The sequence below is a fragment of the Nocardia wallacei genome, from assembly GCF_014466955.1.
GTDB classification, from domain to species: Bacteria; Actinomycetota; Actinomycetes; order Mycobacteriales; family Mycobacteriaceae; genus Nocardia; species Nocardia wallacei.
Window position 1 is genome coordinate 2,888,156 of record NZ_AP023396.1, and the last position, 54,942, is coordinate 2,943,097.

Annotated in this window: 55 protein-coding genes (2 of these 55 only partly in view); 23 read left to right on the forward strand and 32 right to left on the reverse strand. The window is 68.5% G+C overall.

Annotated features, from left to right (window positions below):
- Positions 1–284: the final stretch of a linalool dehydratase/isomerase domain-containing protein gene (locus tag NWFMUON74_RS13125; protein ID WP_187688076.1), read on the forward strand. The gene continues 1,882 nt to the left of window position 1, outside the view; 284 of the gene's 2,166 nt are visible here — the last part of the coding sequence; its start codon lies off the left edge, out of view; the stop codon is at positions 282–284.
- On the forward strand, positions 281–1,492 hold the full coding sequence (locus NWFMUON74_RS13130; RefSeq protein ID WP_187688077.1) for a cytochrome P450: 1,212 nt from the start codon (positions 281–283) through the stop codon (positions 1,490–1,492). Before NWFMUON74_RS13125 ends, NWFMUON74_RS13130 begins: the two co-directional genes overlap by 4 nt.
- A gap of 43 nt (positions 1,493–1,535) precedes the next feature.
- On the opposite strand, the gene NWFMUON74_RS13135 is transcribed toward NWFMUON74_RS13130, so the two are convergent.
- Both NWFMUON74_RS13135 and NWFMUON74_RS13140 read right to left on the reverse strand, forming a co-directional pair.
- On the reverse strand, positions 1,536–2,117 hold the full coding sequence (locus NWFMUON74_RS13135; protein ID WP_187688078.1) for a hypothetical protein: 582 nt from the start codon (positions 2,115–2,117) through the stop codon (positions 1,536–1,538).
- A gap of 212 nt (positions 2,118–2,329) precedes the next feature.
- The gene (locus NWFMUON74_RS13140) at positions 2,330–3,205 is read right to left on the reverse strand and encodes a TIGR03621 family F420-dependent LLM class oxidoreductase (RefSeq protein WP_187688079.1); all 876 of its coding nucleotides are present in this window, start codon (positions 3,203–3,205) and stop codon (positions 2,330–2,332) included.
- 218 nt (positions 3,206–3,423) lie between these two features.
- Here NWFMUON74_RS13140 and NWFMUON74_RS13145 point away from each other — a divergent pair, with 218 nt between their 5' ends.
- Positions 3,424–5,724, forward strand: coding sequence for an MFS transporter (locus tag NWFMUON74_RS13145; protein WP_187688080.1), 2,301 nt, complete (start codon positions 3,424–3,426; stop codon positions 5,722–5,724).
- Between the two features lie 200 nt (positions 5,725–5,924).
- Here the strand turns inward: NWFMUON74_RS13145 and NWFMUON74_RS13150 are convergent, their stop codons facing one another.
- From NWFMUON74_RS13150 to NWFMUON74_RS13160, 3 genes are all read right to left on the reverse strand, one after another.
- Entirely contained in the window at positions 5,925–6,956 is a 1,032-nt protein-coding gene (locus NWFMUON74_RS13150; protein ID WP_187688081.1) for a TIGR03617 family F420-dependent LLM class oxidoreductase, read from the reverse strand.
- A 54-nt stretch (positions 6,957–7,010) separates the two neighbouring features.
- Entirely contained in the window at positions 7,011–8,537 is a 1,527-nt protein-coding gene (locus NWFMUON74_RS13155; protein ID WP_187688082.1) for a substrate-binding domain-containing protein, read from the reverse strand.
- Between the two features lie 154 nt (positions 8,538–8,691).
- Complete coding sequence (locus NWFMUON74_RS13160) at positions 8,692–8,823, reverse strand: NUDIX domain-containing protein (RefSeq protein ID WP_187688083.1); 132 nt, start codon at positions 8,821–8,823, stop codon at positions 8,692–8,694.
- Between the two features lie 97 nt (positions 8,824–8,920).
- On the opposite strand from NWFMUON74_RS13160, the gene NWFMUON74_RS13165 reads away from it, so the two are divergent.
- Complete coding sequence (locus NWFMUON74_RS13165) at positions 8,921–9,325, forward strand: hypothetical protein (RefSeq protein WP_187688084.1); 405 nt, start codon at positions 8,921–8,923, stop codon at positions 9,323–9,325.
- Between the two features lie 315 nt (positions 9,326–9,640).
- On the opposite strand, the gene NWFMUON74_RS13170 is transcribed toward NWFMUON74_RS13165, so the two are convergent.
- From NWFMUON74_RS13170 to NWFMUON74_RS13180, 3 genes are all read right to left on the reverse strand, one after another.
- Positions 9,641–10,552, reverse strand: coding sequence for a DAPG hydrolase family protein (locus tag NWFMUON74_RS13170; RefSeq protein WP_187688085.1), 912 nt, complete (start codon positions 10,550–10,552; stop codon positions 9,641–9,643).
- A 71-nt stretch (positions 10,553–10,623) separates the two neighbouring features.
- Positions 10,624–11,487: a hypothetical protein gene (locus NWFMUON74_RS13175; RefSeq protein WP_187688086.1), complete on the reverse strand. Its 864-nt coding sequence runs from the start codon at positions 11,485–11,487 to the stop codon at positions 10,624–10,626.
- A 173-nt stretch (positions 11,488–11,660) separates the two neighbouring features.
- Positions 11,661–12,305, reverse strand: a complete 645-nt coding sequence (locus NWFMUON74_RS13180; protein WP_187688087.1) for a TetR/AcrR family transcriptional regulator — start codon at positions 12,303–12,305, stop codon at positions 11,661–11,663.
- A 171-nt stretch (positions 12,306–12,476) separates the two neighbouring features.
- Here NWFMUON74_RS13180 and NWFMUON74_RS13185 point away from each other — a divergent pair, with 171 nt between their 5' ends.
- Positions 12,477–13,823 (forward strand): MFS transporter, encoded by a 1,347-nt coding sequence (locus tag NWFMUON74_RS13185; protein ID WP_187688088.1) that lies wholly within the window; start codon positions 12,477–12,479, stop codon positions 13,821–13,823.
- Positions 13,824–13,887: 64 nt separating this feature from the next.
- Here the strand turns inward: NWFMUON74_RS13185 and NWFMUON74_RS13190 are convergent, their stop codons facing one another.
- The 4 genes from NWFMUON74_RS13190 to NWFMUON74_RS13205 all read right to left on the reverse strand — a co-directional run bounded on the left by NWFMUON74_RS13190 (position 13,888) and on the right by NWFMUON74_RS13205 (position 18,975).
- Positions 13,888–15,237, reverse strand: a complete 1,350-nt coding sequence (locus NWFMUON74_RS13190) for a hypothetical protein (RefSeq protein ID WP_187688089.1) — start codon at positions 15,235–15,237, stop codon at positions 13,888–13,890.
- Positions 15,238–15,249: 12 nt separating this feature from the next.
- Positions 15,250–16,554, reverse strand: coding sequence for a hypothetical protein (locus tag NWFMUON74_RS13195; protein WP_187688090.1), 1,305 nt, complete (start codon positions 16,552–16,554; stop codon positions 15,250–15,252).
- Positions 16,555–16,665: 111 nt separating this feature from the next.
- Positions 16,666–17,073: a hypothetical protein gene (locus NWFMUON74_RS13200; RefSeq protein WP_187688091.1), complete on the reverse strand. Its 408-nt coding sequence runs from the start codon at positions 17,071–17,073 to the stop codon at positions 16,666–16,668.
- Positions 17,074–17,376: 303 nt separating this feature from the next.
- Positions 17,377–18,975 (reverse strand): dolichyl-phosphate-mannose--protein mannosyltransferase, encoded by a 1,599-nt coding sequence (locus NWFMUON74_RS13205; protein ID WP_232111002.1) that lies wholly within the window; start codon positions 18,973–18,975, stop codon positions 17,377–17,379.
- Between the two features lie 119 nt (positions 18,976–19,094).
- Here NWFMUON74_RS13205 and NWFMUON74_RS13210 point away from each other — a divergent pair, with 119 nt between their 5' ends.
- Complete coding sequence (locus NWFMUON74_RS13210) at positions 19,095–21,152, forward strand: ArnT family glycosyltransferase (RefSeq protein ID WP_187688092.1); 2,058 nt, start codon at positions 19,095–19,097, stop codon at positions 21,150–21,152.
- Positions 21,153–21,187: 35 nt separating this feature from the next.
- Here NWFMUON74_RS13210 and NWFMUON74_RS13215 read toward each other — a convergent pair whose 3' ends face one another.
- The 5 genes from NWFMUON74_RS13215 to NWFMUON74_RS13235 all read right to left on the reverse strand — a co-directional run bounded on the left by NWFMUON74_RS13215 (position 21,188) and on the right by NWFMUON74_RS13235 (position 24,120).
- Positions 21,188–21,526 (reverse strand): YciI family protein, encoded by a 339-nt coding sequence (locus NWFMUON74_RS13215; protein WP_187688093.1) that lies wholly within the window; start codon positions 21,524–21,526, stop codon positions 21,188–21,190.
- A gap of 75 nt (positions 21,527–21,601) precedes the next feature.
- The gene (locus tag NWFMUON74_RS13220; protein WP_187688094.1) at positions 21,602–22,303 is read right to left on the reverse strand and encodes an alpha/beta fold hydrolase; all 702 of its coding nucleotides are present in this window, start codon (positions 22,301–22,303) and stop codon (positions 21,602–21,604) included.
- Between the two features lie 40 nt (positions 22,304–22,343).
- Positions 22,344–23,054, reverse strand: a complete 711-nt coding sequence (locus NWFMUON74_RS13225; protein WP_187688095.1) for an alpha/beta fold hydrolase — start codon at positions 23,052–23,054, stop codon at positions 22,344–22,346.
- A 153-nt stretch (positions 23,055–23,207) separates the two neighbouring features.
- Positions 23,208–23,687 (reverse strand): hypothetical protein, encoded by a 480-nt coding sequence (locus tag NWFMUON74_RS13230; RefSeq protein ID WP_232111003.1) that lies wholly within the window; start codon positions 23,685–23,687, stop codon positions 23,208–23,210.
- Between the two features lie 76 nt (positions 23,688–23,763).
- Complete coding sequence (locus tag NWFMUON74_RS13235; RefSeq protein WP_187688096.1) at positions 23,764–24,120, reverse strand: MmcQ/YjbR family DNA-binding protein; 357 nt, start codon at positions 24,118–24,120, stop codon at positions 23,764–23,766.
- 205 nt (positions 24,121–24,325) lie between these two features.
- On the opposite strand from NWFMUON74_RS13235, the gene NWFMUON74_RS13240 reads away from it, so the two are divergent.
- Together NWFMUON74_RS13240 and NWFMUON74_RS13245 are read left to right on the forward strand one after the other, a co-directional pair.
- Positions 24,326–26,368, forward strand: a complete 2,043-nt coding sequence (locus NWFMUON74_RS13240) for a glycosyltransferase family 39 protein (RefSeq protein WP_187689126.1) — start codon at positions 24,326–24,328, stop codon at positions 26,366–26,368.
- A gap of 117 nt (positions 26,369–26,485) precedes the next feature.
- A complete protein-coding gene (locus NWFMUON74_RS13245) occupies positions 26,486–26,713 on the forward strand; it encodes a hypothetical protein (RefSeq protein ID WP_187688097.1) in 228 nt (75 codons plus the stop codon).
- A gap of 31 nt (positions 26,714–26,744) precedes the next feature.
- Here the strand turns inward: NWFMUON74_RS13245 and NWFMUON74_RS13250 are convergent, their stop codons facing one another.
- The 3 genes from NWFMUON74_RS13250 to NWFMUON74_RS13260 form a co-directional block, all read right to left on the reverse strand.
- Entirely contained in the window at positions 26,745–27,656 is a 912-nt protein-coding gene (locus NWFMUON74_RS13250; protein WP_232111004.1) for an SMP-30/gluconolactonase/LRE family protein, read from the reverse strand.
- A gap of 80 nt (positions 27,657–27,736) precedes the next feature.
- The gene (locus NWFMUON74_RS13255) at positions 27,737–28,954 is read right to left on the reverse strand and encodes a cytochrome P450 family protein (RefSeq protein WP_187688098.1); all 1,218 of its coding nucleotides are present in this window, start codon (positions 28,952–28,954) and stop codon (positions 27,737–27,739) included.
- Positions 28,955–29,074: 120 nt separating this feature from the next.
- Positions 29,075–30,649: an MFS transporter gene (locus tag NWFMUON74_RS13260; RefSeq protein WP_187688099.1), complete on the reverse strand. Its 1,575-nt coding sequence runs from the start codon at positions 30,647–30,649 to the stop codon at positions 29,075–29,077.
- A 101-nt stretch (positions 30,650–30,750) separates the two neighbouring features.
- Between NWFMUON74_RS13260 and NWFMUON74_RS13265 the strand changes: the two genes are divergently transcribed.
- Both NWFMUON74_RS13265 and NWFMUON74_RS13270 read left to right on the forward strand, forming a co-directional pair.
- Positions 30,751–31,392, forward strand: coding sequence for a TetR/AcrR family transcriptional regulator (locus NWFMUON74_RS13265; protein ID WP_187688100.1), 642 nt, complete (start codon positions 30,751–30,753; stop codon positions 31,390–31,392).
- On the forward strand, positions 31,389–32,780 hold the full coding sequence (locus tag NWFMUON74_RS13270) for a class I adenylate-forming enzyme family protein (RefSeq protein WP_187688101.1): 1,392 nt from the start codon (positions 31,389–31,391) through the stop codon (positions 32,778–32,780). Before NWFMUON74_RS13265 ends, NWFMUON74_RS13270 begins: the two co-directional genes overlap by 4 nt.
- Positions 32,781–32,787: 7 nt before the next feature.
- Here NWFMUON74_RS13270 and NWFMUON74_RS13275 read toward each other — a convergent pair whose 3' ends face one another.
- From NWFMUON74_RS13275 to NWFMUON74_RS13310, 8 genes are all read right to left on the reverse strand, one after another.
- Positions 32,788–33,867 (reverse strand): NAD(P)H-dependent amine dehydrogenase family protein, encoded by a 1,080-nt coding sequence (locus tag NWFMUON74_RS13275; RefSeq protein WP_187688102.1) that lies wholly within the window; start codon positions 33,865–33,867, stop codon positions 32,788–32,790.
- A 44-nt stretch (positions 33,868–33,911) separates the two neighbouring features.
- The gene (locus tag NWFMUON74_RS13280) at positions 33,912–34,565 is read right to left on the reverse strand and encodes a TetR/AcrR family transcriptional regulator (protein WP_187688103.1); all 654 of its coding nucleotides are present in this window, start codon (positions 34,563–34,565) and stop codon (positions 33,912–33,914) included.
- A 160-nt stretch (positions 34,566–34,725) separates the two neighbouring features.
- Entirely contained in the window at positions 34,726–35,868 is a 1,143-nt protein-coding gene (locus tag NWFMUON74_RS13285) for a thiolase family protein (RefSeq protein WP_187688104.1), read from the reverse strand.
- 28 nt (positions 35,869–35,896) lie between these two features.
- Positions 35,897–36,313, reverse strand: coding sequence for a Zn-ribbon domain-containing OB-fold protein (locus NWFMUON74_RS13290; RefSeq protein WP_187688105.1), 417 nt, complete (start codon positions 36,311–36,313; stop codon positions 35,897–35,899).
- Positions 36,314–36,343: 30 nt separating this feature from the next.
- Positions 36,344–36,760, reverse strand: coding sequence for a nuclear transport factor 2 family protein (locus NWFMUON74_RS13295; RefSeq protein WP_187688106.1), 417 nt, complete (start codon positions 36,758–36,760; stop codon positions 36,344–36,346).
- Positions 36,744–37,967, reverse strand: a complete 1,224-nt coding sequence (locus NWFMUON74_RS13300; RefSeq protein WP_187688107.1) for a metal-dependent hydrolase family protein — start codon at positions 37,965–37,967, stop codon at positions 36,744–36,746. The genes NWFMUON74_RS13295 and NWFMUON74_RS13300 overlap by 17 nt, the downstream gene beginning before the upstream one ends.
- A 2-nt stretch (positions 37,968–37,969) precedes the next feature.
- Positions 37,970–38,263: a DUF1330 domain-containing protein gene (locus NWFMUON74_RS13305; protein ID WP_187688108.1), complete on the reverse strand. Its 294-nt coding sequence runs from the start codon at positions 38,261–38,263 to the stop codon at positions 37,970–37,972.
- A 1-nt stretch (position 38,264) separates the two neighbouring features.
- Positions 38,265–38,837 carry a carboxymuconolactone decarboxylase family protein gene (locus NWFMUON74_RS13310; RefSeq protein WP_187688109.1) on the reverse strand — a complete coding sequence of 191 codons (573 nt, stop codon included), beginning with the start codon at positions 38,835–38,837 and terminating at the stop codon, positions 38,265–38,267.
- A gap of 289 nt (positions 38,838–39,126) precedes the next feature.
- On the opposite strand from NWFMUON74_RS13310, the gene NWFMUON74_RS13315 reads away from it, so the two are divergent.
- The 13 genes from NWFMUON74_RS13315 to NWFMUON74_RS13375 all read left to right on the forward strand — a co-directional run bounded on the left by NWFMUON74_RS13315 (position 39,127) and on the right by NWFMUON74_RS13375 (position 51,834).
- The gene (locus tag NWFMUON74_RS13315) at positions 39,127–39,756 is read left to right on the forward strand and encodes a TetR/AcrR family transcriptional regulator (protein ID WP_187688110.1); all 630 of its coding nucleotides are present in this window, start codon (positions 39,127–39,129) and stop codon (positions 39,754–39,756) included.
- 500 nt (positions 39,757–40,256) lie between these two features.
- Positions 40,257–41,123 carry an MlaE family ABC transporter permease gene (locus NWFMUON74_RS13320; RefSeq protein ID WP_187688111.1) on the forward strand — a complete coding sequence of 289 codons (867 nt, stop codon included), beginning with the start codon at positions 40,257–40,259 and terminating at the stop codon, positions 41,121–41,123.
- Positions 41,123–41,977, forward strand: a complete 855-nt coding sequence (locus NWFMUON74_RS13325) for an ABC transporter permease (RefSeq protein WP_187688112.1) — start codon at positions 41,123–41,125, stop codon at positions 41,975–41,977. The genes NWFMUON74_RS13320 and NWFMUON74_RS13325 overlap by 1 nt, the downstream gene beginning before the upstream one ends.
- 6 nt (positions 41,978–41,983) lie before the next feature.
- Complete coding sequence (locus NWFMUON74_RS13330) at positions 41,984–43,288, forward strand: MlaD family protein (protein ID WP_187688113.1); 1,305 nt, start codon at positions 41,984–41,986, stop codon at positions 43,286–43,288.
- A complete protein-coding gene (locus tag NWFMUON74_RS13335) occupies positions 43,285–44,322 on the forward strand; it encodes an MCE family protein (protein WP_187688114.1) in 1,038 nt (345 codons plus the stop codon). Before NWFMUON74_RS13330 ends, NWFMUON74_RS13335 begins: the two co-directional genes overlap by 4 nt.
- A gap of 9 nt (positions 44,323–44,331) precedes the next feature.
- Positions 44,332–45,381, forward strand: coding sequence for an MCE family protein (locus NWFMUON74_RS13340; RefSeq protein WP_232111005.1), 1,050 nt, complete (start codon positions 44,332–44,334; stop codon positions 45,379–45,381).
- Entirely contained in the window at positions 45,378–46,493 is a 1,116-nt protein-coding gene (locus tag NWFMUON74_RS13345) for an MCE family protein (protein ID WP_187688115.1), read from the forward strand. Before NWFMUON74_RS13340 ends, NWFMUON74_RS13345 begins: the two co-directional genes overlap by 4 nt.
- Positions 46,494–46,515: 22 nt before the next feature.
- Entirely contained in the window at positions 46,516–47,628 is a 1,113-nt protein-coding gene (locus tag NWFMUON74_RS13350; RefSeq protein WP_187688116.1) for an MCE family protein, read from the forward strand.
- Positions 47,625–48,899 (forward strand): MlaD family protein, encoded by a 1,275-nt coding sequence (locus NWFMUON74_RS13355; protein ID WP_187688117.1) that lies wholly within the window; start codon positions 47,625–47,627, stop codon positions 48,897–48,899. The genes NWFMUON74_RS13350 and NWFMUON74_RS13355 overlap by 4 nt, the downstream gene beginning before the upstream one ends.
- Positions 48,900–48,944: 45 nt before the next feature.
- Positions 48,945–49,583 carry a hypothetical protein gene (locus NWFMUON74_RS13360; protein WP_187688118.1) on the forward strand — a complete coding sequence of 213 codons (639 nt, stop codon included), beginning with the start codon at positions 48,945–48,947 and terminating at the stop codon, positions 49,581–49,583.
- 354 nt (positions 49,584–49,937) lie between these two features.
- Entirely contained in the window at positions 49,938–50,327 is a 390-nt protein-coding gene (locus NWFMUON74_RS13365) for a flavin reductase (protein WP_187688119.1), read from the forward strand.
- Positions 50,328–50,765: 438 nt separating this feature from the next.
- Positions 50,766–51,053, forward strand: coding sequence for a hypothetical protein (locus tag NWFMUON74_RS13370; protein WP_187688120.1), 288 nt, complete (start codon positions 50,766–50,768; stop codon positions 51,051–51,053).
- Positions 51,054–51,213: 160 nt separating this feature from the next.
- Positions 51,214–51,834, forward strand: a complete 621-nt coding sequence (locus NWFMUON74_RS13375) for a TetR/AcrR family transcriptional regulator (protein WP_187688121.1) — start codon at positions 51,214–51,216, stop codon at positions 51,832–51,834.
- Here NWFMUON74_RS13375 and NWFMUON74_RS13380 read toward each other — a convergent pair.
- The 4 genes from NWFMUON74_RS13380 to mftR all read right to left on the reverse strand — a co-directional run.
- The gene (locus tag NWFMUON74_RS13380; protein WP_187688122.1) at positions 51,806–52,207 is read right to left on the reverse strand and encodes a DUF427 domain-containing protein; all 402 of its coding nucleotides are present in this window, start codon (positions 52,205–52,207) and stop codon (positions 51,806–51,808) included. The genes NWFMUON74_RS13375 and NWFMUON74_RS13380 overlap by 29 nt on opposite strands.
- 15 nt (positions 52,208–52,222) lie before the next feature.
- Positions 52,223–53,113, reverse strand: a complete 891-nt coding sequence (locus NWFMUON74_RS13385; protein ID WP_187688123.1) for an acyl-CoA thioesterase — start codon at positions 53,111–53,113, stop codon at positions 52,223–52,225.
- A 28-nt stretch (positions 53,114–53,141) separates the two neighbouring features.
- Complete coding sequence (locus NWFMUON74_RS13390; RefSeq protein ID WP_187688124.1) at positions 53,142–54,395, reverse strand: amidohydrolase family protein; 1,254 nt, start codon at positions 54,393–54,395, stop codon at positions 53,142–53,144.
- Positions 54,396–54,558: 163 nt separating this feature from the next.
- On the reverse strand, positions 54,559–54,942 hold the 3' portion of the coding sequence (gene mftR, locus NWFMUON74_RS13395) for a mycofactocin system transcriptional regulator (RefSeq protein WP_187688125.1). 231 nt of this gene lie beyond the right edge of the window; only the last 384 of its 615 coding nucleotides appear in the window; its start codon lies beyond the right edge, outside the window; it ends in the stop codon at positions 54,559–54,561.

Consider the following 54,942-nt stretch of genomic DNA (forward strand, 5'->3'; position numbering starts at 1 on the left):
GGCCACGGCCGGCCGCCTGGGACCACGGCCCGCGCATCGCCGAACTACCGCACCCGGATGTGCTGGTGGCCAGGGCGGTAGGCGACGGCATCGGGCTGGACGCCGTCTTCCGGGCGGGCGTGGCGCCGGGACGCTACGCCGTGGTGCTCGATCGGCTCCGGCCCGCACGGCCCTATTACGCACACGGTGCCACCGAATCCGTCATCCACGCCGACGCGCACGGCGCCGCCCGCATCACCATCGACCTGCACGATCGCACCGTGATCGAACTGAGGCCCGCATGACCAGCTCACCGATCGACGCCGACGGCCCCCGGGTCGCCCTGTACGCGCCGGAGTTCGCCACCGAACCGCACCGTGCCTACCGCCGGATGCGGGAGCGCTACGGCTCGATGGTGCCCGTCGAACTCGCTCCCGGCGTCCCCGCCACCCTGGTGATCGGCTACCGGACCGCCGTCCGCATCCTGCACGATCCCGACCACTTCCCCGCCGATCCGCGCGGCTGGCAACAGCACATCCCCGCGGAGTGCCCGGTGAAACCGATGCTGGAGTGGCGGCCCAACGCGATCCGCTCGGCCGGTGCGGAGCACGCGCGGTACCGGGAGGCGAACGTCGCGGCGATCACCGCGGTCGACCTGCACGGCCTGCACAGCATCGTGGAGCGGATCGCCGTGCCGCTGATCAACGGCTTCTGCGAAACCGGGTCGGCCGACCTGATCGCCCGGTACGCGACCCCGCTCGCGTTCGAGGCCATCAACGCCATGCTCGGCTGCCCGCCGGACATCGGGCGCCGGGTCGCCGCGGGGATCATGGCGATGTTCGAGGGAAACGATGCGGCACAAGGCAATTCGATGCTCCTCGAGGCGCTGACCGAACTGGTCGCGCAGAAGCACGCCGACCCCGGCGACGACATCACGACACGGCTGTTGCGGCATGGGGCCGGGCTGAGTGATCAGGAGGTCGTCGAACAGCTGGTCCCGCTGTACGGCGCCGGGGTCGAGCCGGTGCTGAACCTGATCGCCAACACCATGCTGTCGGTTCTCACCAGTGAGGGATTCGCCGGTGACGTCCTCGGCGGCAGCCTGCAGACCCGAGACGCACTGGACGAGGTGCTCTTCCACGATCCGCCGATGGCGAACTTCTGCATGAGTTATCCGCGGCACCCCATCCTGATCGACGGTGTCTGGTTACCGGCCCACCAGCCGGTGGTGATCAGCATCGCGGCATGCAACAACGATCCGATCGTCGGCGCGGGCGACCACACGGGCAATCGCTCGCACCTGGCGTGGGGCGCGGGCCCGCACGCCTGTCCCGCCCAGCAGGCGGCCTACCTGATCGCGCAGGACGGGGTCGACCAGCTCCTCGACGCTCTGCCGGATATGCGACTGGCCGTGCGCCCCGAGGCACTCACGTGGCGCCCCGGCCCCTTCCACCGCGCCCTGGCCGCCCTGCCGGTCACCTTCCCGCCGTCACCCCCGTTCGACATCGCGTGACCACGGCCCCGCGCAACCACCGCGGGGCCGTGAGCGGGCCGCGTCAGTGCACGCTGCGAGGCTGCGGCTGGTCGGCATTCGGCTCGGACCGGTCACTCTGGGACGACCCCGAGGTGACCCGCGATTGCCCGGTCTGCGCGGAGTTGGCTCCCGGCTGTGACTCGCCGTTCTGGACGGAGTTGGCTCCCGGCTGTGACTCGTTGTTCTGGACGGAGTTCGCTCCTGGCCGCGACTCGTCGTTCTGGACGGAGTTGGCTCCCGGCTGCGACTCGTCGTTCTGGACGGAGTTGGCTCCCGGCTGTGACTCGTTGTTCTGGACGGAGTTGGCCCCTGGCCGCGACTGGTCGTTCTGCACGGAGTTCGACGAGTTCTGCGAGTCCCCGTTCGGCACGGGCGGGGAGGGTTGCCCGCGGTTGACGAAGCCCTCGCCACCCGCCTCGTTGTCGTCGTCCTGGGCCTGAACCGCGCGGCCCGACGCGGCCTCCTCGTCCTCGCCCGTGTCGTCGTCCTGCACTTGGACGAACGGGATCGCGGCCGGTGCGGCCACGGCGGGCGCGGCGACCGCCAGCCCGGCGGGCACGGCGAGTGCGGCCAGTGACGCGGCCGCGGTGATGCGGATCCTCATGTGTAACCCCTTCTGTCGATGGGAAGTGGTAACCGTTCAGATCGAGCAGACCGGACTCTAAGGCCGGAGCGGGGTGGTGGTGGGAGGCTCGGTCGATTCGGCGATTGCCCGTTATGTCCGCTCCCGGCCTCGATGGATACGGCGGTCATTCGCCGATACGACCGCCGGGCCGCAGTGGCGAGGACTCTGGCCCGAGCCCCTCGGACGTCGCCCTAGCGCAGTTCCTCGATCACCTTCGCCAGGGCCGTCATTCGCGGCTCGGGGACGGAGTAGTGGGTGATCCCGTAGGCGTCGCGATAGTGCCGGAGCGTATCGGCGATCTCGCGGGCGGATCCGTGCAGGAAGCCGGGGAGGTAGCGCAGTTGCGCATCCGACAGGGTCTGGTTGAACATGCGGGCCATCGACAGATCGGGCTCGCCGAAACCGCGCACGTCCACCCCCTGCACGGTGAGCCCCAGCTCCAGCCCGCCGAAGCGGTCCCCGGCGGCGGCGCGGACGAAATCGACGCGGCGGGCGAGCGCGGCGGTCCCGGCATCCTCGGAATCGATGTCGTCACCCACGGGCACCCCGGCCAGCGCCACGATATCGGCGAGTTCGGCCGCCACCCGCACCAGACGGTCCCCGCGCCCGGCGACCAGCACCGGGATGCCCGGACGAACCGGCGGCTGATGGTCGTTCGCGAACAGGCCGCGGATCTCATTGATGGTCGCGCGCAGGTTGTCGATGCGCTGCCGCCCGCCCGGGAACGGCAGTCCGGCCACCTCGAACTCGGGTTTCGCGAAATCCGGCCCAGCGCCGATCCCGAAATCGAATCGCCCATCGGTGAGCTGGTCCACGGTGGCGACGTCGCGGGCCAGCAGTGCCGGCCGATAGAAACCGGCGTTGAGCACCATGGTGCCGACCCGCACCCGGGTCGTCGCCTCGGCCATGGCGACCAGCGTCGGGAACGGCGAGGTCATCCCCAGATGGTCGGGCACCTGGACCACGTCGAAGCCCAAATCCTCTGCCCGCTGTGCCTTCTCGCGCCATTCGGCCCGCGACCCGGCGGCGGAGAAGCCGACGGCGAACCGAAAAGGACGCGCTGTCATGTCATTTCGATCATGCTCCACTCTGGCACGGTAGCCGATTCGCGGCCGGACCGTCGCGGGCTCCCTCGGTGAGCGAACCACGCGGACGAGTCGAATCTCACAATGCCTCGCGAAGGAGGGTGAGATCACATGGGCGGCAAGGGGACCGGGGCCGCGTTTCTGTTACGGTAAATAACCGGAGAGACGCTCCGTTTCAACTGGTGGAGGACCCCTGTCTCATGGCGCGTGTGAAGTCTCGCCCGCACTACAACGTCGTCTTCGCGGTACTGCTGCTCGGGATCTCCGCGTACGCGCTGCTGCAGTCGATGGTCGTGCCGGTGCTCTCGGTGCTGATTCCCGCCCTGCACACCACGCAGAGCACGGCGACCTGGCTGATGACCGGCTATCTGCTGTCGGCGTCGGTCGCGACGCCGATCCTCGGGCGGATCGGCGACAAGGTCGGCAAGGAGCGCATGCTCGTCGTCACGCTGGTCGCCCTGACGATCGGTTCGCTGATCGCCGCGCTGACCGACTCCATCGGCGTGATGATCGTGGCGCGGGTGATCCAGGGCCTCGGCGGCGGCGTGATTCCCTTGGCGTTCGGCATCATTCGCGACGAGTTCCCCGCGCGCAAGCTGCACGGCGCGGTCGGTATCGCCTCGTCGCTGATCGCCGTGGGCTCCGGGGTGGGCCTGGTGCTGGCCGGGCCGATCGTCGATCATCTGGATTATCACTGGCTGTTCTGGGTGCCGATGATCATCACCGCGGTGGCCGCCGTCGCGGCGGTGCTGTTCGTGCCCGAATCTCCGGTGCGCAGTCCGGGCCGGATCAATTGGGGTGCGGCGCTGCTGCTTTCGGCGTGGCTGGTGGCGCTGCTGCTGGCCGTCAGCAAGGGACCGGCGTGGGGCTGGGGGTCGGGCCTGACGCTCGGGCTGTTCGCGTCGGCGGTGGTGGCGGCGGCCGCGTGGATCGTCGTCGAGCTGAAATCGCGGACACCGCTGATCGATATGCGGACCATGCGCATCCCGGCGGTATGGACCACCAACCTAGTGGCGGTGCTGACCGGTGCGGGCATGTACGCGATGATGACCTTCCTGCCGCAACTGCTGCAGACGCCGAAAGCCGTTGCGGGATACGGTCTGAGCGCGAGCATCACCCAGTCGGGAATCTATCTGCTGCCGCTGTCGGCGGCCATGTTCGTCATCGGCCTCACCATCGGGCCGCTGTCGGCGCGGATCAGTCCGAAGTTCATCGTGCTGATCGGCAGTCTCATCACCGTCCCGGCCTTCGTGATGCTGGCGATCGGCCATGATCACAGCTGGCAGATCTATGCCGCGGGGGCTCTGCTCGGCGTCGGCATCGGACTGGCGTTCTCCTCGATGCCCGCCATCATCGTCGCGGCGGTGCCGCCCGCCCAGACCGGCGCGGCCACCGGCATGAACGCCAACGTGCGCACCGTCGGCGGCGCGATCGGCAGCGCGATAGCCTCGGTCATCCTGACCTCGGGTGCGCAGACCGCGCACGGCCTGCCCGCCGATTCGGGCTATGCCAACGTCTTCTGGTTCCTGGCCGGCGTCTCGGTGCTGGCGGCGGGCGCGGCGGTGATCGTCCCGTCGGTCCGGGCGCACGAACCGCACAGCCCGCGCACGAGCAGCGAGGCGTCCCCGTCCGCGGCGGCCGACCGGATTCCCGACGAGACGCTGATCGCGGCCGCGAGGTCGGCGCCGGAGCCCGCCGTCTCGGCGGCGGTGGTGTCCGGTCTGGACAGCGAGGCCCGGTCCATCGCCGGGCACGTGCGCCGCGAGAACGGCGAGCCGGTGGCGGGCGTGGCGCTGACCCTGATAGATCAACGCGGGCATCAGGTTTCGCGGACGACGGGCGGTCCGGACGGCGGTTACCACCTCGAGGTCCCGCAGGCGGGCGCCTATGTCCTGATCGGTGCCGCGAACGGGCACCGGCCGGTGGCGGTCAATGTCGTCGTCGCCGCGCGGCCGCTGCCGGTCGATCTGACCCTGCCGAGTTCCGGCGAGCTGTCGGGCACCGTGCGCCGGGCCGATTCCGGTGAACCGGTGGCCGGGGCGGCCGTGACACTCACCGACACCCGGGGCGAGGTCGTCGGTGCGGCCGTTACCGGCGCGGACGGCGGCTACCGCTGCCGCGGCGTGCCGTCGGGCACTCACACGGTGGTCGTGGTCGCACCCGGTACGCGTCCGCACGCGGCGACACTGGCCGTGCCCGAGAGCGGACTGCTCCGCTACGACGCCGAACTGGCTCCGATCGTCACGCTGGCCGGTGCCGTGCGCGCCGGGGACCGTACTGTCCCCGACGCCCAGGTGACCGTCCTCGACGCCAACGGCCGGCCGATCGCCACCGCCCGAACCGACGACGAGGGCCGCTACCGAGTCACCGACCTCCCCGCCGGCGACTACGCCGTCATCACCCGCGGTTACCCCTCGGTGATCAGCAACGTCACAGTGACAGGCCGAAGCACCCACGACGTCGAACTGAGCTACGACCACGAACAGCTACCTGTGCGGTAGGGATCGAGTCCCGCCCGTGTTCGTGCGGCGCGGGCGCGTGCACTCTGTGGTCGGCTCGCCGTTCTCGCGGCGCGAGGTCCCGTGGCTTCTGCCCCGCGAGGTTGCGCTGCGGTGCTTGCGGCGGCCCACCACACTTCCTGTCGAACCCACGCGGCGGTGGGAACCGGTTGTGAGCCCGTGGGCTCGGGGCAGGACGGGAGTCAGTGGTGTGTGGTCGGTGGGGTTATCGCGTGTAGTGCGGTGACCAGGTCGGAGATGTCGGCGTGGTCGGGGTCGTAGCCGGGGAAGTAGCAGCAGAGGTCGGATGCGTGGGTGCCGTAGCGTTCTCGCAGTTGTTCGGCACATTCCTCGGGGGTGCCGACGGCGGCGAGCGTGCGCACCATCGGCTCGGTGATCAGGGACCGCATCTCGGTGTACCGGCCCTGTTTGGACAAACCGTTCAGCTCGGGTTGCAAATCTTCCCAGCCCTCGGCGGCGAGGGTGGGGCGATACGGCGGCGTCGATCCGTAGAAGGCGATCAGGCGGGCGACGCCGTCGACGGCCGCGGCCAGCGCCGCCTCGGTGCGGCCGACCGCCACCATGGCCTGGGCGATCACCTCGAATTCGGCGAGGGTCCGGTTCGACCGCCGCAGGCCCTCCTCGATCGCGGGCACGGTGTGCTCGGTGAAGTGCCGGGTGCTGTTGAACGGCATGACCAGCAGGCCGTCGGCGACCTCGGCGGCCGTGCGGGTCATGATCGGCCCGAGCGCGCCCATGAGCACCGGTGGCGGGCCGAACGGGTTGGGACCCGGGTCGAAGGTGGGCGGCATCAGGGTGTGGGTGAAGAATTCGCCGCGAAAGTCCAACGGCGCCTGACCTTCCCATGCGGCGAAGATGGCTCGCACCGCCGCCACCGATTCCGCCGTGCGCCGGGCCGGTCGACCCCACTGACTGCCGTAGCGCTTCTCGATGTGCACGCGCACCTGTGAACCCAGGCCCAGCCGGAAGCGGCCCCGGCTGTACATCTGCAGATCGTAGGCGGCGTGGGCGAGATGCAGTGGGCTGCGCGGACCGGCGATCGCCACATTGGTCATCAGTTCCAGATCGGTCTCGCCCGCGGCGACCACCAGCGGGAAGAAGATGTCATGCGGCCCTTCGAAGGAGAAGATTCCGTCTGCCCCCGCCGCGGCGATGGCCCTGGCGCTGTCACGCACCTCGGCCGGGGACCCCTCGATCTGGAGATGCACTTTCACACGATGTCCTCACGGTCCGGCAGGCAACTGCTGTAGCAGTATGACGCCGGGTGCTCACGGACGCGGACCACACGTCCCGGGCTGCGGCAGATCCTCGCAGGGCGTGTCGCCGCGTGAGCGTACGATGTCCTTGCCCGCGCGGTCGGTGAGGAAGCGGAGAAAGGCCGCCGCCAGGGAGTCATAGGGGAGTTCGCCCTTGCTGTAGGCGTATTCGACACCCCAGAAGGGATAGTCGCCAGTGGCGGCCTCTTCGCGGCCGGGGCGGTGCCCGTCCAGCGCGACCGGGACGACGCCCGGCGCGGCCGCGGCCTCGGCATGGGAGGCGTAGCCGATCGCGCCGGGCGTCCGGGCCACGGCCTCGAGCATGTCGCGGGTGAGCGGCACCTCGCAAGCGGCCGCCCCGGGCGGATCGGTGACCTGGACCGCGCGGCAGCCGGACTGCGGCAGTGGGACCGGACCGCCCGCGAGCAGCCGCTGCTGAAAGGTCTCCCGCGACCCGGAGCCGAGGGCCCGATTGATCAGGCGCACAGGCTGATCCGGCCCGCCGAGTTGCCGCCAATTGTCGATCCGCCCCCGATACAGCTCGCGGATCTGCTCGGTGGTCAGGTCGGGCACGCCGAGCCCACCGTGCACGATGACCGCGAACACGGCCATCGCCAACGGACGCGGCACCAGGTCGGGATAGCCGACGCCCTTCGGTCCGTCGGTGACCGCGAGCAACCCGGGATTCCCGCGGCCCTCCTCGTCCACCCGGGCCAGCCCGCGCTCGCTGCCGTCGAAGGCGAACGTGAAACGCGCTGTGGGACAACCCTTGTGGTACGCGGCGGCGGCGTCGCGGACGACCGGCTCGAACGCCGACGAGCCGACCAGCGTGAGCGAGCCCGAAACACAGTCCGGCGCGGGCGGATCGTCGCCGAGCAGGGCCACGGTGAACTGCACCACGATCACCGCGACCAGGAATGTCATGAACCCCAGCACCGTCCGGGAAAGCCCGGTGCGGCTGCGGGTTTCAGCGACCCGGCCGCCGGTGAGCTTGCCGTGCAGCACCGGTGCCGGGGATTCGCCCTCGCCCGCCGTGCGCTGCAGGATCGCGAAGATCTTGTAGTGGTCGTGCCGGTTCATCGGCACCTTGGGCAGGTCGATGATGCCCATCTCCTGACCAGCGTCCACCCGGGCGCCGATGCCGCGGCCGGGTTCGAGGTGATCGCCGAGCGTCGGCTCGCTCAGTTCGGTGACCGCCATGCCGACCACCCGGCGCTGCGGAAAGTGCAGGTGCAGGCCGACCGGCCCGTCGGGCATCGCGTAGTCGGTCCGATCGATGTCGGTGACGCCGTTGTTCTCGATGCGGATCAGCACGACCGACAGATCCTTGAGCCCCGCCTCGGCCCGGCCGTCCTCCGGCCGTATCTGGGTGAGTACGCCCGGATAGACCGATTCGATCTCACCGGTCACCGGCGTGTCCATCTGCACGCGGTAGCCGAGCTGTTTGCGGCGAATGACCACGAATTCCCACAGAAAGGCGGCCATCGATACCGCGAGCGCGACGAGCGGTAGTCCGATCTGGACCAGATAGTTGTCCACCTGGCGGTATTCCCCCCGAATGCGTTGGTGGCAACCATATTCGGCCCGCCCACGCCCACGGGCCAGATCCGGCATCCGATGTTGGGCAACATTTCACCGGTTCGACAGACGGCGTCCGCTGCTCACGTCAGCGAATCCCTGGTGGAACCGTTCGTCAGCGTCGCGGTCGGCCGTCCCGGGTGGCCGCTCGCCGACCACCCGTGAATTCCGCCTCCAGCCCGAGTTCCTCGTATGCCTCGCGCCGTGCCGCGGCCAAGGGATGCTCACCCGGTTCGGCCTGCTGCATGGTTCGAACCATAGCGGCGGGCACCGACAGGCTCCGCTCCCTCGATAGGGCGCTCTTTTCCGGGTATGCCGTGGAGGTGAGTTCCGGAGGAAAGCCCATGCGCCACATCTCGATTGCCCTGCTCGCCTGCGCGGCGGCGCTGCTGCCGACGGCCTGCGACCGCACCACCGAGGACCTGAACCCCGCGCCCGACACGACCAGCGCGACACCGGTGGCGCCGGGCGCCACCACCCCGAATGCCATACTGCCGCCGCAAAATTCCCGCTCCGTATCGGTGCCCGCGGCCAGCGCTCCCGGCCAGATCCGGCACCGCACCTGCGAAGAACTCGCACCGCGCGTGGAACGCGCCCGCAGCACATCCGGCCAGGCGGGAGTCGACCAGACCGTCGCCGAGGCCATCGCGAATCTCCCCGGCACCCCGGACTGGCAGGTCTTCACCCCAGACCAACGACAGGCCGCGATCGCCGGCGCACACGACGCAGCCACCGGCCACTGCCCTTGAGCCCACAACACACGGATCGCCGACGCTGGTTATGGGGTGGCGGTGTGGGCGTTCGGGTCGAAGCCGCCGGGGATCTCGTAGATGGTGCCGGTGAAGGTGGCGGCGAAGAGGCGGCCGGTGGCGAAGCCGGTGGTGCTGCGGCCGTAGCTGAGGACGCTGGTTTGCGGGCTTCCGGTGCCGAGCAGGCAGTAGCGGCCCGGTGCGTCGACGCGGACGATCTGCCCGGAGGGATTGAAGGGGACGATCGGACGGTCCAGCGAGTCCAGGGTCAGGCCGTCCGGGGCGGCGAGGGTGTCGGGACCGTCGAAGCGCGGTTCAAGCGAATTGGGCGTACAGCTCCGGGAGGAACTGGGCGAGGTGATTCATCTCCTGCCCGCAGTGCAACAGCAGGTCGCGGGCCAGCGGGAGGTCCGGGACCAGGTCGCGGGGGTCGAGGGCGGCGCCGCGTTGGACGGCGTTCGCGGCCTGCTCGGCATCGGGGATGTGCAGTCCGTACATGTCGAGGTAGAAGCGGCTGCGCATCTCACTGCCGCCGGGGACCGGGCGGACCTGGTGCGCCAGCCAGCCGAGATCGATCGGTGCGACCGCGCTGCCCACGCGGGCGAAGACGATGGTGTGGTCGTCGGGCACGTCGAGCCCGTGTGCGCGCGGGTCCTGGAACGCGATGGCCAGCTGCCGCAGCTCGGGCCCGATGTACTCGTCGACATAGGACACCGTCCCGATGTACGGCGGGCGGCCCGGAATCCGGTCGGCGGCGTTGCCGACCGTCGTCGCGGCGAACATGTGCGCGTCGGGGTGCCAGAGCTTGTAGCGGGCCGACTCGATGCTGTGCCAGCCGAACCACCAGTCCCACATGGCCGCGGTGACCCGTGGCATCGGCGTGTGGACGGCCACCCACAACGCGCCGGAACGTGTTCGCCCGTACCCGGTTTCGACAGCGGAGTAGCCGGACGTGGCGAGATCGTCGGCGAGGCGCGGGAATTCGGGGATCAGATCCGCGGGTGTCGGCGGGCCGTCGTGGGCGGTGGTGACGGGGGTCGGCGCCGGGAGGGTGCGCTCGGTCATGAAACGCGAGTACGGCTGCGACCAGTCGGCCGGGGAGTAGCCGGGGTAGCGGACGGTTCCGGTGTCGGCGCGCCCCTGTGCGGCGTTTGCCAGGATCAGCGCTCCCGCACCGGCGGCGGCCGAGACGAACGCCCGGCGTGACAGCGCACCATCTCTCACCATGCGATGAGATTATGATCCGGCGTGCGGGAACGACCGGATGTCACGGGTTTCTGTGACAACGCACAAGCATGTTATCCGTCCGCGGGGCCGTCGTCTCCGGTCCATACCCGCACCGCTCGATGCACCTCGAGCGATGTGGGTCGCGGCTCGGTGGAATAGCCGAGGGCACGGGCGATTTCGGGGTCCATGGTGGTCGGGATCAGTTCGGCCGGGCCGACGCGTTGCATCAGGACATCGTCCAGCTCGGGGCCGAAGTCGGCGCGGGGATCGATATCGCCCTCGTACAGAATCACCATCTTGCCGGGGGCGTCGGGGGAGATGCAGCGGAACAGGGTGCCGCCGTCATCCGTGATCGGGACGAGCCGATTCTCCGGAATGAAGTCCTCGCCGCCACCCCAGGCTTCCTCCCACCAGGGAAGTCCCTCGGGTTCGCCGATGTAGGCGCCGAACGTGTCCAGGTACCGCGGCGCGAGCAGACCGCAGGCGCCGGGCCGATCGGGTCGGCTGAAACCGGCGTGCACAGTGCGCAGGAATTCCCGCACCGGCGCGGGGAAGGCATCCCACAGTGGCGGCTCGGTCTCGCCGAACGTCGCGGGATCCCAACCGGCCCAGAGCGCGTAGGGTTCGCCCACACCCGGGGCCAGGACATACAGCAGCACCCAGACATCGTCCAGCTTGCAGACCCGTACGTCGGCGAGCTGGTCGCGCAGCGCGGCGGCGAAGCGCGGTACGAGGTCGAGGAAGGGCCGATTCCACAGCGCCAGCGCCGCCATACACCGTTGCTGAGGTAATGCCGAGACGGCGATCGGCCGCCACGGTGCGGGCAGATCCGGCGGCGGTGTCACACCGGGCGCGACGAACAGCGCAGTCGACTCGCCGAGTCCGGGATCGATTGCCTCCAGCGATATCTCGTCCAACCCCGCTCCGATCGACACCTTCGCATCACATCGAACAGCAAGTCTCCCGCCGAGTCCATCCTCCGACGCCGGCACCCGCGGGGCGCGCCCGGAACGTCGACCGCGGCCATGAGGTGCGTGCCGGGCGCACGATGAGCGACGTCATGGCGCTGCCTCCCGGACGGATTCGTATTCGGGTGTCGTCGTTCGGACTATCGCGTCCGGTCCGACAATGCCGCCAGCCAGAGGCGAAGGGTGGGCCGGAGATCGTCGGTGGCGTTGCCGGGCAGGGAGCGGGCGCCGTGGAGGCGGTCGAACAGGAGTCCCTCGAGCAGACTGACGAGATCTCTTGCGGCGCGGTCGGAGTCGGCCGCGCCGAGTGAAGCCATCAACTGTTCGGCGGCGGGAGTGGAGAACAGGCACGCCGCGAGCGCCGCCCGCAGGCCCTCGTTCCCGGCCGTGTCCGGCACCAGGGCGTAGCGAGCCAGCGCGTCGCGGCGACGGTCACCCAGCAACCGATCCAGTTGCCCGGCAACGAGTTCGGTGGCGTGGTCGAGTGGATCGGTGAGGGCCGAGACGGTGCGTCCGGGCAGGTCCGTGCGTTCGGCACTGTCGCCCGCATTCTCCAGGGCGGTGTGAAAGGCCGCGCGGGACGCCTCGGCCAGATGCCGGATCGCGGCCTCCAGAAGGTCCTGCCGGGTGCGGTAGTAGTAGGACGTCGAGCCGCGGGCGATGCCGAGGCGGCGGTCGACGGCGTGGTGGGTGACCGCCCGATTGCCGCCGGCGGCGGCGAGGTCGAGCGCCGCCTCGCAGATCGCCCGGCGTCGGGAGGAACCCTGACGGCCGCCGCTATCCATGACGACAATGACGACGCACCTTCCTCTGCTGTGTCACCACAGTCTGACCGAGCGCACACGCGCCGATGGTGACGGGGTCCCGGACTGGAATCGTGCTGAGTCGAACCCTTCTCCGGCGAGGGCCCCGGCCCTACGCTCGCTCGGCGAGTCGACGCCGAAGGAAGGGGCAACATGTCGTTGCTGGATATCGCATCGGCGGACGAGCGCCGGGCGCGACGCGAACCGGAACAGCCGCTCGCAGCCTCGGACACGCGCACGGCGATCGTGGCGAGCCTGATCGGCACGACTGTGGAGTGGTACGACTTCTTCCTCTACTCCACCGCGGCGGGCATCGTCTTCGACAAGCTGTTCTTTCCCAACACCAGCGCCTTCGTCGGCACCATGCTGTCGTTCGCGACCTTCGCGGTGGGTTTCGTGATGCGTCCGGTCGGCGGTCTGGTCTTCGGGCACGTCGGCGACCGCATCGGCCGCAAGCGCACCCTCGCGCTGACCATGGCGATCATGGGCGGCTCCACGGCGCTGATGGGTGTGCTGCCCACCAGCGCCGCCATCGGCATCGCCGCGCCGATCCTGTTGCTGGCGTTGCGGATGCTGCAGGGCTTCGCCCTCGGCGGTGAGTGGGCCGGTGCGGTGCTGCTGGCCGTCGAGTACAGCCCGCGCCGCAAGGTCGGGCTGTTCGGCAGTTATCCGCAGGTGGGGCTGGCGCTGGGCCTGGCCCTGGGCACGGGCGTCTTCGCGCTGCTGCGGACGGTGCTGAGCGAATCGGCGTTCCTCGATTACGGCTGGCGAATCGCCTTCGGTGCCAGCGTGGTGCTCGTCGTGATCGGGCTGGTCGTCCGGTTGAAGATCGACGAGACGCCCGCGTTCCGCGAGATCGACCGGCTCAACCGGATCTCGAAAGTGCCCGTGGTCGAGTTGTTGTTCCGCAACCTGCGGACCCGGCGCAACACCGTGCTGGGGTTGCTGTCGCGGTGGGGTGAGGGCGCGGCGTTCAACACCTGGGGCGTCTTCGCCATCGGTTTCGCCACCGGGCATCTCGGGTTCCGGCAGGTACCGGTGCTGACCGCGGTCACCATCGCCGCGTTGGTGATGGCAGCGCTCATTCCGGTGTCGGGGCGGCTGACCGACCGCTACGGTCCGCGCCGCGTCTACACCGTCGGGATCGCCGCGTACGGGCTGCTGGTCTTTCCGGTGTTCGCGCTGTTCGAAGTCGGCGACATCGTGGTCTTCACCCTCGCGATCATCGCGGTGTTCGGGGTGGCGCACGCGCTGTTCTACGGTGCGCAGGGCACGCTGTACGCGGGTCTGTACCCGCCCGAAGTGCGTTACACCGGACTGTCTTTCGTCTATCAGGTGTCGGGCATCTACGCCTCGGGCATCACGCCGATGATCGTCACCGCGCTGATCGCGGCAGCGGGCGGAACACCGTGGCTGGCATGCGGCTACCTGGTCGCGACAGCGGTCGTCAGCGTCATCGCCACCCTGTTCATCAGCGAGGACGACCGCCTCACCGCCTGATGCCGGAGTCCGCCGCGTCCGGGTCGAACGAGTGACCGTTGAACCGGACTCGGTCAGCACAGCACTACCGCCTCGAATAGCGCCTACTCGTCGGAATGCAGAAATATGATGTCGGTAGCTCCCCGAACAAGTGCTGAACTACCTCGCGGGTGGGCTTTATCGCGGCGAAGGGAGATCCGGGAACTGCGGTGCACATACGCGCATGTATCGACTGCTGCAGCTCTATCTGCTCATCTTCGAAAGCGACAGACCGCGATACCAGCGTCGTCAATTGCGTGACTTCGGCGGCTGTCGGTGCGAGCGCACGGATGCCGCTGGTGTACAGGAATTCCATCGCGTAGTCGTTCCGATCTGAGTCCTCGATCGTGTACGAAGGATCGAGTAGCCGGTCCGTCATGCGCGCTCTCAGATCAGCACTGACCAGCGCGACAGCTCCGCGCAGCATGAGCTCGCCGGAGCTGCCGTCGAGGAGCCGCAGCTGTGGTTGCGATTTCATGCCGAAGCCGTTGTCGCCGTGGCGCTCGAAATGTTGCTCGATCAGACGAGTTGACGGCCGCGGCATCCTGTTCAGGGGGCCGGCGGCGAGAATCGAATGCAATCGCCGACCTAGTTCGCGTCCTCTGATTGCGCAGGCGATCGTCGTGAGATTGAAGTCGGCGACAGCCCGGGCGTAGGCCGAGAAGGCGGGCCAGTCGATCGGAGGCAAAGCGGTCTGCTCCGATTCGTCACCCGGCGGCCCTGGGTGGGCCATGAGTCGATGCACAACCTCATCGATCAGTTTCGGTGGTCCCGCGCAGACTTCGGTGCCGCTTCTACCGACCAGAAGGCCGTGCTGTTCGGCGTAGTCCACGAACTGTCGGGGAGTCACCACAACCTTGTCGAACACTCCGCCGCGGCCGACCGCATCGAGAAGCATCGTCTTGGCGGTTCCGAATACGCCGGCCAGCATCTTGTGCAGCGCCGCCAAACTCGGTGGTACTGCGTGGTTTTCGACATCGGCACGGGAATGCGCGTAGTACGCGGGCAACTGTTGGCCGAAGTAGGAGATCCGGGCTACATCGAGAAGTGTGGATTCCTGTTCGGGGCCGGCGTCGCGGTAGTACGCCGCGCGGAGAAGCTGCACCAGGCGGCGTACTTCTGCCCAGTTCGCGGTGAGACCACGTAATGCACTGACATTCATCGGCAGTCCGGAGTGGACCCTACTGCCCGGATAGCGACAGGTTTCGTACCGGGTGTGTACCTGGCACCGTGTGTCAGAACCGGAACGGATCTCGCCGACCGGCCGTCCTTGTGTATCGAGCCAGTCATCGACTTCACCGGTGAGGAACGACCGATAGCCGTCGAGGTCGCACAGGGGGCCGGGTGCGGAGGGCACCTGGTGTTTGCGGATCGGTCGATCCTCTTCGATGGTCATCAGCGGGCCGGGTTATCGTTGGAGCAACTCGGATCCACCGCCGTCGGCGTGGATCTTGCGGAGCGCGACCTTGACCGTTCGTCCGTCATCGTCGGACACGAACATCGTTGCGGGCGTGGAGCTGACCGCTGGGGCATTCGCCAGATACCGGCGCTGTCGATCGGCAAGGGTCCGATAAAAAGCGAACTCGAAATCCGCCGGACTGATCTCGAATGTGGGAGCCGGTCTTTTCGACAGTGGCCAGTCGATGACGTCGTTACCCGGTTCGAACACGGTCGGATCGCCAGCGCATCGTCGTGGCCGGTTGACCGTGAAGACGTTCTCCATACCTGCTGGTGCGTGCGCAACACCCGCGGGTATGACCATTGCCCGCAGAGGGGAAGGCTTGAACGTGTACACCAACTCGGCGTGGTAGGTCGGCGAATCTCGACGGCAGTCGATAAATCGCATCTCGACGGACTGGTCCAACGGGCCGAGGAAGGTCAGGCGGTCCTCCCACTCCAAATGTATTCCGTATGCGTCGGTCGCGTAGGGCGATGTACCGTGATCGATCACCTGGACAGGAGCGGGATCGGTCAGGGCAACGTAACCCGCATCGTCGCCCGACCAGACCGCCAAGTGCCGACTCCACCCGAGGCCATGTATACCGTCGATCTGCTCCCATTCCGGTACCCGCTGCTGATGCGTCAACCTCTTCCTGATCATGAGCGTCGACACTGTTCCGTCGGGGAGGGTCACTTCTTCTGTGAACGGATATTCATGATCCACCGACCCGAGCGTTTCGGACTGCATCCTGCTCAACAGCTCGTAAAACCTCGGGGAAGCAGGATAGGGATTCGGATCGGCGATCGGGAGTTCCTCGTCCGCGCTGTCGAGTGGGAAGTTGAGAATGTCGGCCCCCGTTGCCCACGGGTTCTTATCGGTCATCAAAACGTCCGGCGGCGGAAGATAAGCACGGAAGGTGTTCAGAGTGAAAACGCCATCCAAGTCGTCGAAGCAGTGCCCGACGCCGCACGGTATACGTAGCGTTCGCGAAACGCTCGGATGAAACGTCAGGTCGACTTTTCGGTGAAACGTCGGAGAGTCACGTCGACAGTCCACGAAGTGACCGGTCGCGGTCTTCTCGCGCGAGCCGAGAAAGGTGAGACGGTCTTCCAATCCGAGATGGAACCCATAATGCCCGTGGGAGAAGGGTTGCTCACCGTGAAATACGATATGCACCAGGTCCGAGGTCGGAAACGGGACGACAACGGACTCGCGACCGTTTTCGAGAGTATGGGTATCAAGCCATTCGAGGCCATCGATACCTGTCGGCACAGCTCGAGGTGAAGTCACTTGTCAACCTCCGCGAAGGTGGGCGTAGGGGCCGCATCGGCCCGCCGCCCCCTGGAACGGGGTGCGGCGGACCAATATCCGATATCCGACAGATTATCGACCGACCACGGTACGTGGCAGTGATTTCGCGTCGCCGGGATCCAGCACGTCGACCTGATAGCCCTGGGCCCTGGCCGACTCGATCAGGTCGTTCAAATTCTGTTCCGGGAACAGCTCAGTGAATTTTGCCACCACTTCCGACTTGATATTCATCAGCGCGGCCGCCGTCAATGCGGTCTTGGCTCCGGAATCCACCTCGGGTGTGGTCATCACATGATTCAGCATCAGCACCCCGAGTGCTTTGTCGCCGGCCGCGACATCCTTACCAGCGACCGCGCCGGGCGCGCTGACGCGCGCGACCAATCGGATCGCGGCACCTTCGAATGCGCCGAGATCCGGGGCCACGGATTCGTCATAGAGCGACCCGAAGAACCGCTTCGCTTGTTCGACTTCCAGGGACATGTTTTTCCGCCCTCCGTGAAAAGGAATCAGCATTGCTTACTTGCCCTAAACAGAGACCGGCTACTCGGTACGAACTGACACTATCTCGGGCGACAAGCCCAGGCGCGCAGCCCTTCTCCATGTCGGCACCATCTACCAAGAACTTCTCATTGGACGCGTCCGAGACCAGTATCGCACAAGAATCGCCCGGTATGGCAACAACAATCTGCATTCTTTGCGGAGTCGAAAAAGACCTTGTTTCTCGTGGATGTAATAGTCGGTCGTCCGTGTGGAACCGAGGTCGGCCTGTGGCGGCAGTGAGGGTCAGCGCCAGCTGGGGAGCCAGAGGTGGTCGAGCCAGGCGGCGGGGGTGATGGGGTAGGCGGTGAGGATGGGCCATAGCCAGATGAAATCGGCTACCACTATGCCGAGGTAGAGGGAGATGGCCAGGAGGGTGAGGGTACGTCTTTCGGTGCGGGGCAGGGTTGTTCGGCCGTCGGGGGTGCGGGTGGTGGGGGCGGGGCCGAGGATGTCGGCGAGGGTCAGGGCCAGGCCCATGGCCAGGAAGGGGGCCAGGGGGACGGCGTAGAAGTAGTACATCTGGCGGTCGAGGTTCAGCAACCACGGGAGGATTCCGGCGCAGTAGCCGACGAGGACGGCGGCGTAGCGCCAGTCGCGGCGAGTCGTGCTGCGCCACAACGCCCACGACAGCATGGGTAGCGACAGCCACCACAGGGCGGGCGTGCCGATCAGCATCACGGCCTTGACGCACGCGGGTTCGCCGCAGTTGCCGGTCGCGCTGTCGGAATAGTGGAACAGCATGGGGCGCAAGCTCATCGGCCACGACCACGGTTTGGATTCCCAGGCGTGATGATTGCCCGCCGAATTCGTCAGGCTCGCATGGAAATTCAGTGATTCTCCGTGGTTGTGCCACAGCGAACGCAGCGCGTCCGGCAGCCACGACCAGCTGCCGCCGACACCGATCGTGCCCTTCCCGGCGGCGGGATTGCCGACCGAATACCGGTCGTAGCCGTCCTCGCTCGCGAACCACGCGCCATAGCTCGCGAGGTAGACCAGCAGCGGAACGACAACGAGCGCGTACAACGCGGGACCGACATCGCGCACGGCGGTACCCGCCCACGGCCGCGGCACCCCGTAGGCGCGGCGCGCGGCGACATCGAAGCACACCGACAGCAGGCCGAACGCCGCGACGAAATACAGCCCGGACCATTTCGTCCCGCACGCCAACCCGAGCAGCACCCCACCGCCGAACCGCCACCACCGCACACCGAGCCGTGGACCGAACCCGCTCACCGCGATGCGCCCTTCGGCGTCGGCGCGCGCCAACCGGCACCGGACCTCGTCGCGATCCACGACCAGGCAGCCGAACGCGGCCGTGACGAACACCGCCTGGAAGATGTCGAGCATGCCGATGCGCGAGGCGACGAAGCTGGTGCCGTCGCAGATCAGCAGCAGGCCCGCGATCGCGCCGATCATCGTGGAGCGCGTCAGCCGCCGCGTGATGCGAATTACCAGCAGTACCAACACCGTTCCGAAGACCGCCGCGGTGAACCGCCAGCCCCACGGCGTGTAGCCGAACACGATCTCACCCAGTGCGATCAGCTGCTTGCCGACCGGCGGGTGCACGATCACCCCGTAGGCCGGGTTGTCCTCGACGCCGCTGCCGGTGAGCATCTCCCACGCTTGGTGGGCATAGTATTTCTCGTCGAAGGTCGGGGTGCCGCCGTCGGTGGGATAACCCAGGTTCAGCAGCCGGGTGACCGCCGCCATCGTGGTGAGGACCACGGTGACCAGCCAGCCGCGCAGGCTGTCGGCAGGACCGAAATCGGGAGTGGGCCGTAGCGGCGCCGGACTGGACGGCGCCGGGCCGATGGCCGCTCGCGCGTCGGTCAGCTGGGGCACCGACCGATCGTATGCGGTCGTCAGCGCGTCGGCGGACTCACAGCGAATCCCCAGGCAGCGTCGACCCGATCCCCAGCCCGCTGCCGGAACATGGGTGCGACACGCGCGAGAGGACTGCTATGACGACGACCGAAGCGCCCGCCGATCGGGCCGAGTCCACCGCCCCGCGAGAGTCGCCGCCGTGGCGACCGCGTGGGAAACGCCTGCTGTTCGGGCCGCCCGAGCAGCCGCGGTGGGCTCGTCCGGCGCTGTGGGCGCTGCTGGTGGCGACACTGGTGTGCTATCTGTGGGGTCTGAGCGCGCTCGGCTGGGCCAACGAGTACTACGCGGCCGCGGTGCAGGCGGGGACGCAGAGCTGGAAGGCGCTGCTGTTCGGGTCGCTGGACGCCGGGAACGCGATCACCGTCGACAAGCCGCCCGCCGCGCTGTGGGTGATGGGGTTGTCGGGGCGGCTGCTGGGATTCGGCACGTTCTCGATGCTGCTGCCGCAGGCGCTGATGGCGGTCGGGTCGGTCGCGCTGCTCTACGCGGCCGTGCGGCGGTGGAGTGGACCGGCGGCCGGGTTGCTCGCCGGTGGTGTGCTGGCGTTGACGCCGGTGGCGGTCACCATGTTCCGGGACAACAATCCGGACGCCCTGCTGGTGTTGCTTCTGGTGGTCGCGGCCTACTGTGTGGTGCGCGCGATCGAGCGCGGCAGTGGATGGTGGCTGGCGGGTGCCGGTGTCGCGGTCGGGTTCGGGTTTCTGACGAAGCTGCTGCAGGCGTTCGTGGTGCTGCCCGCCCTCGCGGCGGCCTTCTTGATCGCGGCACCCATCGGGTTGTGGGCGCGGATCTGGAAACTGCTGGGAGCCGCTGTGGCCGTGGTGGTTTCGGCCGGGTGGTTCCTGGTGCTGGGGACGGTGTGGCCGGCGGACTCGCGGCCCTACATCGGCGGCTCCACGAACAACAGTCTGTTGCAGCTGGCGCTGGGGTACAACGGGCTGGGGCGGGTCTTCGGCGGTGAGGGGAACGGCGGGCCCGGTGGCGGTCCGGGCGGTGGCGGTCCGGGTGGTCGCCCGGGTGCGATGTTCGGCGGAGATACCGGGATCATCCGGCTGTTCCGCGACGCGATGGGCACCGAGATCTCCTGGCTGCTGCCGGCGGCGCTGATCGGGCTGGTAGCGCTGCTGTGGCGCACGCGAGCCACGCCGCGCACCGGGCGCACCCGGGCCGCGCTCGTGCTGTGGGGTGGCTGGCTGCTGGTCACCGGTCTCGTCTTCAGCTTCATGAAGGGGATCATCCATCCCTACTACACGGTGGCGCTGGCTCCCGCCGTCGCCGCGCTGATCGCCGTGTCCGTCGTCGAATTGTGGCGTGCCAGAGCATCTTTCACTTCGCGGGTGATCTTGGCCCTGATGTCGGCCGTGACGGGTGTGTGGGCCTTCGTCCTGCTCGGCCGCACACCCGACTGGTTCCCGGCGCTGCGCTGGGTCGTGCTGATCGGATGTGTCGTGGTCGCGGTCGTGATCGTGGCGGGCGCACACCGGCTGGGGAAGTGGACCGCCGTGCTCGCGGTCAGCGGCCTCCTCACCGGTCTCGGTGGTCCGGCCGCCTTCGCGATAAACAATGTGGCGGTAAACGATTCGCACACCGGCGGCATGCCGACCTCGGGCCCGAAGACCGACCGCGGTGGTTGGGGTGGCCCACGCCCGGCCGGTGACGACGATGGGAACGGCGCGCCCGGCGGTGGCACCGGAACCCCGGGTGGGGACGGTGGTCCCGGCGCCCCGGGCACCGAAACGCCTTCGGGCGCAATCGGAAACGGCGACGATGCCTTCCGTCGCACCGGTCCGGGTGCTTCGCCGAGCAATGCCGCGCTGAACAAGCTGCTGGAGGAGACCGACAACCGCTGGGCCGCGGCCGCGCTGGGATCGCACGAGGTCAGCAGCCTCGAGCTGGCCACCGGGAAATCCTTGCTGGCCATCGGCGGATTCAGCGGCGGCGACCCCTACCCGGCCCTCGCCCGGTTCCAGAAGTACGTCGGCGACGGCGAAATCCGCTATTTCATCGGTGGCGAGCAGCGCGCCCCCGGCCGTTCCGGCCCCGGCGCCGACATCGTGGCATGGGTGAAGGCACACTTCACCGCCATCGACGTCGGTTGCACCACGGTCTACGACTTGACCACCCCGGTGTCGTAGCCCCGACACCCGGCCCGATCCCGGCGACCGGATGGTCAGGCAGGCAGGGCGTCGCCGGGGAAGCCGTGGCAGGGGTGTACCTCGCAGCGCATCATCCCGGCTCGCACGCAAGGATCTCCCGCCATGATCTCGGTGGCTTCCTCCGGCGGCACGGTCATGATCGCCACGCCTGCGATGGCGTCGGAGACGACCGGACAGAGGACCGCGATCACCCCGTCGGCACGAAGCGACACCATGCGGCGCTGATGCTCGAGCTCTATGGCGTCCGCGCCGTTCATGGTGCGCTCCGGTGTCCATTGCAGGAGCGCCAGGCTGAAGGGCCTCGCCGTCGAGGCCAGAGCCTGGATCTGTGCGTCGGTCACCGTCGTGCTCACGGTGTCTCCTTCGTTCGGGATGTGCTCGGCCACCGTGACGATAATCCCCTCGCGGCCGCGGAGGTGGCTGATCGGCTACCGCGCGGCGGCTCGGCCGATCAGGTCGGCGACTTCGGCCGGGCGCGATACCGCCACCGCGTGGGACGCCGGCGTTTCGATGCTGATCGCGTCCGCGCGGTCGGCCATGTATCGCTGCGCCTCGATCGGGATGTTCTTGTCGCCGGTGGTGAGCAGGGCGTAGGTGGGAAGCGTCCGCCAGGCCGCCGCGGTGGCGGGCTGCTGCAAGGCGGCGAGAGCCACCGGGCGCTGGGTGGCTGCCATCAGCTGCGCGGTGGCCGGGTCGACATCGGCGGCGAACTGGCCGGGGAACTCGTCCTGACGGATGTAGAGCTCGGTTCCGGTGGTGCCGTCGGCCAGCGGATACTCGGCGGGCCGGGTGGTCGGGCCGAGGGTCGAGCCGGGAAACTTGTCGGTCAGTTCGAGGGCGCTCTCGCCGATGTCGGGGATGAACGCCGCGATGTAGACCAGGGCGCTGACATTCGGCTTGCCTTGTGCCGCAACGGTGATCACGCTGCCGCCATAGGAATGCCCGGCCAGTACGCACCGATCGGCCACGGTGTCGAGGACCGAGGCGACATAGGCGGCATCGGAGTCCAGCCCGCGCAGCGGATTGGCGGCGGCGAGCACCGAATGCCCTTGGGCGGTAAGGCGTTCCACGACGCCGTTCCAGCTGGAGGAATCGGCGAAGGCGCCGTGGACGAGGACTACGGTGGTCATGACGAGGTGGCCCTTTCTCGGACGCCGGAAACGAAGCGGTTCAGGACAACTCGGTGACGGCGGCGGTGAGCACGGCGGTCACTTCGTCGGGGTGGGTCTGCATGATCAGGTGCGGGCCGTCGATCTCGGTGACCGAGCGCAGCCCGGCGCGCCGGTAGCCGAATCGCTCCACGTCGGGGTTGATGGTGCGGTCAGCGGTGGAGACGATGCCCCAGCCCGGCTTGGTCTTCCAGGCCGCGGCGGTGGCGGGCTCGGCGAAGGCGGCGGCGGCCAGCGGGCGCTGCGAGACGGCCAGCACCGCGGCGCGCCCGCGGTCCAGACCGGCCGCGAAGATCTCGGGGAAGGCGTCGACCTCGACCGAGACATCGGTGCCGGGCTCGCCGTCGGCGGGGTAGGGCGAGTAGACCAGGTGGGCGGCGAGTTCGGAATCGGGAAATCCGCCTTGCAACTGCCCGAGGCTCTCGCCTTCGTCGAGGGCGTATCCGGAGACGTACACCAGTCCGGCGACGTTCTCGGCGAGGCCCGCGACGGTGATGACCGCGCCGCCGTACGAGTGCCCGGCCAAGAGCACCGGGCCGTCGATCTGTTCGGCGAAGGACCGGATGTACGCGGCGTCGGCGGACAGGCTCCGGTTGAACACCGATGGCGCGGCGACGGACAGGCCCTTGGCGAGTAGCCGCTCGACAACCGGAGACCAGCTGGAGGCGTCGGCGAACGCGCCGTGCACGAGAACGATGGTGGGGGAGGACATGGCGGCCTTTCATCGATGCGCTGAAACACCGTCAGTATCGAGCCGGGACGGTCGTGCGCACCCCGCCTGATCGGCCGTCAAACCCCCTTATCAGGACAGCTGCGGCGCGGACATGGTCGCTTCGGTCCATGTCCGCGCCGAACCGGCGTGTGGTCAGCTGATATCGATCGTTCCGTCGAACACCATCGGGGTGGGCCCCGGCTGGCGGTCGCGGAACGAGTTGACCGGCATCGGGATCCCGTATCCGATCATGTTGGGCGCGCCGCCTCGACCCTTCGTCAGAGTCACCTGAATGGCCATCGAATCGGGCGCGAAGACCATCACCGGCTGGGCGGTGGAGATCGGGTACACCAGCGAGACCGTGTCACCCGCGACTCGCAGGCAGGTGACCGGCCCGGTGACCTTGACCGGCAGTGGCATGTTCCCGAATCGTCCGGTTGCGGTGTACGTCCCGGCGGCCGGTCCGTCGCCGGTGCCCGCGGCATCGACGTGCAGGATGCTCAAGCCCAATACCTGCATGTTCCCATCGATCGAGACGGTGGCCGGTGCTGCTGCGGCCTGACCGGCGCCCGCGGTCGCGACCGCGGTGGCCATCGCCGCCCCGATGCCGAGGCGTGTGAGCCAAGTCTTCATAACGAAACCTCCAATCGTGAGTTATGCGCGCCGTATACCCGGCTCACGCGCACCCAACCCACGGCGGCATCAAGCCTCAGAGCCCGCCCGGATGCGCCAGGTCGTAGGCGCGGGAGAGTTTCCGGGGGACGACCATGCGCCAGGCGTCGACGACGAGTTCCCGGGCTTCGGCCGGGTCCAGGGCCGCGAGGTCGGCGTGGATCCAGTTGAAACGCATGTCCGATGCCGACGGCAGCTGGAACTTGTGCGGCTCGTTCGCGACGAACGCCGCTCGCTCCTCCTTGGGGAACGCGAAACCCATCACGGTCTCGTCCAGGGAGAACGCCACGTAGACGATCTGCTTGACACGAAACTTCAACCTGCCGTGGACATAGACCCGGTACGAGCGCTCCAACTCGGCCCCCAGCGGGCTGACATCCTCGATTACCGCCATGGTCCGACTCCTGTCTGCCGATCTGTACAGAAGCTTCGACTACAGAGCTACCCGGAATTCATCGCCGGGGCTCCCAGGAAATCCACAGCTCGGGCGCAGGCGGCGGCCACGATGGGTGAGCAGGATCGGACCGGTGACTTCGACCGTGCTGGAATCTGTGGAAGTGCCCGCCGAGCGACCGCGGCCCGTGGACGCGCGCGCCCGCATGTGGCGGCGGCTGTCGCTGGCGGGTCTGCTGGCGGTGACCGCGGTGCTGTACTTGTGGGGCCTCGGGGCCGGTGGCTGGGCCAACCAGTTCTATGCCGCCGCGGTGCAGGCGGGCTCGACCAGCTGGAAGGCGATGCTGTTCGGGTCCAGCGACGCCGCCAACGCGATCACCGTGGACAAGACTCCGGGCGCGCTGTGGGTGATGGATCTGTCGGCGCGGGTGTTCGGGTTCAACTCGTGGAGTCTGCTGGCGCCGCAGGCGCTGGAGGGGGTGGCCGCGGTCGGCGTGCTGTACGCGGCCGTGCGACGGGCCAGCGGGCACTGGCCGGGGATCCTGGCAGGGGCGGTGCTGGCGCTGACTCCGGTGGCGGCGTTGATGTTTCGCTACGACAACCCGGACGCGCTGCTGGTGCTGCTGCTGACCGCCGCGGCCTACTGTGTGCTGCGCTCGGTCGAAAAGGGCGCTGCCGCATGGTGGTTGCCGCTGGCGGGGGTGGCCGTCGGGTTCGGTTTCCTGGCCAAGATGATGCAGGCGTTCCTGGTGCTTCCCGCCTTCGCCGTGGTGTATCTGCTCGCGGCGCAGGTGCCGTGGCGGACCCGGATCGCCCGATCGGTGGCGGCCGTGCTCGCCATGGTGGTGTCGGCGGGGTGGTACCTGCTGCTGGTGGAGCTGTGGCCCGCGGGTTCCCGTCCGTACATCGGCGGATCGCAGGACAACAGCATTATCGAATTGACCCTCGGGTACAACGGTTTCGGCCGGATCACCGGCAACGAGACCGGCGGCTTGGGCAACACCAACTTCGACGCCGGATGGGACCGGCTGTTCGCTTACCAGATGGGCGGCCAGGTGGCGTGGTTGCTGCCGGCGGCGGTGATCCTGGGCGTGGCCGGTCTGTGGCTGCGGCGGCGGGCGCCGCGCACGGACGCGGTACGGGCGGCGCTGCTGCTGTGGCTGGGCTGGCTGGTCGTGACCGGCGTGGTGTTCAGCTTCTCCAACGGCATCCTGCACCCGTATTACACGGTGGCCTTGGCTCCGGCCATCGGCGGCGCGGTGGGCGTGGGCGCGGCCTCGGTGTGGCGGCGGCGCAACGATCTTCGCGCGAACCTGGTCCTCGCGGGTGCGCTGGCGGCCACCGTCTGGCTCGCCTCCGTGCTACTGCGGCGCACCCCGGACTGGCTGCCGTGGCTGGCACCGGCGATCGTGGTCGCGGGCGTGCCGGGCACTGTGCTTCTGCTGGTGCGGCACCGGCTCCCGAACGTGGTCGCCGCCGGTTCGGTCACCCTTGCGCTGCTCGCCGCCGGAGCGGGACCGGCCGCGTATTCCCTTGCCACGGTTGCCGATACGCATTCGGGCGCCATGCCCTCCGCGGGCCCGGCGGGCGCGGGTCACTTCGGCCCGGGCGGCCCCCGCCCCGGCGGCGGAGACGGCCGGGCACCCGACGGCCGCACCACCACCGGTCCCTTCGCCCAACCGGACGGACGCCCCCAATCCGGCACCGGTCCGATGCCGAGCACCGGCGTCCGGTCCGGTGCTGGGGTCGTGCCGGGGGCCGGGGTGCAATCGGGTGCTGGGGTCGTGCCGGGGGCCGGGGTGCAGTCCGGTGCTGGGGCGGCAGGGGCGACTGTGGATGGTGGTGTGGGTGTGCGGACCGGTGGGATGGGGATGGGCGGGCCTTTCGGGGCGGTGAAGCCGGGGGCGAACATCGTGGCGGCGCTGCGGGCCGACGCGGGTGCTTACACCTGGGCGGCCGCGATGATCGGTTCCGACAACGCCGCCGCGTATCAGCTGGCCACCGGGGAGCCGGTGATGGCGATCGGCGGCTACAACGGCACCGACCCGGCGCCCACCCTGGCGCAGTTCCAGCAGTATGTGGCCCAGCACCGGATCCACTACTTCATCGACGGCTCGGTGATGTTCGGCATGCGCGGCGCGACCACCGGCAGCCAGGAGTCAGCTGCGATCGCCGCCTGGGTGAAGGCCCACTACCCGGCCCGGACCATCGACGGCGTAACCGTCTACGACCTCACCACCACGGCCTGACCCGCCGAACCACGCCCGTCGACGAATTTTCGCAAAGCGATTACGCGGTTCGGTGCGGTGGGTAAACATCAATGGTCGGTGCCGGTTCGCCGGCGGGTCCCGGACAGGAGGCCTCTGATGTGGCGAGATATCACGAGATCGGTGGTGTGGAAGCACCTGATGCGCGGCATCGTGCTGCTCGGCTCCGCGTCGTGCGGGGCGGCCGGGGTCTACGCCGAGTACCACCGTGCGCTGCAGGACGCCGCCGCGGCCCAGCCTGCCCTGTCGACGGAGCCGGACTGGTCGATCCCGCACCGGTGGTACGAGCAGGCCCACCACTCGGGCCGCCCCGATCTGTCCTGGTGAGTGCCCGGCCGCGCCCGGGAACCCGAGTGGTTCAGCGAGCCCGCAGGATCTGCCTGGGCCACGACACCGGCACCGCGAGCAACCGCGCGTCGCGGGTGGGGCGCTGATCGGGCTCGAAGAGCGAAGGCGCGGTGCACAGGAACAGCGTTCGGCCGTCGGGACCGCCCAGAGCGCAGTCGAAAACCCCTGCGTCGACTCGTATTTCGTCGACCAGGCCGCCGCCCTCGCGGACGCGGACGGCCCGGCCGTGCAGGCAGTCCGCGACCCAGACCGCGTCGTCGGCGTCCGCGCACAGGCCGCCCGGGGCCACCGCGGGCCGGGGCATCGGCCCGCCGCCCCACTCGACCTGGGTGGCCGGTCCGAAGGCCGCCCACGTCCGCCGATTGATCAGGCCGCCGTTCGGGGCGATGTCGAAGGCGGTGATCCGATCGTCGGCGGTCTCCGCCACCACCAGTACCTCCCGGGACAGAATCGCCATGCCGTTGGGAAACGCCAGATCCTCGGCCACCACGGTGACCGGACCGTCCGGGTCGACCCGGACCAGCCCGCTCGATCTGATCGGCTCACCCGCCGCCGGATCGAATCCGAAATTGCCCACATAGGCGCGCCCGCGCGCGTCCACCACCATCTCGTTGGCGTCGCCCGGCAGCACCGCGGACAGATCGGCGTACTCGGTGACCGCGCCCCGGTGGTCCCGCACCAGCAACCGGCGGTCCTTCATCGACACGATGAGCAGCCTGTCGTCCGGCAGGAAGCCGAGCCCGCCGGGCCGGCCGGGCACCTCGGCCACCACCTCCACGGCCCCGTGCCCGTCGGTCGCGAGCACCCGCCCGGTGCTGAAGTCCGACACCCACAGTCTGCCTCGATGCCACAGCGGCGACCCGAGATACGAGCAGTTGTCCAGGGCCGCACCCACCCGGCGAACCGGGCGCGCGGACCTCACTGCCCCACTCCGCTACAGCACTTCATCGCGACCATCCATGGGTTCGATCGGGCGCCGCCCCGCCGACCGGACGGCTGTCGTCACCGCGCTGTGCCGACAGCGACGGGTATCGACAACGGACCGATGGTGAAGAAGGACGGTGAATAGGTGATGTCGTTCGGGTCGACCAGTACCGCGAGCTCTGGCAATCGACGATACAGCGACGCGAGCGCGAGCCGGCCCTCCAACCGCGCGAGCCCCGCACCGATACAGAATCGAGGCCCGTGACCGAAGCCCAGCTGCCCGGACCGCTGTGCTCGCGTGATGTCGAATTCGTGCGCGGTGTCACCATATTCGGCCGGATCGATACCGCAGGCCTGATACACCACACCGACCGCGCTCCCCTGCGGAATGGTCACGCCCGCGATGGTCACCTCGGTCACCGTGAAGCGCCAGCTGGTCATCATCACCGAATGTCGATACCGCACCGTCTCCTCGACCACGTCGGCCCAGAGATCGCCCGCCTTGGCCAGCTCGAGCTGGTCGGGATGCTGCGCCAGTGCGAGGATCGCGTATCCGAGCATGTGCACGGTGGTCTCGTGGCCCGCGACGAGCATGATCCACAGGACCGCGACCAGTTCCTCCGCGGTGAGTTTGTCGTCGTTGTCGCGCGCCCGCACCAGATGGGAGGTGAGATCCTCACCCGGCTCCCGCCCTTTCCGCTCGACCAGCTCGTGCAGATACGCCATGAGCCCGCTCTGCGCGGCGAACGCCTCCTCGGGAGAAGTGTTGTGCGCCAACAGCGTTGCCGTCCACTGCCGCAGCCGGCCGCGATCGGGCTCGGGCACGCCGAACAGTTCGCAGATCACCGCCATCGGCACGGCCTCGGTGAACGCCGGCACCAGGTCGACCCCGTCACCGGCGGCGACCACGTCGTCGAGGAGGTCATCGATGATCCGCTGGATGCGCGGCTCGAGTGCCCGTACCCGGGCCGGGGTGAAGGCCGTGCCGATCAGCCCGCGCAGCCGCCGATGTTCGCGGCCGTCCTTGGTCGACAGATGCTCGCCCTGCACCACGGCGCGCAGCGGCCAATCCTCGGGGATGGTGCCGTCGTGCAGCGCCGGCCAGTGTTTCGGGTCCCGGACGAAGGAAACGTTGTCGCCGCTGAGGATTTCGCGCACGGCGGCGTAGGTCAGGGCCAGGTAACCGGAAACGCCGCCCGGGAATTCCACCTCGACCACCGGCGCGATCTCCCGGAGCCGGAGGCAGGTTTGGAGCGGACTCTCGTCCGCGGCGGGGAAAGCAGGAAGATTCCTCATCGGACGAGTATCACGCCAGGCCACCCGTTACACGTCCCGCATTCCCCGATCCTGCCCCATTCCGGAAAACGGACGTCACCAAAACGGAATCACCCGCCCCGGCAGCGCGGAAGAAGGTGTCTACGAAGAGGTTTCGGACTCAGCGCCCCCGACCGCCGCTGCCTCCGGCTGTGGTTCCTCGGCGCGAGCGGACGGGGCGCCGCGGCCGGGCGCCCACAGCCCCAGCGCCACGGCGACGACGAGGGTGATCACGCCCAATACCGTGGTGGCCTGCTGGAGTCCGTGCATGAAGGCGGATTCGGCGAACTCGGCCAAGGGTTTCGCGGACGGGCCGAGCCGGTCGGTCACCTCGAGGGCGCCGGCCAGGGAACTCGAGACCGGCTCGCGGGCCGGTTCGGGAACCAGCGGCAGCGTCGGCGCGATGTGCTCGCTGTAGCCGGCGGCGAGGAGGCTGCCCGACAGCGCGATGCCCAGCGCCGCACCGACTTCGCGGGCCGCGTCGTTCACCGCGGCGGCGACGCCGTGCTTGTCGGCGGGCGCGCCGTCGATGATCGCCGCGGTCGCGGGCGCCGCCGACAACCCCAGGCCGGTGCTCATGATCAGCAGCGGCCACAGCACGTCCAGGAAGGTGCTCGCGGCCGACAGCCGTCCCAGCGCCAGCAGGCCCGCCCCGACCACGGCCAGCCCCGTCGCGGTGGGCAGGCGTAACCCGAACCGCTCGGCCAGCCACGGCGCCACGATCGACAGCCCGAGCATGGGAGCGATCATCGGCGCCATCGCCAGCGCCGAGAGCAGCGGCCCATAGCCGAGGATCAGCTGGAAGAACTGCACGATCACCATGAAAAGCCCGAAGGACACGGCGAATTGGACCGCGACCGACACGGTGCCGGTGCCGAACCGCCGCCCGGTGAACAGCCGCACATCCAGCAGCGGACGAGCCACGCGCAGTTCGATCAGCACGAACATCCCGGCGGCGGCCAACCCCGCGCCCGCCGCGAGCAGCACGACCGTGTCGGTCCAACCGCGTTGCGGCGCTTCCAATGCCGCGACCGTGACCAGGCCGATGGCGACGGCCGCGGACAGCGCACCCCACGGATCGAAGGGCGGGCGCGACGAGTCCGACGATTCGGGAACCGTGTACGCCGCCACGGCCAGCACGGCGCCCGCCGCGGCCATCGCGATCATGATCGACAACCACGACCAGCGCGCCATCAGCAGCCCGGAGCCGAGGATGCCCAGCACCGCCCCGCCGCCCACGGTTCCGGCCCAGATGCCCACGGCCACACTACGTTTCGCCCGTGGCAGCCCGGCGGTGAGGAGGGACAGCGTGGACGGCATCACCAGCGCCGCGCCCGCGCCCGCGACGGCCCGCGCCGAGATCAGCCAGATCGGCCCGTCGATCAGCAGCGGCACCGCCGAGGCCACCGCGAACAGCACGAGTCCGGCGATCAGCATCAGCCTGCGCCCGTAGCGGTCGCCGAGAGCGCCGGCGGGCAGCACCAGGCACGCCAGCGCCAGCGTGTAGCCGTCGATGACCCACGTGAGTTGCGCCTGGGTGGCGCCGGTATCGGCGGCGATCGCGGGCAGCGCGGTATACAGCGCCGCCATGGAGGCCACGACCAGCGCCACCGCCATGCAGGAGACCGCCACCACCCAGCGCAGCCGGGCCGACAGTCCGGTTACGGTCGAGGCCATGGGATCTCCCAAGAAATGAAACTGACAGTATCGCTACGCTACTAGCAGTAGCATAAGTAGCGTGCGCGGCAACAGTGCTACCGAGGAGGAATCTCGCGTTCATGGCCACGATCACAGCCGAGGGGCGGCCGGCGGAAGTCGATCCGCGCCGGGCGCGCTCCCGCGCCCGGTTGCTGGCGGCCGCCGCCGAACTGCTGAAAACCGGTGGGCCCGAGGCGATCACGGTGGACGCGGTGACGCGCGTGTCGCACGTTGCCCGCACGACGCTGTACCGGCATTTCGACAATGTGGTGCACCTGCGCGCCGCGACGCTCGAACATCTGCTGCCGCCGGTGGTGGAGGCGCCGACGGAGGGCACGCTGCGTGAGCGTCTCATCGAGCTGGTCGGCCGCCAAGCGGACGTGATCAGCGAGGCGCCGCTGCACCTGACCACGCTGGCCTGGCTGGCGACGGCGGAACCCGGCGACGCGGGCGCGGGGGAGCGGGCCGGTTCGCTGCGGAGTCGGTTCATCGATAACTACCGGCGTCCGTTCGATGAGCTGTTCGGCAGCGACGAGGGGCGCGCGGTGCTCGGTGACCGCGATCTGGCCTCGGTGCTGGCCCAGCTCATCGGCCCGTTCGTGTTCGTGCGGCTGTCCGGGATCGGCAGCGCCACCCGGGCCGACTGCGCCCGCATCGTGGACGATTTCCTGGCGGCACGGGCGGTGCGCGCCGAACGGCCGACGGACGAGGATGCGCCATGACCGAACCTGCCGTCCTCGCGTTCGAGGACGACGAGTACACAGCGGCGCGGCTCGAGCGGCTGGCCGCCGGTCTGGCCGCCGACCTCGCCGATCGCGGTGTCCGCGCGGGCGCCCGGGTGGCGCTGATGTCGTCGAATCGGCCGGAGTTCGTGGTCGCCGTGCTGGCGATCTGGCGGCTCGGCGCGGCGGTGGTCCTCGTCAGCCCGGCGTGGAAGCGCCTCGAGGTCGAGCACGCGCTGCGGCTCACCGGCCCCACGCACGGCGTGGGCGATCACCCGGTGCTGGCCGAACTGCTGCCCGTCCGTCACCTGGACGAGCCGATCACCCCGAGCGACCGGGTGTTCCCCGAGCCGCCGCCCGCCGCCGAGGCGGCCCTCGTATTCAGCTCCGGCACAACCGGATTACCCAAGGCCGTGCGGCACACCCACGCCTCGATCGCCGCGGCCGTACGGCACTGGCGCGCGGCCCTGGGGCTGACGTCCGACGATCGCCTGCAGATCGCCACGCCGCCCTCGCACATCCTCGGCCTGCTCAATATCGTCACGGTCCTGGATTCGGGCGCTTGGATGCGGCTGCACCGCCGCTTCGATACGGAGCAGCTGCTGAGGTGTATCGAGCGCGACCGGATCACCGTCGAGATGGCGGTCGCGCCGATCGCGCTCGCCCTGGCGGCGCATCCGGAGCTGGAGCGTTTCGACCTGTCCTCGCTGCGCCACATCATGTGGGGCGCGACGCCGGTGACCCCGAGCGTCGCCGAAACCGTCACGCGCCGAACGGGAGTCGGCTGGCTGCCCGCCTACGGCGCCACCGAACTGCCGGTCATCGCCTGTAACCCGATCGGCGGTGCGCGGCTCGACAGCGTGGGCCGCGCGGCGCCCGGGGTGACACTGCGGGTGGTGTCGCTGGACACCGGCCTGCCGGTGGGCCCGTCGGAAACCGGTGAACTGCAAGCCCGTTCTGCCTCGCTGATGGCTGGATACCTGCCGGACGAGGCGACCGCCGCGGCGTTCGACGACGGCTGGTTCCGCACCGGCGACGTCGGCTCGATCGACGCCGACGGCTGGATCCGGCTCACCGATCGCGTCAAGGAGATGATCAAGGTCCGCGGTTTCCAGGTCGCGCCGGCCGAACTCGAGCAGGTGCTGTACGGGCATCCGGCCGTCGCGGACTGCGCGGTGTTCGGCGTCCCGGACCCGGCCGACGGCGAGGCGATCGTCGCCGCGGTGACCGCGCGGGAGCCCGTCCCGGCCGCGGAGCTGACCGACTACGTCGGCGAGCGGCTGGCGGCCTACAAGCGGCCGCGGCGGGTGGTGTTCGTGCCGGAGATCCCGCGGCTGCCCTCGGGCAAGGTGCTGCGCCGGGTGCTGGCGCAGCGATACGCGGAGTGAGTCGCGATCAGCCCAGCACGGGGACGACCGATGGCAGATCCAGCGTCGTATGGATGCCGGGAGCGGCCGCGCAGACCACGGGCACCGCGTTCACCGCACGGTTGGCGGTGTAGCCCGGCGACGTCTCGGCCATGCGGGACAACGGAAACGGGAATCGCAGATCGACCTCCAGTGGCGCGTCGCCGACGACCGAGACATGCCAGCCGGTGTCGCCGAGATGCCAATCCGCGGCGATCTCGGTGGTGCAGTACCAGGTGGCGCGGAAACTCAGCACCGGGCGCCCGGCGGCGTGGGCCGATACCGTGATGCGCTGTGCCGCAACAGTTCCCGCCTCGATCGTGCCGGCCGCGATCGCGGTGCGGGCGCGGGCGGCGGCGACCTCCCCGGCGGCGCTCACCGTCTCGATCCCGATCCCGAGCGCGTCCGCGAGCAGCCGCAGCGAGGGCCCGAAACTCCCGGCCACATGATCAACCCGGCGCTGGTCGAACTCTCCCGGCGGCTGCCCGAAACCCATGACGTCGAACAGGATTGCGGGCGAATCGCGTTGCGAGAGATCGGCGTACTCGTCGATCGCGAGCCGGTCGAGGCGGCGCTGGATCGACGACAGCACCAGCGGCACCGCCTCGGTGATGAAACCCGGACTGCTGCCGGTGCTGTGGATCGAGGCGCCGCCGAGCACGCACGCGTTCTCGATCTCCCGTCGCAGCCCCGGATCCATGCTCGCCGGATGATGCAGTTGCCCGCAGGTGGTCACGACATTCGCCCCCGCGCTGAGCAGCCGGACCACGGTCTCCGGGTCGAACGCGCGCGGCATGTACAGCACGCAGTCGGCATCCAGATCGATGATGTCACCCACGTCGCAGGTCGCTCGCACGCCGGTGGTCCCGGCTCCGCACAGCTCCCCGGCGTCGCGCCCGGCCTTGTCGGGGGAGTGGACGTACAGCCCGGCGAGGGTCATGTCCGGATGCGTGAGAACGCCGCGCAGGGCCCGGGTGCCGATATTGCCCGTCGCCCATTGCACCACCCGGTACGGGCGTTGTGCCGTCGAGGGGCGGGACTCGCTGTCGGGCAGTGCACTCGATCGCATGAACCGAGTGTAATCAAACTTCTCTCAAGTTGAGAATGTAATTCTCACTTCTTGGTGAAGCCGTGTGCGCAGAAGTTCCAGACTTCGTCGGCGGTAAGCGGGTTCTGGTTTTCGTCGTCGGTCGTGCCCGCCGATTGTGCGGTGAACATCACGGTCTGCATCACCATGGCCGCCGCCCGATGCGGCTGCACGCCGGAGCGCAGGTGACCGGCCTGCTCGGCCTGCTCCATCAGCTCGGTGAACAGTGCCAGCAGCGGCGCGTGGGCGACTTTGACCTGGGTGGGATGCGACACCAGCAGCTGGGGGGCGAAATCGGTGAACAGCGGGCGCTGGGCCGACGGGTCGGGTCGGCACAGCTCGAACAGCAGCTCGACGGTGACCTGCAGCTTGTCGAGCGGCTTCTTCTTGCCGTCGGCGGCGGCGCGCAGCTGTTCGGCGGTGCGGCTGAGGGCGTCCTCGAACAGCGCCAGCAGCAACTCGTGCTTACCGTCGAACTGCAGGTAGAAGCTGCGCAGCGACTGGCGGGAACGGTCGACGACCTCCTGTACCGTGAAGTCGGTGGTGCCCTTCTCGGTGATGATGGCCTGGGCGGCGTCGAGGAACTTCTGTACCCGTTGTTCGGCGCGCCTCTTCGCGGTACGCAGCGAGCGCTCGACGGCACGCTGCTTCCAGGCGGGCTCTTCGCTCGGACTGGTCACGGGCGCCACGGTCCTCGGTCACTGGGAGAGAACATGAACGCACTGTACCGGAGAATGCCGTGACAACCCGCGTCCAGGTCGCGTGTCCACCATCATTCACGAGATTAGCCATTTTGATTTGTGAGAATTCAATTCTCAGGCGTGGGAAGTGCAGGCCCCCTCAGATGCTCAGTACGGAAGCGGCGGCCGTGCCGGGCGCTCCGTACACCTGGGCGTAGCCTACCGTCGGCTTCCCGGGCACCTGCCGATCGCCGGCCAGCCCGCGCAGCTGCAGGACCAGTTCGTAGACCTGCCGGATGCCGGACGCGCCGATCGGCTCACCGTTGGCGATCAGGCCGCCGTCGGTGTTGACCGGGATGCGCCCGCCGATCTCGGTCGCTCCCTCCGCGAGCAACTTCTCCTGGTCGCCGTCGGCGCAGAGGCCGTTCTCCGCCATATGGATAACCTCCGAGCCGGCGTCGGTGTCCTGAAGCTGGGCGACGCCGACGTCCTCGGGGCCGATGCCGGCGGCCTCGTAGGCGGCCCGGGAGGCGTACACCGTGGGCGAGACGTCCTCGTCCACGGCGGCCCAGGTGCTGTGCACCTCGTAGGCGCCGTAGCGGCGCGTGCGAATCGCGGTGGAGCGCAGGTAGACCGGTTTGGTCGTGTACCGGGCGGCCAGATCCCCGCGGCACATGATCACCGCCGCGGCGCCCTCGTCCGGCGCGCAGAACATGTACTGCGTCAACGGGTAGTTCAGCACCGCCGAGGACAGGATGTCGTCCTCGGAAATGGGCTTGCGGCGGAAGGCATTCGGGTTCAGCGCGCCGTTGCGGAAATTCTTGGCGGCGACCTTGGCGAGGGTGCGCTGGGAGATGTTGTGCTCGTGGATATAGCGATTCGCCTTGATCCCGAAGAACTTGGTGGTCACGAACTGACCGTTCTCCGCGTACCAGGCGGGCAGGCCGAGCTTGGCCGGATCATCGGTGAACGCCCCGCGCGGGTGCTTGTCCATGCCGACGGCGATGCCGATGTCGTAGCGGCCCGACCGGATCGCCTCCGCGGTCTGCTCGATCGAACTGGCCGCTGTCGCACAGGCATTGAACACATTGGTGAACGGAATCCCGGTCAGCCCGACCAGCCGGGTGACGGCGTCGGGGTTGCTCACCTCGTAGCTGCCGCCGAACCCGAACTGGATATCCTTCCACCGGATCCCCGCGTCGGCCAGCGCCAGCTGGATCGCCTCGGCGCCCATCTCGATGGCGGTCTTGGGGAATCGGCCGAACGGGTGCAGGCCCACACCGATGATGGCAACGTCGTTCATCTCGAAAGCTCCTTCGTCCCGATCCGTCTCACACCGGCGTGAACGCGCACGTCAGGACCTCCTCACCGGCGTCGTCCACATACAGCGGGACGAACGTCAGCTCCACGTCCATGCCGAAGCGCAGCACCTTCGGATCGGCGGTCGTCAGCCGGGTCTCGACGCGGACCTGCTCGCCCAGCTGCACCAGGCCGATGCCGAACGGCTCGAAATCGCCGGCGTTCTCCTTGCCGGCGTAGGGCAGCTTCGGGACGAAACCCTGCGTCGTCCAAGCCACCAGCGTGCCGCGGCGCGGCAGCAGCAGGTCGGTCATGTCGGCGGCGCTGCAACGCGGGCAGCGCGGCTGGCGGGGCCAGGTCGTCGCGCCGCACGCACCGCAGCGGCTGCCGATCAATCGCGGATTCTCCGCGGGCCAGGTCGAGACGTCTGGCGCAAGTGCCTTCGGCATCGGACGGGCGTCCTCCTTGTCGTTCCGGGGTCAGCCGCGAGTGCGCTCGAAGGCGTGCGGGATGCCCGAGTCGTGGTTGCCGTTGCGGCGGATGAAGGTCATGCGCCGGGTGCGGATCCGCCAGCCCGCGTCGGTGCGGGCGTAGGTGTCGGTGTAATAGCCGATGCGCATGTCGTGGGTGCTGTGGTCGATGAAGCACAGCGGCTGGGTGCCGGTGCCGGTGTCGCCGTCGAGCTCGAGCACCGGCAGGCCGGTGAGGAACAGGCCCTTGGGCGCGGCCGCCACCAGGTCCGGGAACAGGTCCAGGGTGTAGGTGTCGCCGAAGGCGCTGTAGGTGCCGTCCGGGGTGAAAACCGCCAGCAGTCCGTCGATGTCGCCCTTGGTGATGGTCACCGCGTAGCGGGCCAGCACCTGCTGGAGTTCGAGCAGGTCATCGCTTGTCGACATGGACCTTGCCGCCTTTCATCACGAATCGCACGTCCTGGGTGACGGTGATGTCGCGCAGGGGATCGCCGGGGACCGCGATGACGTCGGCGAGCAGGCCCTCGGCCAGGCGGCCGCGGTCGGGCGCGTCGATCAGGTCGGCCGCGTTCACCGTCGCCGCGCGCAGCACGTCGGCCGGGCTGAGCCCGCGCTCCACCAACGCGACCAGCTCATCGGCGTTGCGCCCGTGCGGAATCGCCGGGGCGTCGGTGCCGACGGCGATCCGCACCCCCGCCTCGTAGGCCGCGCGCACCGAGGCGCGCGCCCTGGGGAACATTTCGGCCGCCTTGGCCTGCAGCGCCGGGTCGGCCTTGGAGACGTCCATGGCATCGGCGAGCCGGGTGGTCGGCACCAGCCACGTGTTCGCCTCGACCATCAGTGCGATGGTCTCGTCGTCGATGAGGAACCCGTGCTCGATGCAGTCGATGCCCGCCGCCACGGCGTGTCTGACGGCATCCGCGCCGTGCGTGTGCGCGGCCACCTTCAGCCCGCGCCGGTGCGCCTCGTCGACGATGGCACGCAGCTCCTCGTCCGAATAGTGTTGCGCGCCCGGGGCTCCGGTCAGCGACATGACGCCGCCGGAGACGCAGATCTTGATCAGCTGGGCGCCGTGCTTGATCTGGTAGCGCACCGCCTTGCGGACCTCGTCCACGCCGTTGGCGATGCCCTCCTCGAGGGTCAGCTGCAACACGTCGGGCGCGAAGGCGGAGAACATCGTCGGGTCCAGGTGCCCGCCGGTCGGCGTGATGGCGTGACCGGCCGGGACGATGCGCGGGCCCTCGATCCAGCCCTGATCGATCGCCTTGCCCAGGGCCACGTCGAGTAGATACCCGCCGGTCTTGACGAACAAGCCGAGATTGCGGACGGTAGTGAACCCGGCGCGTAGCGTGCGGCGGGCGTTGCCCACCGCACGCAGCATCCGCAGCGCCGGATCGTCCTTCACACTCGAGGCCAGGCCCGTCTCGCCGCGCCCGCCCATCAGGAGGTTGACCTCCATGTCCATCAGGCCGGGCAGCAGGACCGCGTCGCCGAGATCGATCACCTCGTCGCTGTCCGCGCGCGCCGCGCCCCCGACACCGGCGATCCGGTCGCCGTCGATGCGCAGAACGCCGGGCCGCACGATCTCGCCCGCATCGACGTCCAGCAGGCCCGCCGCTCTGAGGGTCAGCATGGTCAGCCCAGGCCGGTGACGATCACGGCGTTGGTGTCGGCGGCCTTGTGCCGCAACGGCTTCGCCTGCTCGTACGCGGGGGAGTTGTACCAGGCGTGCGCGGCCTCGACGGAGTCGAATTCGAGGATCACGGTCTGATCGCCGTGCCACTGGCCCTCCAGCACCTCCGGCCGCGAGTCCACCGCGAGCGCGCGCACCCCGGCCGCTCCGGTCGCGGGCGCCGCGGCCGCGGCGTAGGCCCGCATCCCGTCCGGGTCCTTGATCGCTTCGGTGAAGATGACGTATGCCTTGGGCATTTCAGACCACCTGCTCTCGGTCGTTGTGTGCGGTGCCGGCCGGGACGTGGCTGCCCTTCGGTTCCACGCCGAAGGTGTTGAAGGCCATGGCCAGCAGGATGTAGTTCCCCACCGTGAAGATCAGGTCCATGCGCTCGCGCTCGTCGAGCCGCTCGCCGAGCGCGGCCCACACTCGGTCGGACAGGCGCGCGTGCTCGCGCAGTTCGTCGGCCGCGTCGAGCACCGTCTGGTCGAAGGGATCGGGGAGCCGGCCCTGCTGCACGCCCGCGATGTCCTCGGCCGACAGTCCCTCCTGCGGGGCCATCTCGACGTGGCTGTGCCACTCGTAGGCGCAGGCGGTGACGTGCGCGATCCGCAGCACCGCCAGCTCCCGCACCCGGGGCGGCAGGCTGGACCGGAACAGCACGTGCACACCGAATTTCAGGTACGCCTCGGTCAGTTCCGGATAGCGGACCAGAGTCGACATCGCCGGTCCGGCGCCCTCGGGATTGCGGCGCTCGCGGGGCAGCAGCGGCCGCAACGCGGCGCGAGTCCGGTCGTCCCATTGCTCGGCCGGAAGCGGGGGCACGCGCATCCGCACTCCTCTCAAGAGAATTACATTCTCAATTTGTGTCCATAAGATTTCCATGCGGGCGCTCCGGAGTCAATCTCGCGATCGAGTCGAAAACGTGCTAGCGCGTTCGGTGACGGCATGATCCAGGCTGGATCGACCACCGCCCGTGGCGCTGAGCGGGATCGGTGCCGCCTTGCGCTGCGCCGCCGCGAGGTGAGAATATCCTTCTTAGGACTCAGAATATGGTTCTTGGGCTCGTGCGCGCGATGCAGGAGGAACGGATGATCGAGGTCCGGGCGGCGGTGCGGCCGTGACCGCGCCGCGCGACGTGGCGAGCCGCATCGCGCGGCAGTCATTGGCCGGGCGGGAGGCCGACTACGCCGGCGAGGTACGCCGATTGCTCGACGCCGCACTGGGTTTGATGCGCACCGGCGGCGCCGCCGCGCCGCCGCGGGTGGCCGACATCGTGGCCGCGGCCGGGCTGTCCAACGACGCCTTCTACCGGCATTTCCGGTCCAAGGACGCACTGGTGGTAGCGCTGCTCGAGGACGGGACCGAGCGCCTCTACAGCTACGTCGCGCACCGCATGGGCAAGGCCGCGACCGCCGAGGACAAGGTCCGGGCGTGGGTGTCGGCGATCATGCTGCAGGCGGGAGCCGACATCGCGGCCACCACCCGCGCGGTGCTGTGGAACGGCAGTGGCCCGAGCCGGGGCGTCGTCTCCGGCGCCGGGACCGCCGGGGTGCGCCTGGCGCACCTGCTGCACGAGCCGTTCGCCGAATTGGGCAGTGTCGACCCGGAATTCGACGCCTCCCTGGCCGGTCACGCTACCGTCGGCAAGCTCGCGGAGTTCCTGTGGCGGCAGGCCGAACCCGCGCAGTCCGACGTCGAGCGCATCACCGCGTTCTGCCTGCGCGCCGCCCGCGGCGAATGCCCTTGACGCCGCTCATACCTCGGCCGCGCCTCGACACAGGGTGACCGGTTCGGCCAGCTGCTGTTCGTCGGCGGAGGTGGGCGGCCATACCTGCCAGGCAGAATCAAGATTTCCTGTAGGAGAACAACACTCTCCTATTGCTTCCGGGAGCAAGTATCGAATTGGCGTTGTGGAACTGTGCCGAAGCGTCGGCCGTGTGCCCCTGCGGCCGCGCGCCGAGGGTGTTGCCGAGGTCGGAATGTTGCTACAGTCCTTCTGTGACGAATGTATCATTCTCCTTTAGTGAGAATGAAACTTTCCGACTCGACGAGGAGGCGCGATGCCAGCTGCTCTCTTGACCCCCTCGGCCGCAAATGCTACACAGATGCGCGGCCATCGTGCTGAGCGAGTGCACAGCATCGGTGTGGCCGGTGCATCTCCTGGTCGGAACATCACAGCCGATCGGGCATCAGGGAGGAAACGATGACCGACGCTGAGGACCGTGCCGCGAGGGAAGCGGGTTCGTGATGGCCGCGCCGTCGGTCGCGCCGGACCGGATCGCCGAGGGATCGGCGATCGGGGAGGTCACGCAGTGGGTGCGTGGCTATCTGCGTCGCCATCCCGGAGCATCGCTGGAAACCGTTGGGGGACAGTTCATTCTGGCCATCCGGGCCATTCAGTACCTGTTCGTCGATATCGCCTGCGGCCGGTTCCCGTTCCGGGAGTTCGTGCAGCAGGCCGTGTTCATGGCGAAGACGGCGTACGTGCCGACCATCGCGGTGGCGCTGCCGATCAGCGCGACCATGTCGATCCAGTTCGGGCTGCTCGCCGGGCAGGTCGGCGCGACCTCGCTGGCCGGTGCGGCCGGCGGCCTGGCGGTGATCCGGCAGGCCGCGCCGCTGGTGACGGCCATCCTGCTCGCGGCTGCCGTGGGCTCGGCGATCTGCTCGGACCTCGGCGCCCGCAAGATCCGCGAGGAGATCGATGCCATGGAGGTCATGGGCGTCTCCGCGCTGCGCGCCCTGGTGGTGCCGCGCCTGGCGGCGGGCGTCGTCGTCGCGCTCGGCCTCACGGGCCTGAGCGCGTTCGTCGGATTCCTGGCCGGGTACCTGTTCAACGTCTATATCCAGGACGGCACGCCGGGCAGCTATCTGGCTACGTTCTCGTCTTTCGCCCGTGTCGGTGATCTGTACCTGGCCATGGTGAAGGCCGTGGTGTTCGGCGTCATCGTCACCATCGTCTCGTGCGAGAAGGGCCTGACCACCAAGGGCGGCCCGGGCGGTGTCGCCAACTCCGTCAACGCTGCCGTCGTCGCCTCCATCATTCTGCTGATGCTGGTCAACGCCGGCTTCACCGAGCTCTACACCATCCTCTTTCCGAGGACGACGCTCTGATGGCCTCGCGATACTATCCGCCGGGGGTACGGCCGATCCTCGTCGCCGGGAGTTCGGTCTCCGCTCCGATCATGCGGCTCGGGCATATGGCGACCTTCTTTCTCCGGGTGCTCGGCGGAATTCCCGTGGTACTGCGGAACTATCGGGCCGAATTCCTGAAGATGCTGTCGAACGTGACCTGGGGCAACGGCTCCATCGTCGTGGGCGGCGGCACCGGGCAGGTCATTCTGGTGCTCGGCGCGGCGGCCGGGGCGATCGTCGGCATCGAGGGCTTCAGCGCGCTGAAACTGCTGGGTATGGCCCCCGCGACGGGCATGATCGCCTCGACCGCGGCGACCCGCGAACTGGCGCCCATCATGGCCTCGATCGCCTTCGCCGCGCAGGCGGGCTGCCGATTCACCGCACAGCTGGGATCGATGCGCATCGCCGAGGAGATCGACGCGCTCGACTCCATCGCCATCCGCCCGATCCCGTATCTGGTCACCACCCGGATGCTGGCCTCGATCGTCGCGATGATCCCGTTGTATCTGGCCTGCCTGGCCTTCAGCTACCTCGCCGTGGAAATCGTCGTCGGATTGTCGGGCGGGCAATCACCGGGCACCTACGAGCACTATTTCCGGCTCGTGCTCAGCAGCACGGACATCATCTATTCCCTGTCGAAGGCCATCGTTTTCGTCATCCTCACCACGACGATCCAATGCTATTTCGGTTTCTACGCCTCCGGCGGCCCGCAGGGCGTGGGGGTGGCGGCGGGCCGCGCCATGCGCGCCAGTATCACCGTGATGATCTTCGTGAATCTGCTGATGACGATGACCCTGTGGGGCTTCGACGCCGGCGCGAGAATCAGTGGGTAGCAAGAGATGTCGATTGCGTTCGAATCCGACGGCAAGGTATTGCCGAACTGGCAGCTGTTGCTGCGCGGTCTCGCCTTCCTGGTCGTGCTCGCCGCGGTGTCCGGTCTGATGATCGCGCGGTCCCAGGGCGCGTTCCGCGACACCGTGCGTGTGACGGCGGAACTGGTCAATGTGGGTGACGGCCTGCCCGCGAAGTCGGATGTGAAGTATCAGGGCGTTCTGGTCGGTCAGGTCACCGAGGTGGTCCCGTCGACCGACGGCGGTCCCAACCACGTGCACATCGACATGAAACCCGGTCAGCTGTCGGGCATTCCGGCCACCGTGACCGCACGCGTCGTGCCGAGCAACGTGTTCGCGGTGCCCTCGATCCAGCTGGTGTACAACGGCAGGGGCGCGCCGCTCGCCCCGGGCGCGCGCATCCCGGAGGACCGCAGCCAGGAGACCGTCCGGCTGCAGACCTCGCTCACCGCGCTCAGCCGAATCGCCGCCGCCGCAGGGCGTTCCGGCTCGGATCCGGCGCTGGGCATCCTGGCCGTCGTCGAACGCGCGACCGCCGGGCACGGCAGCGAGGCGGTCCGGGCGGGGGCGGAGCTGACCCGAATCGCCCAGGCGCTCAACGACACGATGGTCCCGGACGGTACCGGTTCCACCCTCGACGCGCTGACCCGAGCGCTCGACGGGCTGCGGTCCTCGGCGCCGGATCTGCTCGGCGCGGTGCACAGCGCGGTGACGCCGCTGCGCGCGGTAGCCGAGCGCCGCGACCAGCTGACCACCTTGCTGACCGGCGGTCTGGCCACCACCGGGACCGTGGCGACGGCCCTCGAGAACAACACCGGCACCCTCACCGGCATCACCGGCAAACTCGGTCCGGCACTCGGCACGATCGCCGACGGCAGCCCGAACTTCGCGCAGATGGCGATCTCGCAGAGTCAGATGTCCTACGACTTCATCAAACTGTGGGACACGGCGGATCAGAACATGAACGCCAAGATCATCCTCGAACTCACCCCGCACCGGCAGTACACCCGCGCCGACTGCCCGCGCTACGGCGATCTCGAGGGGCCGAGTTGCCGGACCGGACCGCCGGGTGGCCCCACCATCATCGGGCCCAACGCGGCGCCGGTGAGTAGCCCCGCGCTGATCGGCGGCAATGTGGGGGCGATCGGCAGCCGGCAGGAGCAGGAGCAGATCGCCGCCATCCTCGGCGGGTCACCCAACGCCGCGGCCGACCTCCTGTTCGGCCCGCTGCTGCGGGGCAACGACGCCAAGCTGACCCCCGCGCCCGCACCGGCAGGAGAACCGCCGCGATGAGTTACCGCAAACCGTTGCTGATCCTGATCCTGTTCCTCGTCGTCTCGATCGGGCTGACCTGGACGATGTATGTCACCTTGTCGCGCAGCGTGAGTGGCAGGACCGAGACGTACTCGGCGATCTTCACCGATGTGTCGGGCCTGCACGCGGGCGACGACGTGCGGATGGCCGGGGTCCGAGTGGGCCGGGTGCGGGCCGTCGACCTCGACGGGATCCGGGCCAAGGTGACCTTCGAGGTGCAGCGGGACCAGACGCTGTACGGCAACACCGCGGCCTCGGTCACCTACCAGAACCTCATCGGGCAGCGCTATCTCGGATTGTCGTTGCGGGACTTCGGCGATTCGAAGGCGCTGCGGCCGGGCGGTCAGATCCCCGTCGAGCACACCGAGCCCTCGTTCGATATCTCGCGGCTGCTCAACGGATTCGAGCCGCTGTTCAGCGTGCTCGATCCGCAGCAGGTCGACAACATCAGCGCGGCGGTGGTGCGGGCGTTGCAGGGCGACGACGGCGCCATCACCACCCTGATCGCCGAAACCGCTTCGCTCGCACAGGCGTTCGCGGGGCCGGATCAGGTCCTCGGGCAGGTGATCGACAATCTGAGCGCGGTGCTGGGCGACCTGTCGCGGCAGAGCGGCGAACTGAAGACCGTGCTACAGCAGACCCGCCGGATCTTCGACGGCCTGGCGCAGCATCGCGACGTGCTGTTCGGACAGGTCGAAGCGATCTCCGGCACGCTGGGCCGCGCCGCGGACGTGGTGCGTGGCGCCAGTCCGGCGCTGAACCAGTTCGTCGATCGCGAGCCGGGTTTCGCCCAGCACTTCGTCGAGGGCAAGGACAAGTTCGCCTATGTGGGTTTCAACCTGCCGTACCTGCTCAAGGGGCTGGCCCGGATCACCAACAACGGCGCCTTTCTCGACGCGTACGTCTGTGAGGTCAAGGTCAGCATGATCCCCGGGATCGATCCGCTGATGTCGGCGATCCTCGGTCAGGTCACCCCCAGCGGCAGGGTCGAGAACTCCGGGATCTGTAGGTAGGTGGCGACGGTGAGACAACTGTTCCGGAGGCAGACCCGCGGGCGTCGCCGGCCGCTCGAGGAGTACAGCAAGCTGCGGATCGGGGTCGTCGCGGTGGCGGTGCTCGCGGTGGTCGTGGCGGTCACCGTGTTCGTCAATTCGCTGCACCTCGGCCAGGAGACCTATCGGGCGAATTTCGCGCAGGCCGCGGGGCTCGGCGCGGGTGACGGCGTCACGCTCGCGGGCATTCAGGTCGGCACCGTCACCGGCACCCGGCTGGCGGGCGACCATGTGGTGGTCACCATGAAACTGCGGCGCGGGTTGCCGCTGGGCGCCGACTCGGGCGCGGCGATCAAGCTCACCACGCTGCTCGGTTCGCGCTATGTGGAACTGCGGCCCTCGGGTTCGGGTCGCCTGCCCGGCAACACCATCGCGCTCGCCCGCACCGAGGTGCCCTACGACCTCGAGACCGCGCTGGAGAACGCCACCACCACCTTCTCCAGCATCGACGCCGACCGGGTCGCGCAGACCATGAGCGCGCTGACCGAGCAGCTGCGCGGCACCCCGGCGCTGGTTCCCGACACGCTGCGGAACATGCGGACCCTGGCCACGGTGATCGGCGACCGGCGCGCGCAGCTCGGGCAGCTGCTCACCAGCACCGACCAGGTGACCACGCTGCTGCGCGAGCAGCAGACGGAGTTGGCCGGGATGGTCGCGCAGGGCCGGAATGTCCTGCAGGAGTTGATTTCCCGGCAGCAGGCCATCGTGGGCCTGCTCAACGCCGCGACCACCCTGGTGCAGCAGCTGCAGCCGATCGCGGTGGACGATCAGCCCGAAATCCAGCAGCTGCTCGACAATCTGGCCCAGATGACGGGAATGATCGCCGGGCACGACGACCTGCTGCGCAACATTCTGCAGATTCTCCCCGTGCCGTGGCGGCTGTTCGCCAATGCCACCGGCACCGGTCAGGAATTGGTGGGCAACGGGCCCGACGGTGCGTTCATCGATTCCTTCATGTGCGCGCTGAGCGGTTACGCGCAGCGGGTCAACCAGCCGACCTACTTCCAGGACTGCAAATGAGAAGTGCGATTCGAGGGCTGAAGCTGGCGGCCGTGGCATTGCTCGGGGCGGTGCTGGCCGGATGTTCCAGCGGTCCGCTCGGTGGTATGACCGATTCGTCGATCACCGTGACGGCGCAATTCGCCAATGCGAACGGTCTGTACGTCGGCAATCCGGTGTCGGTGCTCGGCATGCGAATCGGCAAGGTGACCGACATTCAGCCGCGCGGCAACCGCGTGGACGTGACCATGAAAGTCGACAAGTGGGTGCGGATTCCGGCCGACGCCCAGGCGGTCACCGTCTCCGATTCGGTGCTGACCGACCGGCACATCGAGTTCACGCCGGTCTATCGCACCGGCCCGGTGCTGGCCGATCGCGCCGTGCTGGGTATCGACCGCACACGGACACCGGTCGAGTTCGACAGCCTGCTGGCGATGGCCGACAAATTGTCGAATTCACTGGGTAGCAACGACAACGGGCAGGGGCCGGTCGCCGGTCTGCTCGACATCGGGTCGCAGATCGCCGCCGGAAACGGCAACGAACTGCGCGACGCGATGAGCGAGCTGGCGCGTGCGCTGCAGCTCGGCCCGGACAACGGGGAGGCGACCCGCGCGGCCGTGACGAAGGTGGTCCAGAATCTCGACGCCCTCACCGCGGCCGCCGCACGCAACGATCAGGCGCTGCGCGACTTCGGGTCCGGCATCCGGACGCTCAGCGACATTCTGGCCGAACAGGATCTGGGATCCGGGGACACCGGGGCGAAGCTGAACCAGATCGTCACGCAGATGACCGGCCTGATGGAGCGCAACCGCGGCAATCTCGCGAGACTGGCCTCGAATTCGAACACCATGACGAAATCCATGGCGGACTACAACGACAATCTCGCCGAGTTTCTCGACGTCTTCCCGCTGGTGACCGACAACGCATACAACGCGATCGACCCGAATCTGCGCGCGTTGCGCGGCACGGTCGGCCTGGACAGGTTCCTGCTGGACGGGCAGATGCTGAAGTCGGTGTGCAATCTGCTGGGGCTGCGGGAACTCGGCTGCGCGACCGGAACCGCGCGCGACATGGGGCCGGACTTCGGTATCGGCCAGATGCTCTCCGTGATCGCGGGAGCACCGCCGAAATAGCAGGAATGGCGAGAGTATGAGGATGAAATTCGCTCCGGGACACCGTGGTTCGCGGCGCTGTCTGCTCGGTATCGCCGCGGTGGTGACCGTGTCGGCCACCGGCTGCTCGGTGAGCCTGGACAAACTTCCGCTGCCCGCGCCGGGCGTCGAGGGCTATTCGCTGACGGCCACGTTCGCCAACGCGCTCAATCTGCCGACCAAGGCGAAGGTCCGGCTCAACGGCGCCGACGTCGGCCAGGTCGAGTCGATGCAGGCGAAGGACTACACCGCCGTGGTGTCGATGCGCATCCGGTCCGGTGTGCTATTATCCGCGGGGACCACCGCCGAATTGCGTTCGGCCACACCGATGGGCGATGTCTTCGTCGCATTGACACCCCCGGCGCAGCCCGATCCCGGTGCGCCGAACCTCGCCGACGGGGCGAGCATTCCGCTGCGGTCGACCTCGGCGGCGGCGACCATCGAGGAGGTGCTCACCCGGGCCGCGCTGCTGGTCAACGGCGGTGCCATCGAGAATGTGACGAGCCTGGCGAACAGTCTCGGGGAGGCCGTGGGCGGCCGCGGCGACCGCTTGGCCACGCTGATCCGGGAGACCAGGGATCTGGTGCGCAATCTCGCGGCCCGTTCCGACCGCATTCGCGAAATACTTGCCAGTACCGGCGAGGTGAGTGCGTCGCTGGCGGGGCAGCGTGCGGATGTGACCGATGCGATGGCCGCCGCCGGTCCGGCGCTGCAGGTCATCGGCGACAATACGCAGAACATCGTCGATCTCATCGGTCAGGTCAACCGGATCACCGATCAGCTCGCCAAATTCCCGTCGGTGCAGGGCGCCAACGACCGCAGCTTGATCCAGTCGGTGAACAAGCTGGCCGAGAACCTGAATATCGCGGCGAATTCGCCCGGCGCGAACCTCGACGCGCTCATCTCGAACGTGCCGCTGATCATGAAGGTGACGAATGCGGCCTCCGCCCACGTGAATGTCGATATCGCCAAGCTCGCGGTCGGCGCGGTGCCGGATCCGGGCAGTCCGGCCGACTCCGGTGGCCGGCCGCCGGACGCGACGGACTGGGTGAATTTCATCGGATCGCTGTCGTACACCCTCGACCGTCTGAAGGACAGAGTCGAGCCGGGCCGATGAACACAGGTGCTGTACGGAATGTCGTGCTGGAGCCGCCCGCGCGGGCGCTGGTGTACTCGGCGCGGCTGCTGTCGCGGCACCGCCTGCTGACCTCCGGGCTCGGGCTGGTGCTCGTGCTGGCGCTCGGCGTCGGGTATCTGCTGCTGGGCTCCTTGCAGATCAACCCGTTGCGGTCGCAATACCGGGTGCGGGTGGAGCTGGCGCAGTCCGGCGGGCTGCTGCCCGATCAGGACGTGACGCTGCGCGGGGTGCGGGTCGGGCGGGTGCGGGCCGTCGATGTGGACGGCGACAAGGTGGTCGCGGTCGCCGCCATCGATTCCGGTGTGCGCATCCCGGTGGGTGGGGATGTGCGGGTTTCGTCGCTGTCGGCGGCCGGCGAGCAGTTCCTGGACTTCCTGCCCGCGACCCAGAGCGGGCCGTATCTGTCCGACGGCGACGTAATCACCCAGGAGCACACGGCGACTCCGGTCACCATGGCCACCGTGCTCGGCAGTATGAGCGGCACGCTGACGCAGATCGATCCGGCCCAGATCGAGGGTATCGTCCGCGAACTCGGCGGGGGTTCGGCCGCGCCGGAGAAGCTGGCGGCGATCGTCGACGGCGGGATGTTCCTGCTCTCGACCCTGGATTCGGTGCTGCCGCAGACGGTTTCGCTGCTGCGCAACAGCAAGGCGGTGCTCACCACGCTCGGTGACGTCGCGCCGGGGCTGCGGGTGACCGCGGGGAATCTGTCGCAGACGATGGCGGGCGTCGGGTCGATGGCGGACGGCTACGGGACATTGGTCGACGGTGCGCCGAATCTCCTTGCGGGAGTGGACAATATCATCGCCGACAACTCGCCGACCATGGTGCAGCTGCTGGGCAATCTGACCACTACGGCGCAGATGGCGTATCTGCACATTCCGGCGCTCCAGGAATTCTTCTGGCCGCAGCAGCGCACCGGTTCGACACTCGACGCGATCCATTCCGCGATGCACGACGGCGCGGTGTGGGCCATCGTCAGTCCCTACCCCAAATACTCCTGCGACTACGACCTGCCGCGCGATCCGGGATCGGTCCCCGACTATCCGGAGCCGTTCCTGCACGCGCGCTGCACCAACCCCGATCCGTCGATCCTGCCCCGCGGCGCCGCCAACGCGCCCCGGCCGCCGGGCGACAACACGGCCACCATTCCACCCGGCGTCGACCCGCTGCAGCGCGCGGACCCGACGCCCACCGGCCCCTACACCGTTCCGAACACCTACGGCGGCCCGTACGTGCCGGGAGGGTGACGCACCGCAGCCCCGGTGCGCCGGACGTGACGATGGGAGAGAACAATGGACAGAACCTCTGTGGTGACCGCGGAGAAGGACGCCGCCGCAACGACGTCCGACGCCGTGAACGACGATGCTCCGCAGGACGTGGATGCCGCGGACTCCTCTCCGGCGGGAGCATCCGCGGCCGAAGCGGACCGGACGCACGGTGGCTCATGGCGACGATGGCTGCCGCGTCCGCTGACCGCTGTGCTGATCGTGCTGCTGGTGGTGGCGGTGGTCTGCGCGGTGGTCCTCGGCTGGAAGCTCGACAACCGCAACGACCGCGCCGACGCCGGTCTTGCCGCCCTGACCGCCGCCCAGAACTACGCGGTCGCCCTCACCAGCATCGACTCGTCCCATCTCGACCCCGACTTCGCCACCGTTCTCAACGGCGCCACCGGCGAATTCAAAGACATGTACAGCAAATCCGCCGACCAACTCAAACCCATGCTCCTGCAAGCCAAGTCGGTCAGCAAGGGCCACGTAGTAGCCGCCAGCATCCAATCCGCCTCGGAATCCGAGGCGGTCATCATGCTCTTCGTAGACGCCGAAATAACCAACATAACCAACCCCCAACCCCGAATAGACCGCAACCGAATCCTCATGACCATGCAAAAAGTCGACAACCACTGGCTCGCCAGCAAGGTAGAACTCCCCTGAGCCAGGCGTTCAGCAGTCGCCCTCCACCAATAACAGATAAGCGCACTCCAGGTGCACGATGCAAACTTACCGTCCGCGTGAACAAAGGTCCTGTGCCGCACCGGATCCGACGGATTCACCTGCCGATCAGTCCCACAGCTTGGAACACGGCAGGGTCGGCAGATCTACGCGCACGTCGTCATCGACCGTGACAACCAAGTCCGGGAACTCTGCGACAAGAGAGCCGCCACACTCCGTATCTGCCCGGCAGTGGCCTGAAAATCCAGCGTCAGTTCTCCGGACTCGATATGGATATGGCGCATGTTCTCCTCGCCAGACGACGTGAGAGGTCTCGGTACGAGGGGTGAGGGTGGTGTGGCGGATTTGATTCCGTTGTCGAATCTGACGTCGGTGTCGACCAGCCCGCAGCAGGTGGCGGTTGCTGTCTTCAAGGATTGGGTGACGTACTCGAATTTACTGGTGGCGGATGGTCTTACGGTGACCGTGCCGACGGTCGATCAGTTGGATGGCGTGTGGAAACTCGGTGCGCGTTATTCGAGGTTTCCGATCACCGATCTGGGTGAGAAGTTGGCCGTGTGCGGGCTCGAGTTGGATTACGACGCTTCCTCGTACGGGCCGGTGGTTCCCGCAGGGATCGGGTGGTTGGCCTGTCGGGTGGTGGCGCGGGTGGATCTCGGTGGGGTGCGGTGTCTTCCAGGATGGGATGCTCGCGGAGCAGTGATGCCGGGTGGCGGGTTGCGGTAGGGGGCCGCGGGCGTAGCCGGAGTGGCGATCGGGAGATGTGAAAACCCCCTCTTGCCCGCGTATCTCGGATAGCCTTGCCGACCGAAGGTTCGGGCGGAAGCAGCGACCACGGAGGGGAAGCGGATGCAGAAGGCGGGACCTACCAATGTTGGTGAGCGCCGGGAGAAGCGGCCGCGTGAGGGGATATGGACCAAGGTCGGCGGGGCCGCCGGGGCGCTCGGTGTGCTGGTCACCGTCTTTTTCGGGATTCGTGAGTGCTCGCCGGACGACTCTTCCCCCCAAGCGGCCACCCAGCCTGCGCCTACGAGCTCCGCGGCTACCCACTCGGTGACGCCCACACGGGGGCCTCTTGCCCAGGGACATCAGCGGCTCGCGAATGTGGAAGGGATAGACCTGGATACGGCCCGTGTGCAGGACCAGAATGAGCCGGGAATCGATGTGAGCCCATCGAAGACCGCCGACCAACTCAACGCGATGAGCAACGGGACGCCGCGTTTCGCCGTCGCGGACCACGCCGGCACGGCCGCCGATGTGCGGGACCGCTGTCACGATATGCCCCCGGGATCCTGGACGAAGACCCTGCCGAACCTCTACGCCCGGCATCTGGGCGACAAGGTCTGCGTCCGGACCGACCAGAGCAACCTCTCCGCCCTCACCCTGACTCACATCCCCTCGGCGGCGGAGCAGTACGTCGAGTTCGATTACATCACCTGGCAGGACCGCTGACACCTCTGCGGCGGAATCCTTCCGTTCGGATGCGACCCTGGTAGCTGCGGACCGTACCCTCGGGTGTGGTAACGATTGAATCTGGTCGGGTGATTAGCATTGCGGTGGGCGGTGCTGAGGCAGTCGTTGTCGTGGGGCGGGAGTGAGGGAGGTTGTCGAGATGGCATCGCCGAGGAGGATCGGTGCGCCCGACGCCAAGAACCGCGCGGTGCTGATGGATGCCGTGGAAGAGCTGATGCTCGAGGAGGGGTACGCGGCGGTCACCTCGCGCAGCGTGGCCCGCAAGGCGGGACTGAAGTACCAGCTGGTGCACTACTACTTCCGCACGATGGACGACCTGTTGCTGGCGGTGTTCCAGCGCCGCGCCGAGGAGGGACTGCGCCGGCAGGCGGAGGCGCTGTCGGGACCCGAGCCGTTGCGCGCGCTGTGGGAATTCAGCACCAAGCCCGGCGCCGCCCGGCTGGTCATGGAGTTCGCGGCCCTGGCCAACCACCGCAAGGTGATCCGGACCGCGCTGACCGAGTACTCCCAGCGATTCCGCGAGGCCGAGATTACCGCACTGCGAAAGCTGTTGCGGGAGTATCGGATCGACACCGACGCCTACCCCCCGGCCGTGTTCGCGGTGATGGCGGCGGGAATGTCGCGGCTCCTGATGCTCGAGGAGTCGCTCGACGTGACCGGCGGGCACCCGGAGACGTTCGAATGGGTCGAGCGGCATCTGGATCGGCTCGAGCGACGGCGGTCCGAAGCCGTCAGCGATTCTTCGCATACGGCGCACTGACCGCCGGCACGGCCACGCCCACCTCGACCCGGGCGCGGTCCTGATAGAAGCCGAGATGCCCGCGCAGCAGCGCCACTTCCGCGTACGGCTCGGGATACTCCCACGCCACCGGATCCGGATGTGCGGCCGGACGCCAGTACCGGGCCGTGCCCTTGAACGGGCAGCGGCTGGTCAGCGGCACGGGGACGAGCAGATCGAACCGCACGTCCGCCTCGGGAACATAGAACGCGATCCCGTGGTCCTGCTCCGCGACCAGCAGCCCCGCCGTCGTCTCCGCGAGCGTGTCCGCGCCGAACCTCACGCGAATCAGATTCCGGACGCGCCGCACGTCGACGCGGTAATCGGGCCAATCGGCATAACCTGACGGTTGCACGGCTGTCTCCTCGGGTCAGAGCAGGGGACCGGACGCGCGGCGGGTGGAGGGGAAGCCGCGCACCATCGCGTGCACGGTGTAGGAGGCGACCAACCGGCCGTCCTGGGCGTGTACCCGCCCCTCGCTGTGCGCCTGCCCCCGGCCGGTATAGGTGGCGCGCGTGGCGTACAGCAGCCACCGTGACACGTCCGCCTCGTCGTGAAAAGTAATGGTAGCCATGGTGATTCCGGTGGAGATCGACCGGTGTGCCATGGCCTCGCCGAACCCCGCGTGCGGGCGCAGGGCCGCCGCCACCGTCCAGTGCGTGGTCGACTGGCTCAGCAGTGCCGCGTGCAGGCGCTCGTGGCCGGGAGCGTCCCGGAATCGGGTCCATACGAACAGTTCCGGCGGGCCGATCCGATCCGGGTCCGGGTCGTAGGCATCGTCGACCACGCGCATGTCGCGGCCCTCCACCTCCGCCCCCGCAATCGCGAGCGGACGCAGGGTTTCGGGCGGAGGCACCCGCGGCGGTTCCTCGGCATCGCGCACGAGATCGGGCGCACCGGCGTCGAGCAGCACGAGGCCTGTGGCACAGAGCTGCTCGCGCTGCCCGATCCGCACCTGCGCGGTGGTGAAGGTGCGGCCGGTCCGCAGTGTCTCGACCGAGATATCCAGCGGCGCTTCGTGTTCGGCGATCCGCGCGAAGATCATCGACACCGACGTCACGCGCTGGTGCGGCACCTCCTTCGCGGCGGCCACCACCGCCGCCCCGAGTATTTGGCCCGCCTCGACCACATTGCGCTCGGTCGGGCCGTGCGCCGGGGCGAGGTATCGACCCTCGCCTTCCGGCCGCACGTCCATCAGGCGCAGCAGTTCCCGCTGCGTCCACGACCGCACGGCCGTGGCGCGGGCGTCTCGCTCGCTCATCCGCCCGCGGGTTCCGGCCGCCGCACCCTCAGCTCGCCCTCGCGGCGTAGGCCTCGGCGTACTCCTTGCGGGACGTGGTCGAGGTGTCGACGTCCTTCGCCTGCTCCCGCAGCGCACCGACCGTCGCCTGCTCCTTCGGGATGTGCGCGAACGCGTCCCAATTCAGGAAGCGGCAGGCGTTCTCCCAGGTGATCTTGTTGATGTCGGCGTCGCTCGCCCCGGCCGCCTGCAGCTCCTCGAGCACGAACTCCGGCGCGTTCGGCCAGATCGAATCCGAGTGCGGATAATCGCATTCCCACGCGATGTTGTCGATGCCGATGTCGTGGCGCATCTTCAGCGAGGTGCGGTCGGTGACGTAGCAGGCGATGGTGTGCTCGCGGAACACCTCGCTGGGCAGCTTGCCGCCGAAGTCACGGCGCAACCACTTCTGGTTGGTGTAATGCCGGTCGGAGCGGTCCAGGAAGAACGGGATCCAGCCGACGCCGCCTTCGGAGAAGGCGACCTTGAGCTTCGGGTAGGTGCGCAATGCCGGACCCCACAACAGATCCTGCGCCGCGATCAGCGATACGCTCGGCGCCAGCACCATGAGGTTGTCGATCGGCGCGTTGGGCGCCAGGTTCAGCACCCGGAAGCCCTGGCCGATATGCAGATTCATCACCGTGCCGTGGTCGGACAGCGCCGCCAGCACCGGGCCCCAGTAGTCCATGTCGTGGTAGCTGGGCAGGCCGTCGAGGTGCGGCAGCTCCGGCATCGACACCGAGTGGCAACCCTTCTCGGCGACCCGCTCGATTTCGGCGACGGCCAGCTTCGGATCCCACAGCGGCAGGATCGACAGCGGGATGAACCGGCCGGGATACGCGCCCGCCCAGTCCTCGATGTGCCAGTCGTTGTAGGCATGGATCATCGCGACGGTGATCTCGTCCTTGAAGTGGGCCAGATGCCCGGCGCTGAATCCGGCGAAGGTGGGGAAGCACATCGAGGCCAGGATGCCGTTGGCGTTCATGTCGCGGACGCGCTCGTGCACGTCGTACACGCCGGGCCGCATCTCCGCGTAGCCCGCCGGGTCGTAGCCCCACTCCTCCGGCGGCCACGACACCACGGCGTTGAGGCCGGTGACGCCGGTCGGCCGGTCCCGGTAGACCCACCGGTCGACGCCCTTGTCGTCGACGACGACCCTGGGGGCCAGGTCGGCCCACTTCTTCGGGACATGGCCGTCGAACATGTGGATCGGCTCGACCACATGGTCGTCGATACTTACCAGGATCATGTCGTCGATGTTCACGGGACTCCTCGCTGTTCGTGCGGAATGTCGTACGGGTCGACCCCGAGCGTGGCGCGAGATTTTCAATCTCCACCTACGAGAATGATACTCTCGCTACTGGCGTAGACGATACACTCGGGGCCTGGCGAGGACAGCGAATCCGGCGACGCCGGCGCTCGCCGAGTCATCGCCGCCCGGGCAGCGCGACCACGACGCTGTCGGAGAAGCCCGCCTCCAGTGCCCGCAGCGCGGTGTCGAGGTAGTCGGTGAGGTCGGCGTCGGCGCGTTGCACCCAGCTGTCGTAGGCGGCGCGGCAGACCGCCAGGGTCGCCCGCCCGACCGCGAGGCAGAACAGCGAGTCCGCCGGTCGCCCGGTGCGGCGGGCGGCGAACTCGCTGATCGCCCGCTCCCAGGCGTGGTAGTGCACCGCCGCGCTGGCGACCAGATCCGGGACCGAACCGAGCAGGCTCATGCGCATCCGCAGTTCCGGCACGTCGGCGGTGTGATAGCGGTTGGCCGCCAGCACGGCGCGGCGGATGGCGGCGAGTAGTCCCAGGTCGGCCGGCGC

What these genes read in the sequence shown, in the direction of transcription:
- NWFMUON74_RS13130 (WP_187688077.1), top strand. Translation starts at nt 281, where the DNA reads ATGACCAGCTCACCGATCGACGCCGACGGCCCCCGGGTCGCCCTGTAC.
- NWFMUON74_RS13135 (WP_187688078.1), bottom strand. Translation starts at nt 2,117, where the DNA reads ATGAGGATCCGCATCACCGCGGCCGCGTCACTGGCCGCACTCGCCGTG.
- NWFMUON74_RS13140 (WP_187688079.1), bottom strand. Translation starts at nt 3,205, where the DNA reads ATGACAGCGCGTCCTTTTCGGTTCGCCGTCGGCTTCTCCGCCGCCGGG.
- NWFMUON74_RS13145 (WP_187688080.1), top strand. Translation starts at nt 3,424, where the DNA reads ATGGCGCGTGTGAAGTCTCGCCCGCACTACAACGTCGTCTTCGCGGTA.
- NWFMUON74_RS13160 (WP_187688083.1), bottom strand. Translation starts at nt 8,823, where the DNA reads ATGCAGCAGGCCGAACCGGGTGAGCATCCCTTGGCCGCGGCACGGCGC.
- NWFMUON74_RS13165 (WP_187688084.1), top strand. Translation starts at nt 8,921, where the DNA reads ATGCGCCACATCTCGATTGCCCTGCTCGCCTGCGCGGCGGCGCTGCTG.
- NWFMUON74_RS13170 (WP_187688085.1), bottom strand. Translation starts at nt 10,552, where the DNA reads ATGGTGAGAGATGGTGCGCTGTCACGCCGGGCGTTCGTCTCGGCCGCC.
- NWFMUON74_RS13180 (WP_187688087.1), bottom strand. Translation starts at nt 12,305, where the DNA reads ATGGATAGCGGCGGCCGTCAGGGTTCCTCCCGACGCCGGGCGATCTGC.
- NWFMUON74_RS13185 (WP_187688088.1), top strand. Translation starts at nt 12,477, where the DNA reads ATGTCGTTGCTGGATATCGCATCGGCGGACGAGCGCCGGGCGCGACGC.
- NWFMUON74_RS13190 (WP_187688089.1), bottom strand. Translation starts at nt 15,237, where the DNA reads ATGACCATCGAAGAGGATCGACCGATCCGCAAACACCAGGTGCCCTCC.
- NWFMUON74_RS13200 (WP_187688091.1), bottom strand. Translation starts at nt 17,073, where the DNA reads ATGTCCCTGGAAGTCGAACAAGCGAAGCGGTTCTTCGGGTCGCTCTAT.
- NWFMUON74_RS13210 (WP_187688092.1), top strand. Translation starts at nt 19,095, where the DNA reads ATGACGACGACCGAAGCGCCCGCCGATCGGGCCGAGTCCACCGCCCCG.
- NWFMUON74_RS13220 (WP_187688094.1), bottom strand. Translation starts at nt 22,303, where the DNA reads ATGACCACCGTAGTCCTCGTCCACGGCGCCTTCGCCGATTCCTCCAGC.
- NWFMUON74_RS13225 (WP_187688095.1), bottom strand. Translation starts at nt 23,054, where the DNA reads ATGTCCTCCCCCACCATCGTTCTCGTGCACGGCGCGTTCGCCGACGCC.
- NWFMUON74_RS13230 (WP_232111003.1), bottom strand. Translation starts at nt 23,687, where the DNA reads ATGAAGACTTGGCTCACACGCCTCGGCATCGGGGCGGCGATGGCCACC.
- NWFMUON74_RS13235 (WP_187688096.1), bottom strand. Translation starts at nt 24,120, where the DNA reads ATGGCGGTAATCGAGGATGTCAGCCCGCTGGGGGCCGAGTTGGAGCGC.
- NWFMUON74_RS13240 (WP_187689126.1), top strand. Translation starts at nt 24,326, where the DNA reads ATGTGGCGGCGGCTGTCGCTGGCGGGTCTGCTGGCGGTGACCGCGGTG.
- NWFMUON74_RS13245 (WP_187688097.1), top strand. Translation starts at nt 26,486, where the DNA reads ATGTGGCGAGATATCACGAGATCGGTGGTGTGGAAGCACCTGATGCGC.
- NWFMUON74_RS13255 (WP_187688098.1), bottom strand. Translation starts at nt 28,954, where the DNA reads ATGAGGAATCTTCCTGCTTTCCCCGCCGCGGACGAGAGTCCGCTCCAA.
- NWFMUON74_RS13260 (WP_187688099.1), bottom strand. Translation starts at nt 30,649, where the DNA reads ATGGCCTCGACCGTAACCGGACTGTCGGCCCGGCTGCGCTGGGTGGTG.
- NWFMUON74_RS13265 (WP_187688100.1), top strand. Translation starts at nt 30,751, where the DNA reads ATGGCCACGATCACAGCCGAGGGGCGGCCGGCGGAAGTCGATCCGCGC.
- NWFMUON74_RS13270 (WP_187688101.1), top strand. Translation starts at nt 31,389, where the DNA reads ATGACCGAACCTGCCGTCCTCGCGTTCGAGGACGACGAGTACACAGCG.
- NWFMUON74_RS13275 (WP_187688102.1), bottom strand. Translation starts at nt 33,867, where the DNA reads ATGCGATCGAGTGCACTGCCCGACAGCGAGTCCCGCCCCTCGACGGCA.
- NWFMUON74_RS13285 (WP_187688104.1), bottom strand. Translation starts at nt 35,868, where the DNA reads ATGAACGACGTTGCCATCATCGGTGTGGGCCTGCACCCGTTCGGCCGA.
- NWFMUON74_RS13290 (WP_187688105.1), bottom strand. Translation starts at nt 36,313, where the DNA reads ATGCCGAAGGCACTTGCGCCAGACGTCTCGACCTGGCCCGCGGAGAAT.
- NWFMUON74_RS13295 (WP_187688106.1), bottom strand. Translation starts at nt 36,760, where the DNA reads ATGTCGACAAGCGATGACCTGCTCGAACTCCAGCAGGTGCTGGCCCGC.
- NWFMUON74_RS13300 (WP_187688107.1), bottom strand. Translation starts at nt 37,967, where the DNA reads ATGCTGACCCTCAGAGCGGCGGGCCTGCTGGACGTCGATGCGGGCGAG.
- NWFMUON74_RS13305 (WP_187688108.1), bottom strand. Translation starts at nt 38,263, where the DNA reads ATGCCCAAGGCATACGTCATCTTCACCGAAGCGATCAAGGACCCGGAC.
- NWFMUON74_RS13310 (WP_187688109.1), bottom strand. Translation starts at nt 38,837, where the DNA reads ATGCGCGTGCCCCCGCTTCCGGCCGAGCAATGGGACGACCGGACTCGC.
- NWFMUON74_RS13320 (WP_187688111.1), top strand. Translation starts at nt 40,257, where the DNA reads ATGGCCGCGCCGTCGGTCGCGCCGGACCGGATCGCCGAGGGATCGGCG.
- NWFMUON74_RS13325 (WP_187688112.1), top strand. Translation starts at nt 41,123, where the DNA reads ATGGCCTCGCGATACTATCCGCCGGGGGTACGGCCGATCCTCGTCGCC.
- NWFMUON74_RS13330 (WP_187688113.1), top strand. Translation starts at nt 41,984, where the DNA reads ATGTCGATTGCGTTCGAATCCGACGGCAAGGTATTGCCGAACTGGCAG.
- NWFMUON74_RS13335 (WP_187688114.1), top strand. Translation starts at nt 43,285, where the DNA reads ATGAGTTACCGCAAACCGTTGCTGATCCTGATCCTGTTCCTCGTCGTC.
- NWFMUON74_RS13345 (WP_187688115.1), top strand. Translation starts at nt 45,378, where the DNA reads ATGAGAAGTGCGATTCGAGGGCTGAAGCTGGCGGCCGTGGCATTGCTC.
- NWFMUON74_RS13350 (WP_187688116.1), top strand. Translation starts at nt 46,516, where the DNA reads ATGAAATTCGCTCCGGGACACCGTGGTTCGCGGCGCTGTCTGCTCGGT.
- NWFMUON74_RS13355 (WP_187688117.1), top strand. Translation starts at nt 47,625, where the DNA reads ATGAACACAGGTGCTGTACGGAATGTCGTGCTGGAGCCGCCCGCGCGG.
- NWFMUON74_RS13360 (WP_187688118.1), top strand. Translation starts at nt 48,945, where the DNA reads ATGGACAGAACCTCTGTGGTGACCGCGGAGAAGGACGCCGCCGCAACG.
- NWFMUON74_RS13375 (WP_187688121.1), top strand. Translation starts at nt 51,214, where the DNA reads ATGGCATCGCCGAGGAGGATCGGTGCGCCCGACGCCAAGAACCGCGCG.
- NWFMUON74_RS13385 (WP_187688123.1), bottom strand. Translation starts at nt 53,113, where the DNA reads ATGAGCGAGCGAGACGCCCGCGCCACGGCCGTGCGGTCGTGGACGCAG.